Genomic DNA, 51,112 nt, shown 5'->3' with positions numbered 1-51,112 from the left:
CTCTCTCCTCACGTCGCCCCTTCCCCCCCCCCCCCCCCCCCCCCCCCCCCCCCCCCCCCCCCCCCCCCCCCCCCCCCCCCCCCCCCCCCCCCCCCCCCCCCCCGTCCGGTCGGTGGCGGTGCCGTGCGCGGAGCCGCGCGGTGGTGTCAGACGGGGGCTCCGGCCGGCAGTCCGCTCGGAAGGCCGTTCGGGAGTCCGCCCGGGAGGTCGCTCGGGGTTCCACCGAGGACGAAGCCCTCGTCCACCTGGGTCGCCAGGTCGATGCCGACCTTGGCGTTGGCCCAACTCTCCGCGTTGCGCCGGTGGAAGAGCACCGCCTGCTCGGTGTAGCGGTGCTCGTCGCGCAGCCCGTACGCCGCTTCGGTCTCGGTCCGCAGCTCTTCCAACACGGCCCGGTTGGCCGGTTCCAGCGACTTCAACGGCGGCTCGGCGCCCTGCTCCAGCCGGCGCACCCAGTCCGACTGCCCGAAGGTGGTGAGCAGGTCGTCGCCGACCTCGCGGCGCAGGAACGCCAGGTCGTCCGGGCCCTGCACCTTGTTGCCGATCACCCGGAGCTGCACGCCGAAGTCCCGGGCGTAGTCCTTGTACTGGCGGTAGACCGAGACGCCCTTGCGGGTGGGTTCGGCCACCAGGAAGGTGAGGTCGAAGCGGGTGAACAGCCCGGAGGCGAAGGAGTCCGAGCCGGCCGTCATGTCGGTGACCAGGTACTCGTCCGGGCCGTCCAGCAGGTGGTTGAGCAGCAGTTCCACCGCGCCGACCTTGGAGTGGTAGCAGGCCACCCCGAGGTCCTCCTCGGTGAACGCGCCGGTCGCCAGCAGTCGAACAGAGCCCTCGTCGAGGGCGATCGGGCGGGCGCAGGCGGCGTAGACCGGGTTCTCCTCGACGATCCGCAGCAGGCGCGAACCGCGCCCGGGCGGCGTGGTTTTGATCATCTCGTCGGCCGAACGGATCAGCGGGTTGCTGCCCCGCAGGTACTCCTTGATCTCCGGCAGGTGCGCGCCGAGCGAGGGCAGGTCGGCCGCCTGGGCATCCGTCAGGCCGAGTGCGGGGCCGAGGTGCTGGTTGATGTCGGCGTCGACGGCGATCACCGGTCGGCCGATGGCGGCCAGGTGGCGGATGAACAGTGCGGACAGCGTGGTCTTCCCGCTGCCGCCCTTGCCGACGAAGGCGATCTTCATCTGGGGCTCCGGCTCTCGCTCTGGGCCCTGGGGGAGGGCCGCGTGCTCAGGGGTGCGCAGGTGGGGGCGCCCCCTAATTGGAAATCGTTATCGTCTCAGATAGTGGCCATGCTAGCCGGGGTTTGGGGTCCACCGGGGGAGGGGAGTGAGGATTGCCTCTAACGGGTGATGCGGGGTTGCTGTTCCGGGAGGGGCCGCCCGTTCATTACTCTCGGGTAGGTGAGCACTGGAACAGATCCCCTCGCCCCGTTGGCCCAGCTCCCCGGGGTGCCCGACGCGGTGGCCGAGGTGCGCAAGGCCGTCGACCGGCTCTACGGCCACCGGGTGATGCGCCGCCGCGCGGCCGAGGTCACCTCCGAGTCCGCACTGCGCGGCGCCCGCGCGTCGGCAGCCGTGGCCGGGGCCGACTGGCCCTTGGAGGAGGTCCGGCGGCGCACCGACTTCAGCGCCGACGCCGAGGCCCGTACGGTCGGCGCGGCCCTGCGGATCACGGCCGAGGCGGGCCAGCTGCTCAGCGTCTGGCGGCACTCGCCGCTCCAGGTGCTGGCGCGGCTGCACCTGCTCGCGGTCGGCGACGCCGACCCGGCCGCCGGTCGGCCGCGCCGGGCGGGGGAGGGGGCCGAGGAGCTGTTCCCGCTGGAGCTCGAACCGGTGGAGAGCGTCGAGGTCGAGGCCGCGGTCGGGCCGCGGCCCGTGCTGCCGCCCGCGCCGGACGCGGAGGAGGTCGCGGCCCGGCTGGACCAGCTCTCCCGGCTGCTGGTGGCCCGTGCGGAGGGGCAGGGCGTGGGCACGCCGGCCCTGGTGGTCGCGTCGGTGGTGCACGGCGAACTGCTCGCCCTGCGGCCCTTCGGCAGCCACAACGGGCTGATCGCGCGGGCCGCCATGCGGATCGTGCTGATCGCCGAGGGTCTCGACCCGAAGTCGATCTGCCCCGCCGAGGTCGGGCTGGCCGAGCTGGGCACCGACACCTACCGGCGCGCCCTCGCGGGCTACCTGGCGGGCACGCCCGAGGGCATGGCGGCCTGGATCGCCCACTGCGGGCGGGCGCTGCGGCTGGGGGTGCGGGAGAGTACGGCGGTCTGCGAGGCGATGCAGCGCGGCATGGCCTGAGCCCGAACGGGCCGGGGGCGCAGCGACCCGCGCGCCGTGAACGGCGCGCGCCCCGTGCCCGTTGCGTGCGCAGCGGACGGTGCGCGCCGCGCACGCCGGAAACGCTGCGAAACGCGAAGATGCGGCGGCACCTGATCCTGCTGGGTGCCGCCGCTGGTGCAGACAACCGGGTGACCAAGCATGCACCGGAAGTGCCGATCAGACGGGGATCCTGCCCGTTCGTCTGGTCCGGCGGCCCGACAGCGGGTCGGCTGCATGTGGGTGCTCGGATGTCTGTACGTGCGGTCCGTGGGGCCTGAACTGCGTTGTCGGTTTGACCTCTTCGGTCCTGACCGGGTCTCGCGGGCCGTGCTTCCTTTGTATCGCGTTTCGGCCGAAAGGGGAACCCGAAACGGGAAGTCTGTGCCGATCTGCCCGTTTCAGGGCCTTTCCGGTGGATCGCAGGAGGGTAGCCGCGGGGCCAGGCCCTCCGGCGGGCGCCTCAGGCGGCTGGGCGGCGCCGGTGGGCCAGGTACCAGATGACCCCGGCGGTCACCGCGGCCGTCCCGACCGCCACGGCGGTCAGCACCGAACCGCTGGGCGCGGAGAACTCCGGCACCCGCCGTCGCAGTTGCACCGGCCGGTCGAAGAGCAGCACCGGCCACTCCCGGGCCTGCGCCTCCTTGCGCAGCGCGCGGTCGGGGTTGACGGCCGAGGGGTGGCCGACCGCCTCCAGCAGCGGCAGGTCGGTCGAGGAGTCGCTGTAGGCGTAGGACGCGGCCAGGTCGTAGCCCTCCGTCCTCGCCAACTCCCGGATCGCCGCGGCCTTGTTCTCCGCGTAGGCGTAGTACTCGATCTCGCCGGTGTAGCAGCCGTCCTCGACCTTCAACCGGGTCGCGATCACATGGTCCGCGCCCAGCAGTTCGCCGATCGGCTCGACCACCTCGGAACCGGAGCTGCTGACGATCACCACGTCCCGGCCGGCCGCGTGATGCTGTTCGATCAGTGAGGCGGCCTCGTCGTAGATGATCGGGTCGATCAGGGTGTGCAGGGTCTCGGCGACGATCTCGCGGACCTGCTGGACGTTCCAGCCCCGGGTGAGCGCGGAGAGGTACTCGCGCATCTTCTCCATCTGGTCGTGGTCCGCGCCGCCGGCCAGGAAGACGAACTGGGCGTACGCGCTGCGCAGTACGGCCCGACGGTTGATCAGGCCGCCCTGGTAGAAAGGCCGGCTGAACGCCAGTGCGCTCGACTTGGCGATGATGGTCTTGTCGAGGTCGAAGAAGGCGGCGGTCCGCAGGCCGGTCGGCCGGGGGCGGGCGGGTGCGCCCGGCTCCTCGGGCCCGGTGAGGTCGCCCTGGGACTCGTCGGCGTGGTCGTCGGCGTTCTCGGTGGTGTCCACGGGAACCGAGGATAGAGGGAGCCACAAAACACCCCGCCATTCGGCGTACTCGTGGGCGTGCGGGTTTGTGTTTCTGGCCGCTCGGGTACACCATGGAAGTCACGGATCGTTCGCGACCGTGCTAACCCGGTCCGGCTCCTCCCCCCCGAGTCGGGCTGTGGATAGACGACCCCCGCTCTCCCCCCCGGCGGGGGTCGTCGCACGTCCGGGGCCATTTTCAGGGCTTGAACGCCCTTCGCGCACGCTTCCGCGCGGTCCTCCCCGAGGTGTACAGGTGGTGTCGACGGCTCGGTCCGTCCACCACCTTTCGTCACTCTGCGTTGCCATTTGCTCATGACGCGCAGGATGCCCACGGCCGGTTCCGATCGGCTCGGCGAGGTCGTTCCGGCGGGGTGCGCGGGGTCGTCCTGGCGGCACGTGAGGGGGCGGCGTGTCGGGGGCCCGGAGGGCGGTCGGCCGGGGGGTGGTGGAACGGCCGGTTCACCCCGGTGACCCCCTTTCGTCAATTCTTCGACGAATAGCCCCCCGCCCGGGTGAACGTTTTTATCCACAACCCCCGAGTTATCCACAGGCAATCGGAACGTGGATGACGGAATCCGGATCTCCCCCCACCGTGATGGTCGGCGGCGGTCGCCGGGCAGGGCCTCATCCCCCTTCCTCTCCCAGAGGTCTGCCTGGCGGCCGTCCGCCGGAACCGTCCGACGCGCGCCGTGGCCGCCCCTGGTGGCCGGCGCAGAGGGGAGCACACCATGTCGACGCCGATCACCTCCCACGTCACCGCAGACGGCCCCGCGGCCACCGGGCCGCTCGTCGTCACCGGGGACGAGGACCTGGCCGAGCACCTGCTGCGGGTCTGCGCGGCAGCGGGCACCGAGCCCCGGCTGATCAGGGGTGCGCCGCCGCCGCGCGAGCTGTGGGAGGCGGCCCCGCTGGTCCTGGTCGGGGACGACCGGGCGGAGCACTGCGCCGGGCTGGGCCGGCGCAGCGGGGTGCTGCTGCTCGGGCTGGACCTCGACGACCCCGGCGTGTGGGTCAGAGCCGTCCAACTCGGCGCCGAACACGTGCTGTTCCTGCCAGACGCCGAGGCCTGGCTGCTGGACCGGATCGCGGACGCGGCCGAAGGCGTCGGCTCCCCGGCCGTCACCGTCGCGGTGCTCGGCGGCCGGGGCGGGGCCGGGGCCTCGACCCTGGCCTGCGCCCTCGCGGTCACGGCCGCGCGGACGGGGCGGCGGACCATGCTCCTCGACGGCGATCCACTGGGCGGGGGCCTGGACGTCCTGCTCGGCGGCGAGACGGCCCGCGGGCTGCGCTGGCCCGACCTGGCCGGTTCGCGCGGGCGGGTCAGCGGGGCCGAACTCGCCAGGGCGCTGCCGGCCCTCAAACGGCTCTCCGGGCTGTCCTGCCTGTCCTGGGACCGCGGCGACACCCTCACGGTGCCGCCGGCCGCCATGCGCAGCGTGCTGGCCGCCTCCCGGCGGCGTGGCGGGCTGGTGGTGATCGACCTGCCGCGCCACCTGGACGCGGCCGCCGGGCAGGCGCTGGAGCAGTCCGACCTGGCGCTGCTGGTCGTCCCGGCCGAGCTGCGCGCCGTGGCGGCCGCCGACCGGGTCGCGGCGGCGGCCCGGATGCGGCTCGGGGACGTCCGGGCCGTGGTCCGGCCGGTGCGGGCCGGCGGGCTCCCGGCCCACCGGATCGCCCGCGGGCTGCGGCTGGAGCTGGCGGGGGAGCTGGAACCGGAGCCGGGGCTGACCGAGGACGTCGAGAAGGGCGTCCCGCCCGGCACACGGGAGGGCGGTCCGCTCGCGCGCTTCTGCGCGAGCTTCCTGAACGAGGTGCTGCCGCCGGTGTCGGCGGTCGGAGGAGGTGCGTACTGATGGTCCGTCTGCGCAGGACAGGAACGCGGGGCGGTGCCCCGGCCCCGGGCGACGGTGCGCGGGAGCACCGACCGCTCCGGAGCGTGCCGCCGCCCGGCGGGCCGGGCCCGGCCGGACACGGGCCCTGCCCGTACGGTCGGACGGCTCGCGAGGAGCGGGCGGCGGAGCTGGTGGACGCGGTCCGGCTGCGGCTGGCCGAGTCCGGGGCCGCCCCGACGGCGGGCTCGGTCGCGGCCGTGCTGCGGGCCACCCGGCCACCGCTCGGCGGGGACGAAGTGCTGGACACCGTGCGCTCGCTGCGCGCCGAACTGGTGGGTGCGGGCCCGCTGGAGCGGCTGCTGGCGGCGCCCGACGTCACGGACGTGCTGGTGAACGGTCCGGACGAGGTGTGGGTCGACCGTGGCGGCGGTCTGCACCGGGCCACCGGGGTCCGGTTCGCCGACACCGAGGCGGTGCGGCGGTTGGCCCACCGGCTGGCCACCGCGGCCGGGCGGCGCCTGGACGACGCCCGGCCCTGGGTGGACGCCCGACTGCCGGACGGCACCAGGCTGCACGCGGTGCTGCCGCCGATCGCGGCCGGCTGCACGCACATCTCGCTGCGGGTGTGGCGGCCCCGCCCGTTCACGCTGGACGAGTTGGTGGCGGGTGGTGCGCTGCCACCGGAGGGCGCGGAGCTGTTGGCCGGCATCGTGCGGGCGCGGCTGTCGCTGCTGGTCTCGGGCGGGACGGGCTCGGGCAAGACGACCCTGCTCGCGGCCCTGCTCGGCCTGGTCGGGCCGGACGAACGGATCGTGGTCGCCGAGGACTCCGCCGAACTGCGGCCGGCCCACCCGCACGTGGTCCGCCTGCAGAGCAGGCCGCCGAACCAGGAGGGGCTGGGCGAGTTCACCCTGCGGGACCTCGTCCGGCAGGCGCTGCGGATGCGGCCGGACCGGCTGGTGATCGGCGAGGTGCGCGGGGCCGAGGTGTCGGACCTGCTGGCCGCGCTCAACACCGGGCACGAAGGCGGCGCCGGCACCGTCCACGCCAACACGGCGGCGGACGTGCCGGTCCGGCTGGAGGCGCTGGGCTCGCTCGCCGGGCTCGACCGCCCGGCCCTGCACAGCCAACTGCGGGCCGCGCTGGACGTGGTGGTGCACCTGGTCCGGGACTCGGGCTCGGGGCGGCGCCGGGTGGCCGAGATCCACACGCTGGCCGGGGACGGTGCCGGGCTGGCGGTGACCATCCCGGCGGTGGAGTTCCCGGCTACGGGCGGCCTGGTGCCCGGCGCCGGCTGGGAACGGCTGGTCGGGCTGCTGGCCGCACGCGGGGTGGCGATCGGGGCGGTGACGCCATGAGGGCCGTGGCGGTGGCGGTTTCGACCGCGGTGCCGGTGTGGGTGGCGGCCTCGGGGCCGGTGGCGGTGGCGCTGACGGCGGCGGGCCGGGCCGAGCGGGAGCTGCGGCTGGTGGAGATCGGGTTCGTGCTGTTCCTGGGCGCGTGTGCGACGGGCGCTCTGGTGCTGCTCGGGGCACCGGGCAAGAAGGGCCGAAGGCAGGGAGGTGGGTGACATGACGCAGGTCCAACCGGCGCTCTGCTGGGTGACGGTGCTGTGCCTGCTGGCCGCCGCTGGGTGGCGGGCGGTCCAGGAGCAGCTACCCGGTGGGCGGCGCTCCAGGCTGATGCTGGCGGGCAGTGGGCCCCCGGTGTACGGGCCCTTGGCCCACGGTCCGGAACCGGAGGCGATGGGCCGGGCGCGGGGTCGCCTTCCCGGGCTGCTGGTGCCCGAACTGCTGGCGCTACCGGCGGGCTTGGTCGTCGGCCAGGCGACCGCCTCGCCCGTGCCGGTGCTCGCGGGAGTGCTGGCCGTCCTCCCGCTGCGGAGGTGGCGACTGCGGCGGCGCCGGGAGGCCGAGGCCGGGCGGCGGGCCGCCGCGGTGGTGGAGCTGTGCGCCGCGCTGGCCGGGGAGTTGCGCAGCGGTGCGACCCCGGAGCAGGCCCTGCACCTGGTCACGGCTCGGCTGGCCGCCGATCCGGACGGGCTGCGCCGGATCGGCGCGGAGCCGGTGGCCCGGCTGGCGGCGGGGCGCTACGGCGGGGACGTGCCCGCCGCGCTCCAGCTGCTCGCCGAACTGCCCGGCGGCAGCGGGGCGGCAGCGATCGCGGCCTGCTGGCGGGTGGCCTCCGACGGCGGGTCGGGGCTGGCCGCCGCGCTGGACCGGGTCGCGGAGGCGCTGCGCGGTGAGCGGGCGTTGACCGAGGAGATCGCGGGGGAGCTGGCCGGACCGCGCGCGACGATCGCGGTCCTGGCCGCCCTGCCGGGTGCGGGACTGCTCCTGGGCGGTGCGCTCGGGGCCCGTCCGGTGGAGGTCCTGCTGCACACCCCGGCCGGACTCGGCTGCCTGGCGGCGGGAGCGGTGCTGGAGGGGCTTGGGGTGTTCTGGACGGCCCGGATCGTCCGGGCGGCGGCCCAGGGTGCGCTGGAGGCCCCTCGGGGAGCGCTGGAGGCTCCCCCGGGTGCGGGGAGCCGTCCCGGGACGGCGGGCCTGCCTCGGGGCGGCGGTGGGCGGCGAGGGGGTCCGTGGGCCGGGGCGCTCGATGTCGGAGCGGGGGTGGGGTGATGCGACCGGGTGGGTGGCTTTCGGGCGGGTGGGTGTCGGCCGGACTCCCGGTGACGGCTGTGGCGGTATCGGCGGCAGTGGCCGGGGTGGCCCGGCACCGGGCGGGGCGCCGCGCCCGACGGAGGGCGTTCGCCTGGCAGCGGGAACGGGAGGAGGTACGGAGCCGAACCGGGCCGGGGCGCAGCGGTGTCGGGCGCGGCGGTGTTGGGCCCCGGCGGCGACTGGCAACGGCGGTCGTCGCGGGGTTGGCGGTGGCGGTGCTGGTCGGCGGTGGTGCCGGCGCGGTGGCCGGGGTGCTGGCGGCGGTGGGCGCCCACCGGTGGTCGGCCCGGGCGCGGTCGCCGACGGATCGACGGGCGATGCTGGAGGAGCAGTTGCTGCTGAGGCAACTGCCCCTGGGGGCCGAGCTGTTGGCGGCCTGCCTCGGGGCGGCGGCGCTGCCCTCGGCGGCGGTGGCGGCGGTGGGTCGGAGTGTGGGCGCACCGTTGGGGCCGAGGCTGGTCGCGATCGGGACCGAACTGGTCCTGGGCGCACCGCCGGAGCTCTGCTGGACCAGGTTGGGCGAACAGCACCCGGCGCTGGCGCCGCTGGCGCGGTGTCTGGTCCGGACGAGCCTCGGCGGAGCTCCCGCGACCGGGCCGTTGGTCGAACTGGCCCGGGAGCAGCGAACCGCCGCCGCCCGGGCGGCCCACATCAGGGTCCGCCGGGCCGCGGTGCTCGCCACCGCGCCGCTCGGGCTCTGCTTCCTGCCGGCCTTCGTCCTGATCGGAGTGGTGCCGGTGGTGATCGGCCTGACCAGCCGCTTCGGGTGGGCGATGTGAGTGGGTGTCGGGTCCGGGCCGGTCGGGCCGGGACTCGCGAGAAGGAACGGTAAGTATCCAGACAGGAGAGATCGATGACTGCAGCTTTCGCGACCAGGCCCAACATCGGGCGTCCGTTTCAGCATCTGCCGGGAGCGTGGCGGCGGAAGAGCCGCGGGGTCGCCGGCCGGGTCCGCAGGGTCTCACGGTACCGGGGGCGTTCGGACGCCGGGATGACCACGGCGGAGTACGCCGTCGGCACGCTGGGTGCGTGCGCGCTCGCCGCCGGGCTGTACAAGGTGGTCACCAGCGCGGCCATCACCGGGGCGCTGACCGAGACACTGGAACGGGCCCTCCGTGCGACGTAGCGCCCGACCGCGGCCCGGCCGGTCGAACCGGGCCGGGCGGGCCGCACGGAGGCCTTGGCAGGGGCCGTGGCAGGGGTCCTGGCGGGCGTCCTGGCGGGGGCGGCGCGGGGACGCCGGCTTCGTCACGGCGGAGACGGCGGTGCTGCTGCCCGCGCTCGTCCTGCTCGCGGCGATGCTGATCTGGGGCGTGCTCGCGGCCGCGGCGCAGATCAGCTGCGTGGACGCGGCCCGGATCGGCGCCAGGGCGGCCGCGCGGGGCGAGTCGAACGCTGCCGAACTCGCCGGTGCGGCCGCCCCGCCGGGAGCGCGGGTTCGGGTGGCGGTCGCGGCGGACACGGTTCGGGTCGACGTGGACGCCCCGTGCGCGGCGCCGGGGAGGCTGGCCGGGCTGCTCGCCGTCCGGGTCGGCGCGATGGCGGTGGCCGCCCGGGAGGACGTCCTGGGCAGCACGGCGGGAGGAGCGGAAGGAACCGCGGAGGGAGGTGGAGGCGCATGGCCGGCTTGACGGTCCGCCAGCCGGTCCGGTGGAGTGCCCGGCCGGCGCGGGTTTGTAGCGCTCGGGCGGCGGTGCCGGGCAGGGGCGGGCACCGGGCGGACACGGGCTCGGCGACGGTCTGGCTGCTCGCCCTGGCGATGCTGGGGACGGCGGTCTTCGCGGCGACGGTCGCGGTCGGCACGGTGGTGGCCGCCCGGCACCGGGCCGAGTCGGCCGCGGACCTGGCGGCCCTCGCGGCCGCGGACCGGCTGCTGCTGGACCCGGACGGCGGCTGCGCCCGGGCCGTCGGGATCGCGGCGGCGCAGGGTGCCGCGCTGGTGTCCTGCGCGGTGGACCGCTTCGCGGACGCCGTCGAGGTGGTGGCCGAGGTGCCGGTCGGTGGGCTTCCGCGGCGGCTGTCGGTCGGTCCGGCGCGGGCGAGATCGCGGGCCGGACCGGTGCGGGCCCCGGTCACCGCAGCCGAGGACGGCCTCGGCGAGGCACGGGACAGCCCGGGCGGTCCCGGCGGTCCAGGCGGTCCAGGCGGTCCCGGCACCTCGGGCGGGACCCCGAGCGGTGCGCCTGCAGCCCCTGGCGCGCCCACAGCCCCTGGCGCGCCCACGGCCTCCGGCCCGCCGTCCGCCTCCAGCGCGCCTACGGCCCCGGCCAGGGAGGTGGCCTCATGATCCGGCCGGTGTTCCGCCCTCCGGGTCCGCCGCGGGGCCCGCCGCGGGAGCCGCGCCGGGCGCTCCGGCCAGCAGGACGTTCAGCAGCCGGACGGCGGCCGTCTTGTCCAGCGGGTCGTTCCCGTTGCCGCACTTGGGCGACTGGACGCAGGACGGGCAGCCACGCTCGCACTCGCAGGAGGCGATCGCCTCGCGGGTGGCGGTGAGCCACTCGACGGCGCGCTGGAAGCCGCGTTCGGCGAAGCCGGCCCCGCCCGGGTGGCCGTCGTAGACGAACACCGTGGGCAGCCCGGTGTCGGGGTGCAACGGGACGGAGACGCCGCCGATGTCCCACCGGTCGCAGGTGGCGAACAGCGGCAGCAGCCCGATCGAGGCGTGTTCCGCGGCGTGGGCGGCGCCGGGCAGCCGGTCGAGCGGCAGGTCCGCGTCGAGCAGTTGGTCCTCGGTGACGGACCACCAGACGGCGCGGGTGCGCAGGGTGCGGGGCGGGAGGTCGAGCTTGCTCTCGCCCATGATCTCCCCGGTGGAGATCCGCTTCCGGAGGTAGCCGACCACCTGGTTGACCACCTCCACCGAGCCGAAGCTGAGCCGGCCCTCGCCCCAGTGGACGGTGGTGTCGGTGTCGAGGACGGAGATGGAGGTGATGTCACGGGCGGCCGTGGTGTACGGCGGGTCGGCCGGTTCGACCAGGGCGACCGAGTCCTCCAGGTCGAGCTCCCGGACCAGGTAGGTGCGGCCCTGGTGGAGGTGGACGGCCCCGGTGTGGACGGTGGTGTGGGCGGCCGCGGCGTCCACGGTGCCGAGCAGCCGGCCGGTGTCGGCCTCGACGATCTGCACCGGGCTGCCGCCGCTGCCCCGCAGGTCGACGGCGTCGGCGGCGCGCTCCCGGCGGGTCCAGTACCAGGAGCCGTCGGTGCGTCGGCGCAGCAGGCCACGCCGTTCCAGCACCGGCAGCAGCGGTGCGGTGGAGGGTCCGAACAGCTCCAGGTCGGCGTCGGTGAGCGGGAGTTCGGCGGCGGCCGCGCACAGGTGCGGGGCGAGTACGTGCGGGTTGTCGGGGTCGAGCACGGTGGCCTCGACGGGCGTCGAGAACAGCGCCTCGGGGTGGTGCACCAGGTAGGTGTCCAGCGGGTCGTCGCGGGCGATCAGGATGGCCAGCGCGCCCTGGGCCTCCCGGCCGGCCCGGCCTGCCTGTTGCCAGAGCGAGGCGCGGGTGCCGGGGTAGCCGGCCATCAGGACGGCGTCGAGGCCGGAGATGTCGACGCCGAGTTCGAGGGCGGAGGTGGAGGCGAGTCCGAGCAGTCGGCCGGAGTGCAGGTCGCGCTCCAGGGCGCGGCGTTCGTCGGCGAGGTAGCCGCCGCGGTAGGCGGCCACCCGGTCGGCGAGCGGTCGGCCGAGCTGGTCCTGGGTCTGCAGGGCGACGAGTTCGGCGGCGCGCCGGGAGCGGACGAACACGACGGTGCGGGTCTGCCGTTCGACCAGGTCGGTCAGGAGGTGCGCGGCCTCGGTGGTGGCGGTGCGGCGCACCGGGGCGCCGTGCTCTCCGACGTTCTCGGTCAGCGGCGGCTCCCAGAGGCCGAAGACCATCGGGCCGCGCGGCGAGGCGTCCTCGGTGACGGCCACCGCGGGCAGGCCGGTCAGGCGCCGGGCGGTGACGGCCGGGTCGGCGGTGGTGGCGGAGGCGAGCAGGAGGGTGGGTGACGAACCGTAACGGGCGCAGAGGCGGCGCAGCCGCCGCAGCACCTGGGCGACGTGGGAGCCGAACACCCCCCGGTAGCTGTGGCACTCGTCGACGACCACGTACCGCAGCACCTTGAGGAAGGAGGACCAGCGGGCGTGCGCGGGCAGGATGCCCCGGTGCAGCATGTCCGGGTTGGTGAGCACGTAGGAGGCGTACTGGCGGACCCACTCGCGCTCCTCGGGCGGGGTGTCGCCGTCGTACAGGGCGGCCCGGACCCTCGGCGGGGCGAGTTCGGCGGCGCGGCGGCGCTGGTCGGCGGCGAGCGCCTTGGTCGGGGCCAGGTAGAGCGCGGTGGCGCCGCGGCCGTTGCGGGCCTCGGTGCCCTCCAGCAGGTCGCTGAGGACCGGCGCCAGGTAGCCCAGCGACTTGCCCGAGGCGGTGCCTGTGGCGATCACCACAGTCTGGCCGCTTTTGGCCAGGTTCATCGCTTCTGCCTGGTGCGCCCAGGGCTGTTCCACCCCGACGTCCGCCGCGGCGGCGACGATCTCCGGTCGGATCGAGTCGGGCCAGGGCGAATAACGCGCAGGTCGGGCGGGAAGGTGCTCCGTATGGGTGAGCCGGTCGGCCCGCCCCCGACTGGTGGACAGGGTCGTGAGCAGTGCCTCGGGCAGGCTGTGTCGGGGCGGCATGAGGACCCAGTGTGTCACCGGCGTGACGGAGAATCGTCGTAAGCCATCGTGCGGTCATGGTCACAGGTGGTTGAATGTGGCCGTGACGGCCGTATGGCCGTGGGTCGCAGCGCTGAGGCTTGCCACGCGTTGGCTTGTTGGCTTGGCGTGCCCGGGCTCGCGACCATGCGGTGGCGGCCGTCCGGCCGAGGATCGCACATGACGTAGCAAGGCAAGGTGCTGGAGGTTCCGTGGACCTGTCCCTGTCGACCCGTGCAGTCGGCGATCGTACGGTCGTCGAGGTTGGCGGCGAGATCGATGTGTACACCGCCCCGAAGCTGCGCGAGCAGCTGGTCGAGCTCGTCAACGACGGCAAGTACCACCTCGTCGTCGACATGGAGGGCGTCGACTTCCTCGACTCGACCGGCCTCGGCGTGCTCGTGGGCGGTCTGAAGCGGGTGCGTGCCCACGAGGGCTCGCTGCGCCTGGTGTGCAACCAGGAGCGCATTCTCAAGATCTTCCGGATCACCGGTCTGACCAAGGTCTTCCCGATCCACACCTCGGTGGACGACGCGGTCGCCGCGACCGACTGACGCGTCCGGGCCGGCCCGTGCGGCTGGCCCGCCCGTTCCACACGTCCGGGGCGCGGGGGCCTGTGCGGCCCCCGTTCCCCGGCGTCTCAGGGCCGGTCCAGCCGGTCCGCGGGGCCGCATCGCCGGCCCCGGCCGGAGTACCCCGAGGGGGAGAGATGGCAACCGTCGAACTTCGATTCAGCGCGCTTCCCGAGCACGTGCGGACGGCCAGGCTGGTCGCCGCGGCCGTCGCCAGACGGGCCGGGGTCGACGAGTCGGTGCTCGACGAGGTACGGCTCGCGGTCGGTGAGGCGTGCTCCCGCGCGGTCGGTCTGCACCAGCGCGGTGGGATCGGCGGCACGGTGCGGGTCGCGTTGACCGACCAGGAGAAGCGTTTCCTCATCGAGGTCGAGGACGAGGCCGGCCCCGCCACCGTCCCGTCCGCCGGTGCCGCCGAGGGCGGCGACCCGGACGAGGACACCCTGGGCCTCGCCGTGATCACCGGTCTGGTCGAGGACCTGGAGGTCACCAACGGCGCCGACGGCGGCGTGATCCGGATGAGCTGGCCGGTTTCGGTCCCCTCCGTCGCGGTCTGACCTCACCCGGGTACGTCCTGCGGGCGCCCACACTCCGGGCACCCGTTGACACGGCGTGCGGCCCGGCGGTTCGCTGCTTCCGGCACGACCGGGTCCGGTCATCGACCGGACCTCGTCGCGGAAGAGGAAGCACATGCGGATCCGCATCCTGTGGCCGGCCGGGCAGGCCACCGCCACGCTGGCGGCCACCCCCACCACCGAAGCGCTCTGGGCCGAGCTGCCGATCAGTTCCATGGCCAGCACCTGGGGCGAGGAGGTCTACTTCGGCACGCCCGTGAGCGTGCCGCGCGAGGTCGGAGCCCGGCAGGTGGTCGAGCCCGGCACGGTCGCGTACTGGACCGACGGCGACAGCCTCGCGCTGCCGTACGGACCGACCCCGATCTCGCAGGACGGCGAGTGCCGGCTGGCCAGTCCCTGCAACGTCCTCGGCCTGCTGGACGGCGATGCCAGGGTGCTACGCACCGTGCGACCGGGCGATCCGATCCGGGTCGAGCGGGCCTGATCGGCTGGGGCCGCAGCGGGATCGAGCGGGCCCGAGCGCCGGGAGGGGCCGGACCAGGTCTTGAGCGCCGGGAGGGCCGAGGGCCGGGGTCCGGTCGCCGTGCGTGGGGCGGGAGTTCGGGGTCGGGAGGGACGGGAGCCGGGCAGCCGGGAACCGGACGGTCGGTGACGGCCGTGTAGGTTCGACGACCGAAGACGACCGAAACCGAAAGGCTCCTCCCGGTGAACAAGCGACTGCTGGCCGTACCCGCTCTCGGCGTGCTGCTCGCGTTCGGCGCCGTCGGCTGCGGCGACGACAACAGCAAGCAGCTGGACTCCTGGGCGTCGAACGTCTGCGGCGCGGCCAAGGACCCGATCGCCCAGTCGCAGGTCGCGCTCGCCGACACCGCCCAGGTGAAGACCGGCGAGTCCCCGGCCGACCTGCGGAAGCGGCTGTCGGCGGACATCGGGCGACTGGGCAAGACCAACCAGGACATCGCGGCCGCGATCGACGCCGCCGGTGCGCCCAAGGTGGACAACGGTGCCGCCCTGCAGAAGGACACCGTCGACGAGTTGAAGAAGGCGGCCGACGGCTACCTGGACGTCCAGAAGAAGCTGGACGCCCTGGCCACCGACGACCAGGCGAAGTTCGCGGACGGGCTGAACAGCGTCGGCGACCAGCTGCGCCAGCTGTCCTCGCTGTCCACCCAGGCGCAGAGCAAGCTGGCGAGCGGGGAGCTCGGCAAGGCGATGGCCAAGCAGGAGGGGTGCAAGCCCTCCCAGGCCACCCCGGGCGCCGGAGCGAGCGGCAGCGCCGGTGGCTCCACGGCCACCCCCGGCGCGGGCGCCAGTCCGAGCGCCGGTGCCACCCCCTCGGCGGGTGCCCCCAGCGGCACCCCCGCGCCGGGCGGGACGGACAGCGCGAGCCCGTCGGCCACTCCCTCGGCGGGCGCCACCACCCCGGCGGCCCCGGCTTCGTCCTCGGCCCCGGCCGCCCCGGCACCCAGCGCGAGCTGAGCCGAGGTCCTGCCCGAGGCCCGGGCCCGAGGTCCTGCCCGAGGCCCGGGCCCGAGGTCCTGCCCGAGGCCCGGGCCCGAGGTCCTGCCCGAGGCCCGGGCCGCAGCCCCGCCCGACGTCCCGCCCGACGTCCTGGTGCGTCCGGTGGGGCGCGCCGGCCGTCGGCGGGGGCGTGGGGTGGGGTCCGCGCTCCCGGTGGGGTCGGCGGGCCGGTGGGGCCGGGGTGGGGTGAGCCGGGGGACAATGGCGGGGTGATCAGTAGCCCCGTTCTCGACCCGACCCGCCTGGCCAAGCTGCGCGAGGCGCTGCTGGCCGCCTCGTTCACCGCCGATGGGTGCCTGGACCTCCTGGGGCCCACCGGCTACGCGGCGTTGGCCCGCAGTGAGGCCGTCCCGGCGCTGCGCGCGACGCGGGGCGGCAGCCCGCTGGAGACGCTGGTGCGGCTCTTCCTGCTGCAGCAGCCGGTGCCGTACCAGGCGGCCGCCGCCGCGCTGCCAGTGGAGGACTGCCTGGCGGACGGTTGGCTGCGCCCGGACGGGGACCTGGTGCGCGCCACCGTGGACGTCCGGCCGTACGCCAACGAGGTTGCCGGGATGCCCAGTTCGGACGCCTGGGTGGTGTCCGACCTGGGGTGCGCGGTCGGTGGCGCGGGTGGGATCGGCTCCGGTGAGACCGCGCACGGGGTGGCCCGCAAGGACCTGGTGCTGGGGGTCGGCGGGGCGTCCACCACGCTGGCCAACATCACCGTGCGCCGCCCCGTTCGGGCGGCGCTGGACCTCGGTTCGGGCTCCGGCGTGCAGGCGCTGCACGCGGCCCGGCACGCCGGGAGCGTGACCGCCACCGACCTCAACCCCCGTGCGCTGCGGTTCACCGAACTGACCCTGGCGCTGTCCGGGTTCGACAACACCGAGGTGCTCACCGGCAGCCTCTTCGAGCCGGTCGGGGAGCGGAAGTTCGACCTGATCGTCTCCAATCCGCCGTTCGTGATCTCGCCCGGCGGCCGGTTCACCTACCGTGACGGCGGCATGGCCGGGGACGACCTGTGCCGCAGCCTGGTGCGGTCGGCCGCCGACCACCTGGAGCCGGGCGGCTACTGCCAGTTGCTCGCCAACTGGCAGCACGTCAGGGGCGAGGACTGGCAGGAGCGGCTGGCCGGCTGGGTGGCGGGCACCGGACTGGACGCCTGGGTGGTCCAGCGCGAGGTCCAGGACGTGGCCCAGTACGCCGAGTTGTGGCTGCGCGACGGCGGTGACCACCGTGGTCCGGGCGGCGACTACCAGGCCCGGTACGGCGAGTGGCTGGACGCCTTCGAGGCGGGCCGGGTCGAGGGCATCGGGATGGGCTGGATCACCCTGCGGGCGGGCGGCGCCGAGCGTCCGACCGTGCGGGTGGAGGAGTGGCCGCACCCGGTGGAGCAGCCGCTCGGTCCGCACATCGACGAGTGGTTCGGCCGGCAGGACTTCCTGCGCTCGCACGACGACGCGGGCCTGCTCGCGGCCCGCTACGTGCTGGCCGACGACGTGGTCCAGGAGCAGGTCGGTGCGCCGGGGGCGGAGGACCCGGAGCACGTGGTGCTGCGGCACAACCGGGGCATGCGGCGGGCCACCAAGGTGGACACGGTCGGCGCCGGGTTCGTCGGGGTGTGCGACGGGACGCTGTCGGCGGGCGAGATCGTGGACGCCATCGCGCAACTGCTGGGCGAGGACCGGGTGGTGCTGCGGGACCGGGTGCCGGAGTCGCTCCGGCTGCTGACCGAGCAGGGGTTCATCGACCCGGTGCGGTGAAAGCCGGTGAGGTGAAAGCCGGTGCCGTGAAAGCCGGTGGGTGGGTACCGGTGGGCGGGAACCGGTCCGTGAGTGCCTGCCCCGTTCGGTAGAACGCCGCCCAGGCACCCTCCGGTTCACCCTCCCGTACCCCCTGGTTCGTCCGGTGGTCCCCGTTCGGCTGCCCGCCGTTGGTCGGGTGCTGTGAGGCTCTGTCCACAGGCTGTGGACAGAGTCGGGGAGCCGGGGGCCAGGGGTGGACACGACGACGGCGACCGTCGGCGGGCTGGTGCTCGCCCTCTTCGGTGGCGCGCTGCTGCTCTGGTGCGCCGCCGAAGTGCGCCTTCGCCACCGGGTGCGCCGCTCGGGGATTCCGGTGGTGGCGACCGTCGTCGCCGAGAAGGACGTGCACGGCCGATTGGACAGCGCGCCGCTGCTCTCCTTCTCCGTGCGGCCGGCAGTCGGCGGATCCGGGACCGGAGCCGGGATCGGGATCGGGACCGCGGCCGGGTCCGGTCCCGGCCGGATCGCGGAACTCGTGCTCACCCGGCCGCGCGGGCACACCCCACTGCGCCGTCCGGAGCGGTTCGCGCCCGGAAGCCCGGTGCGGATCTGCTACGACCCGGACCGCCCCCGCCGGGCGGTGCTGGCGGCCGGGGAGATCGGCCGGGCGGCGGTCGTCGACCTGCTGTGGTGCGCCCTGGGGGTGGCGTGCCTGGGGGCGGGGGCCGGGCTGCTGGCGGCGATCGGCCGCTGAGGGGGCGGGCAGCACGCCGGCCCGTCGGCCGGGTCCACCGATCCGCCGCTCGGGCCCGCCGGTGCGTCGGCTGTCCGCCGACCCGGGCCCGGCGCGATCCGGAGAGCGCGATACCGCATGCGCGCCGATTTTCCGTTGACAGATCTTGAAATCCGTCATTCCATCCTCCGGAACCTGCCGAAGCCCCCCTCCACGGGGCGCGAACCTCCGTCATCGGGTTACCGTTCGAGTGGCGTCGGTGAGCGCGGCAAGCGAAACAGCGGGATCCGTCCGTTTGACAAGGGTGGCCGGGGTACGGTCACACTCCGCTGGTGGGGTGTCGTGCAGTGGCGACCCCGGGACGGTGGAGGGGTCGGGCGGAGCGCAGCCCGTGCTGCCAGCGCCGACCAGCCACATACGGACCGGGAGAGAAGAGCGAAGGTGTCCCCGAGCAGCGAGACCGCGCACGGACAGCGACTCGTCATTGTCGAGTCGCCGGCCAAGGCGAAGACGATCAAGGGCTACCTTGGCCCCGGCTACATCGTCGAGGCGAGCGTCGGGCACATCCGCGACCTGCCCAGCACCGCGGCCGAGGTACCGGACAAGTACACCGGCGAGGTGCGCCGCCTCGGGGTGGACGTCGATCACGACTTCGCCCCCATCTACGTGGTCAACGCGGACAAGAAGTCCCAGGTCAGCAAGTTGAAGTCGCTCCTGGCGGAGTCCGACGAACTCTTCCTGGCCACCGATGAGGACCGCGAGGGCGAGGCCATCGCGTGGCACCTCCAGCAGGTCCTCAAGCCCAAGGTGCCGGTGCACCGGATGGTGTTCCACGAGATCACCAAGGCGGCGATCCAGGAGGCCGTGGCCAACCCGCGCGAGCTGAACCAGCGCCTGGTCGACGCCCAGGAGACCCGCCGCATCCTCGACCGCCTCTACGGCTTCGAGGTCTCGCCGGTGCTGTGGAAGAAGGTCATGCCGAAGCTTTCGGCGGGCCGGGTGCAGTCCGTGGCGACCCGTCTGGTGGTCGAGCGCGAGCGCGAGCGGATGGCCTTCCGCTCCGCCTCGTACTGGGACCTGGTCGGCACCTTCGGCACCGGTCGCACCCCGGCCGACGCCGCCAACCCGGAGACCTTCGGTGCGCGGCTGGCCTCGGTCGACGGCAAGCGGATCGCCAGCGGCCGCGACTTCGGCTCGGACGGCCGGCTCAAGGCCGGCAGCACCAACACCCTGCACCTGGACGAGCAGGCCGCGCGCCAGCTGGCCGCCGCCCTCGAGCAGACCGCGTTCAGCGTCCGCAGCGTCGAGTCCAAGCCGTACCGCCGCTCGCCGTACGCGCCGTTCCGCACCACCACGCTCCAGCAGGAGGCCAGCCGCAAGCTGGGCTTCGGCGCCAAGCGGACCATGCAGGTGGCCCAGAAGCTGTACGAGAACGGCTTCATCACCTACATGCGCACCGACTCGACCACGCTGTCGGAGACGGCCGTCACCGCCGCCCGCGCGCAGGTCACCCAGCTGTACGGCGCCGACTACCTGCCGGACGCCCCGCGCACCTACGCCAGCAAGGTCAAGAACGCCCAGGAGGCGCACGAGGCCGTCCGCCCCTCCGGCGACCGCTTCCGCACCCCCGCCGAGACCGGTCTGAGCGGCGACGACTTCAAGCTGTACGAGCTGATCTGGATGCGCACCGTCGCCTCCCAGATGAAGGACGCGGTCGGCCAGTCCGTCACCGTCCGGGTCGGCGGCGCCTCCGCCGACGGCCGGGACGTCGAGTTCTCCGCCTCCGGCAAGATCATCACCTTCCACGGCTTCCTCAAGGCCTACGTCGAGGGCGCCGACGACCCGAACGCCGAGCTCGACGACCGCGAGCGCCGGCTGCCGCAGGTCGCCCAGGGCGACCCGCTGGCCGCCGAGCGGATCACCCCGGAGGGCCACGCCACCAAGCCGCCGGCCCGCTACACCGAGGCCTCGCTGGTCAAGGAGCTGGAGGACCGGGAGATCGGCCGCCCCTCCACGTACGCGTCGATCATCGACACGATCATCCAGCGCCGGTACGTGTTCAAGAAGGGCACGGCGCTCGTCCCGTCCTTCCTCTCCTTCGCCGTGGTCAACCTGCTGGAGAAGCACTTCGGTCGGCTGGTCGACTACGACTTCACCGCGAGGATGGAGGACGACCTCGACCGGATCGCCGCCGGTGAGGCGCAGTCCGTGCCGTGGCTCAAGCGCTTCTACTTCGGTGAGGGCGAGGGCGCGGCCGGTGCTGCCGCCGAGGCCGGCAACGGCGACGGCGACCACCTGGGCGGCCTCAAGAAACTGGTCACCGACCTCGGCGCGATCGACGCCCGGGAGATCAGCTCGTTCCGGATCAGCGACGACATCACCCTGCGGGTCGGCCGCTACGGCCCGTACGTCGAGCGCGCCTCCACCGTCGAGGGCGAGCCCGGCCAGCGCGCCGACATCCCGGACGAGCTGCCGCCGGACGAGCTGACCGTCGAGCTGGCCGAGGAGCTGCTGGCCAAGCCCAGCGGCGACTTCGAGCTCGGCCCGGACCCGGTCAGCGGCAACATGCTGGTCGCCAAGGACGGCCGCTACGGCCCGTACGTGACCGAGATCCTGCCCGAGGGCACGCCCAAGACCGGCAAGAACGCCGTCAAGCCGCGCACCGCCTCGCTGTTCAAGACGATGTCGCTGGACACCGTCACCCTGGAGGACGCGCTGCGGCTGCTCTCGCTGCCGCGCGTGGTCGGCACCGACGCCGAGGGCGCCGAGATCACCGCGCAGAACGGCCGCTACGGCCCGTACCTCAAGCGCGGTACGGACTCGCGCTCGCTCACCAGCGAGGACCAGCTCTTCACGATCACCCTCGACGAGGCGCTGGCGATCTACGCCCAGCCCAAGCAGCGCGGTCGTGCCGCGGCCGCCCCGCCGCTCAAGGAGCTGGGCACCGACCCGGTCTCCGAGCGTCCGGTGGTGGTCAAGGACGGCCGCTTCGGCCCGTACGTGACCGACGGCGAGACCAACGCCACGCTGCGCAAGGACGACGACGTCGAGACCATCACGCCGGAGCGCGGCTACGAGCTGCTCGCCGAGAAGCGGGCGCGCGGGCCGGTGAAGAAGGCGGCCAAGAAGGCCCCGGCGAAGAAGGCCGCGGCCAAGAAGACCACCACCGCCAAGGCGACGGCGACCAAGACCGCCGCCAAGAAGACGGCGGCGAAGAAGACCACCACCACCAAGACGGCGGCGGCGAAGAAGACGGCCGCGAAGAAGACCGCGGCCGCCAAGGCCACCACCACCGACGAGGGCTGATCCGCCGGGCGGCAGTCCGAGGGCAGCCGGGTGACGGCCGGGCAGCGGCCCGACGGCAGCAAGACGGCGGCACCGGGCCCGCGTCCCCCACCGGGGGGCGCGGGCCCGAGCTCTGTGCAGGGATCGTCACAGGCCGGTGATGAGGGCGAACCGGAACCCCGTTCGTCCCGATCGGGCAAAGCCCGGCCCGCTACGCTGACCGTATGACGAGCGAGGAGCAGCCCACCCCCAGCGCCGCCCCGGCCGCCGGAGCCACCGGGCCCGACCTGCCCGAGGTCGCGCCCGCCGGAACCCCGGTGGAGCGGGCCCGGGCGCTGCTGCGGACCAGGCCCTACCGGCGCCTGTGGACCACCCAGCTGATCGGCGGTACCGCCGACCGGCTCGGGCTGCTGGTGCTGCTCGCGCTCACCGTGATCGCCGTCGCCCAGGGCGGGCAGCTCGGCGACCTGCCGCGCAGCCTCGCCTTCGCCGTGGCGGCCGTCCTCGCCGTCCGGGTGGCGGCCACCGGGCTGGTCGGTGTGGCGCTGCTGGAGCCGGTGCACCAGCTGGTCGCCGGCAAGCTCGACCGGCGCTGGACGCTGGTCGGCTCCGACTCGCTGAGCGCCCTGCTGATCGGGCTCGCGCCCTGGTGGACGGTCTGGCTGGGCTCCGGCCCCAAGCCCTCCGGCGGGGCCACGTACGTGCTGCTCGCCACCGTGTTCCTCACCGGTGCGGCCGAGCGGGTCCGGGGGATCGCCAGGGCCGTCGCCGTCCCCGGCCTGCTGCCGCCGGCCAACCCGTACGCCCCGGCCCCCGAGCAGCGGCCGGCCGCCGCCAACCTGGACACCGTCCGGAGCATCGACCGGTTCACCGGCTGGGTCACGGTGCCGCTCGGCGCCGTCGGCCTGGTCGCGTTCACCCTGCTCAACAACGTCGGCGCGGCGCTCGGCTCGGACTGGCTGCGCGCCCACCAGCTGACCTTCGCGGCCCTCGGCGCGGCCGGCCTGTTCGCCGCCGCGGCCGTCCGCAGCCACCTCCAGCAGCTGCCCGGCGGCCTCGTGGCCGTCGCCCCGCACTCGCCGCTGACCGGCCTGCGCGCCCCCACCGACGCGGCCCCCGGCCCCGCCCTGAGCAAGGGCCGCACCGGCAGCGCCCCGTACTTCACCTTCGCCGTCGCGGCCGGCTACGCCTCGATGGCGGGCGTCGCCGCCCTGGCGCTGCTCACCGCCGCCGAGCACCGGGCCGGGCCGATCGGCTACGGCCTGGTCGTGCTCGCCGCGGCCGGCGCCCCCGCGCTGGGCGCCCGGCTCACCCGGGCCACCCTGCCCTCGCTCTCCCGCCGCCGGCTGCTCGCGCTGGCGCTGCTCGCCGAGGGCGTCGCGCTGATCCTGGCCGGGCTGGTGCTGGACTTCGTGCTGGTCCTGCTGCTCACCGTGCTGGCCGGACTGACCGCCGGGATCGTCGTCTCCGCCGGGCGGGGCCTGCTCGCCCAGGAGGTCGAGGAGGCCAGGCTGCCCAAGGTCACCGAGCACCTGTACGCGGTGCTGCGGGCCGTGGTCGCCGCCGCGCTGGTCGTCGTCCCGCTGATCGCCGCCGGCTACGGGGACGTCGAGTACGGCACCGTCGAGCCCGGCTCGTTCACCTTCATCCACGGCGGCGGCGCCCTCGCCGTCGCCACCGCGGGGCTGCTCACCCTCGTCCTCGCCGCCGTGGTGCTGCTGCGCACCGACGACCGGCGCGGCACCGTGCCGTTCGGCCGGGACCTGGTCGACGCCGTCCGCGGCGGCAGCGGCCCGGTGCCGCACCGGGGCACCGGCACCGGCTTCTTCATCGCCCTGGAGGGCGGCGACGGCGCCGGCAAGTCCACCCAGGCCCAAGCGCTCGCCGAGTGGATCCGCGGCAAGGGGCACGAGGTCGTGCTCACCCGCGAGCCCGGCGGCAGCCCGGTCGGCCAGCGGCTGCGCGGCCTCGTCCTGGACGTCGGCAACACCGGCCTGTCGCACCGCGCCGAGGCGCTGATCTACGCGGCCGACCGCGCCGAGCACGTCGAGAACGTCATCCGGCCGGCCCTCGCCCGCGGCGCCGTGGTGATCACCGACCGGTACATGGACTCCTCCATCGCCTACCAGGGGGCCGGGCGCGACCTGGCCGCCACCGAGGTCGCCCGGATCTCCCGCTGGGCGACCGGCGGGCTGCTGCCCGACCTCACCGTGGTGCTGGACGTCGACCCCACCCGGGCCCGGGAGCGCTTCACCGAGGCGCTCGACCGGCTGGAGTCCGAACCCACCGAGTTCCACCAGCGGGTCCGGGCCGGCTTCCTCGCCCTCGCGGCCGCCGACCCGGCGCGCTACCTCGTGGTGGACGGCAGCCAGGCCCCCGGCTTCGTCACCACCGCCATCCGCCACCGGCTCGACCGCGAGCTGCCGCTCTCCGAGCAGGAGAAGGCCGCCCGCGCCGAGCAGGAGCGGCTGGCCAGGGAGGAGGCCGAGCGGCGCGCCGCCGAGGAGGCCCGCAAGAAGGCCGAGGAGGAGGCCGCCGAGCGCAAGCGCCAGGAGGTGCTGGCGCAGCTGCGGGCCGAGCAGGCCGAGCAGGAGCGGCTGGCCAAGGAGGAGGCCGAACGGGTCGCCGCCGAGGCGCGGCGCAAGGCCGAGGAGGAGGCCCGCCGTCGGGCCGAGGAAGAAGCCCGTCGCCGGGCGGAGGAAGAGGCTCGCCGTCGGGCGGAGGAGGAGGCCCGGCTGGCCGCGGAGGCCGCCGAACGGAAGCGGATCGCCGACGAGGCGGCTGCCCAGGCCGAGCTCCAGCGACAGCGGGAGCTGGCGCGCGAGGAGCAGCGGCGCCGGGCGGAGGAGGCGCTGCAGCGGGCCGAGGAGGCCCGGCTGGCGCAGGCCGCCGCGCTCGCGGCTGCGGCTGCGGCGGCGGAGACGGCTTCGGACCGGGCCGCTGCGGCGGGTGCGGCGGGTGTGACGGCTGTCGGTGGGGCTGGTGCGCCGGTTGTCGGGGATGCGGCGACGGCGGAGCTTCGGGCGGTTCGGGACGTGCCTCGGGAGGCGCCTCGGGACACTTCTTTGGACGCGGCGGACGGCCTCGGCGACGAGGCGACGCGGGAGCTGACGCTGCGCGACCGGCAGGCGGCTGTCCAGGCGGCTGAGGCCGCGAAGGCTGCGAAGGCCGCAGACAGTGCGAACGCGGCTGAGGCGACCGCCAGGCTGCCGAAGGTGCCGGCCGTCGACGAGACCGCGGTGTTGCCGAAGGTGCCGGCGGCGGACGAGACGGCCGTGCTGCCGCGGGTTCCCGCCGTGGACGAGACCGCGGTGCTGCCGCGGGTCGGTCCGGGGCGTCCTGGCGAGCCGGTGGACAGCACCCGTGAGCTGCCGGTGGTTCCGCAGTCCGGCGCGCCGCAGGCCGGCGAGTCGCAGTCCGGCGGGCCGCAGTTCGGCGAGTCGCAGTCCACCGCCGAGCGGCCGAGGCCGGACTGGGCCGAGGAGACGCCGATGGACGACCTGCCGAGCCTCACCGACACGCTGCTCGGCTCGCGGGACGAGTGGGCGCGCTGGGACCACGCCGGCGACCCGGACGACTCCGGCCGCAGTGGCGGTGACGGCCGCGGCGAGGACGGCGGCAAGGGCAAGGGCCGGCGCTGGGGCCGGCGCAGCTGAGCGCGGGCCGGGAGGTCTGACGGCCGGTCGAAGGACGGGCGGTGTCGTACCGGGGGAGCCCCCTGGGTGACGCCGCCCGTCGTCGTACCGGGGGCGGGCGGCTGTCGGATGTGGTCCGCCTGTGGTTCGGCTGGGCCCGGCGGTGGCTCGGCGGCGGTCCGGCGGTGGTCGGGCCGTGGTTCGGCCGTCGTGCGCGGCCCGGTGTGCCTCGGACGGAGCAGTGGCTGTCGGAGCGGAGACGTATGCTCGACGGCGGGGAATCGGCGCCTGGCGCGCTGCCGTACGGAGCTTGGGAGCAGCTGTGGCCGTCTGGGACGACCTGGTGGGCCAGGATCGGGTGGTCGACCAGCTGACCGCTGCGGCCCGGGCGGCCTGGGCGACGGTCGAGGCCGGTCGCGGCGCCACCGCCGACCAGGGCGGGAACGCCTCCCTGATGACGCACGCCTGGCTGTTCACCGGCCCGCCCGGCGCCGGGCAGGTCACCGCCGCGCGCGCCTTCGCCGCCGCCCTCCAGTGCACCAGCCCCGACCTCGCGCTGGGCGGCACGCCCGGCTGCGGGTTCTGCGACGGCTGCCACACCGTGCTGGCCGGCAGCCACGCCGACGTCAAGTACGTGCGGACGGACGGCCTGTCCATCGGCGTCGGCGACATGCGCGACCTGGTCCTGCGTGCCTCCAGCTACCCGACCGGCGGCCGCTGGTCGGTGATCCTGGTGGACGCCGCCCACCGGCTCACCGAGGCCGCCGCCAACGCGCTGCTCAAGGGCGTGGAGGAGCCGTCCCCGCGCACCGTCTGGCTGCTCTGCGCCCCCTCCGTCCAGGACGTGCTGCCGACCATCCGCTCGCGCTGCCGCCTGCTGGTGCTGCGCACGCCCGCCGCCGAGGCGGTCGCCGACATGCTGGTCGGCCGCGACGGCGTCGACCCGGAGACCGCCCGCCTCGCCGCGCTCGCCGGCCAGGGCGACATCGAGCGCACCCGCCGCCTCGCCGTGGACGAGCAGGCCCGCACCCGCCGGGCGGAGGTGCTGCGGATCCCGCTGGAGGTCGCCGACATCGGCGGCTGCCTGACCGCCGCCCAGCGCCTGGTCGACACCGCCAAGGCCGACGCCGAGGCCCTCGCCGAGACCCAGGACACCAAGGAGACCGACGACCTCAAGGCCGCCTACGGCGCTGCCGAGGGCAGCAAGGCGCCGCGCGGCATGGCCGGGGCCGTCAAGGAGCTGGAGAAGCGGCAGAAGAGCCGGGCCACCCGCACCCGCCGGGAGACGCTCGGGGTCGCGCTGCTCGACCTGCTCGGGTTCTACCGGGATGTGCTGGCGATCCAGCTCGGCTCCACCGGTGCGCTCGCCAACGAGGACCAGCGGCAGGCGCTGAACCGGGTCGCCCAGGACGGGACGGCCGAGAACACCCTGCGTCGGATCGAGGCGGTGCTCGCCTGCCGGGTGGCGCTGGACCGCAACGTGGACCCGCTGCTGGCGGTCGAGGCGATGACGATGGCGCTCCGGGCGGGCTGAGGGGCGGGCCCGGCCGGGGGTGGAGCAGGGCCCGTACGCCGCCCGGAGGCGCCGGGGACCGGTCCGGCGTCCCACCTTCGAGTGAACGGGCGATACTCGCCGGGCACACCCGCGTGTGACGGCGTGCCCGTTGTGCACGCTGGGGCCGACTGCGCCCCGGCCGTACCCCCGGTCCTCCCCGTCGGGAGGGTCCGCCGCCGGAGCGGTCGCCCCCCGCACGGCACCGGGTCCGGTCCGGCGCCGGCCCTCGTCCCGAGGTGGTGCGTTCCGTGGTTCGTCCGCTCCTCGTCATTCCCCTGCTGGCTGCTGCCCTCGGCGGACTCTGGCTGGCGCGCGGTGCGCTCCAGCGCTGGCGCGACCTGCAGTCCGCCGCGACCTACGAGCTGGCGGGTGACCGGTGGCCGATGCTGGTCCGGGCGGGCGGGGCGATGGTCTGCGGGGTGTGCGTCACCGCGTTGACGCTGCTGACCGCGCTCGGGGCGTTCGGCGGTCTGGGGCGCGACACCTCCTCTCCGACGGACCGGACCGGATCGGCCGTGGACGCGGCCGCCGCCGGGGCCTGGTCGGGCTCCGCGCCGGGGGCGCCGGGGGCAGCGGGTACGGCGGGCCGGCAGCAGGCGGCGCCGCCTGCCGCCACCGAGTCGGCTGCGGGGGCGGGTGCGGCGGCGTCTCCTGGTGCGGCGGGCGCGGCGGGTGCGGGTGCGGCGGGTGCCACGGCGTCGGCGGCCGCCCCCGCCGTGGTCAGCCGCTTCGACAGCGTCGGGCACCCGGGCGGCGGCGAACTGCTGCAGTCCGCCGTGCTCGGCCCCGACGGGAAGCCGCGCAACGTCCGGGTGTGGCTGCCCGCGCAGTACGCCAAGGAGCCCAACGCGCGCTTCCCGGTCGTCGTGATGCACGCCGCCACCCCGCGCAAGACCGCCGACGCCGAGGTCCCGGACGTCTTCGAGGGCGTCGGTGCCGCCCTGCAGGCCGGCCGCGCCCGCCCGTTCATCCTGGTCGCCCCCGAGGCGCCGACCGGCACCGCGCACCCCTGCGAACTGGTCGCCGCCGCCCCGGCCGCCGTCGCCGACGACGCGGCCCTGCGCACCACCATCGCCGCCTCCTTCCGCACCCTCCCGCCCGGCCCGGCCTCCTGGGGCACCCTCGGGGTCGACGCCGGTGCGCCGTGTGCCGCCGCGGCCGGGCTCTCCCGCCCGGACCTGTACGGCGCGGCCGCCGCCGTCTCCGGCCGCTACGACACCGCCGCGCTCACCCAGACCGGCGCCGAGGCCCCGGCGGGCAGCGCGGCCAAGCTGCTGCTCGCCGCCGCCAAGGGCGACGCCGCCGGGCTCGACGCGGCCCGCAAGCTGCAGGCCTCGCTCAAGGCCGCTCCGGGCCCGGCGGCCAAGGCGGAGGTGCGGATCTCGGACAACGTGCAGGACTACTCGGTGGACCGGGAGCGGCTGCGACTGGTCCGTCAGGCGGCGCAGTTCCTGGCCGAGGCGCTGGCCAAGGCTTCCTGAGCGACGCTGGTCGGGGCGTCGTGAGCGCCGGCCGAGCCGGCGTTACGCTGCCCGGTGCCCGGGGTGGGTGCCGGGCAGCGGTGTTTCTTCGTTCGCGTGCGTTTCTCGGAGTGGGCTCGGAGTGGTCCCGGCGGGCTCGGAGTGGCCCCGGAGTGGTGGGTGGAGAGGAAGCGGATGAGGGGCTTCGCGCGGTTGCGGGTGGTTGAGGTGGTGCTCGCGGTCGGGCTGCTGGCGGCTTCGGCGGGCGGGTGCGGCCGGGGTTCCTCGGGGCCGGCCGGCGGGAACGGTGCGTCGGGTGCGTCCGGTGCGTCCGGGCAGGCCTCCTCCGACTCGACGGGTGCGGGTGCCGGTGCGGGTGCCGGTGCGGGTGCGAGTGCGCGGGCCGGTGGTGCCGGTGCCGGTGGTGGTGACGGTGCCGGCGCCGCAGCCACCCCGCTGGAGCCGCTGCCCGCAGCCGTCCCCGCCGCGCTCGCGCCGTACTACGCACAGCACCCGGCCTGGCAGTCGTGCGACGGCGGCTTCGAGTGCGCCACCTTCCGGGTCCCGATGGACTACGACCACCCCGGTGACGGCGAGCTCACCCTCTCGGCCGCCCGGGCCGCCGCCCGGCCCGGCGACTCCGGCGGCGCCGGCGACACCTCCCGGGCGGGCTCGCTGCTGCTCAACCCGGGCGGCCCCGGCGGCTCGGCGGTCGACTATCTGGAGGCCGTCGCCGGGACGTACGACCGCACGGTGCGCGCCCGGTACGACCTGGTCGGCCTCGACCCGCGCGGGGTCGGCCGCAGCAACCCGGTCAGCTGCCTGAACGGTGAGCGGATGGACGCCTTCACCGCCGCCGACCTGGCCCCCGGCGACCAGGGGGCGGTCGACGCGCTGGTCGCCGTCGACAAGGAGTTCGCCGAAGGCTGCCGGAGGCAGGCCGGGGCCGCGCTCGGCCACCTCAGCACCGTCGAGTCCGCCCGCGACATGGACGTGCTGCGCGCCCTGCTCGGCGACGAGCGGCTGAACTTCGTCGGAAAGTCGTACGGCACCTTCCTCGGCGCCACCTACGCGGGCCTGTTCCCGAGCCGGGTCGGCCGGGTGGTGCTGGACGGCGCCATGGACCCGGCGCTCGACTCCGTCACCGGCAACCGCACCCAGGCCGGCGGCTTCGAGACCGCCTGGGCCGCCTTCGCCGTGGACTGTGCCAAGCGCGAGGACTGCCCGCTCGGCCGCACCGAACAGCAGGTCGGCGACCAGCTCACCGCCCTGCTCGCGACCGTCCACGCCCACCCGCTGCCCAGCACCGACAACGGACGCCGGCTCACCGAGGCCCAGGCCACCACCGGCGTCGTCCAGGCCATGTACGCCGAGTTCCTGTGGCCCAAGCTGCGCACCGCGCTCACCGACGCCAAGGCCGGCGACGGCACCGGGCTGCTCAAGCTCTCCGACGCCTACTACGGGCGTGAGGCGGACGGCTCCTACCCCAACCTGATGTTCGCCAACACGGCGGTCAACTGCCTCGACCTGCCCGCGCCGTTCCGCTCGCCCGAGGACGTCCAGCGGGCGGTGCCCGACTTCGAACGCGCCTCGCCGCACTTCGGCCGCGACATGGCCTGGATGGCCCTGACCTGCGCCTACTGGCCCGTCCGGGCCACCGGCGCGGCCCACACCATCCGCGCCGCCGGCGCCGCCCCGACCGTCGTCATCGGCACCACCCGCGACCCGGCCACCCCCTACGAGTGGGCCCGCGCACTGGCCGGACAGCTGGAATCCGGCCGCCTGCTCACCTACGACGGCGACGGCCACACCGCGTACGGGCGGCACAGCAGCTGCGTCGACGGCGCGGTCAACCACTTCCTGCTCACCGGGGAGGCGCCGGAACAGGGCAAACGCTGCGACCGGTAGCCCCGGCGGACCCGCGCTCAGGCGGAGGAGACCGCCAGCTTCGCGGCGAAGCCCGCGAACAGGACGGCGACACCGCTGGTCAGGGTCGCGGACAGGCGCCGGCGGCGACGGAAGGCCGTCGCCAGCGTGGTGCCCGCGAAGATCAGCAGCGAGAGGTACAGCATGCTGAAACCCTGCAGGATCCCGCCCAGCAGCGCGAAGGAGAGCACCGGCTGCCCGTAGGACGGGTCGACGAACTGGGTGAAGAACGACAGCAGGAACAGGATCGCCTTCGGGTTCAGCAGGCTGATCACCAGCGCCCGCCGGAACGGCCGCTCACCCGCCTCCTCCACGGCCTCCGCGCCGCCCACCGAATCGGCCTCCGCCCGGCGCTCGCGCCACAGCTGGCGGGCCGCCCGCAGCATCCCGAACCCGATCCACAGCAGGTACGCGGCACCGCCGAACTTCACCACCGCGAACACCGCCGGATTGGCCTTCAACAACGAGGCCGCCCCCAGCGAGGTCAGGCTGATCAACGTGAGGTCGCCGACGAACACCCCCGCCGCCGCCCGGTACCCGGTCCGGACGCCCTTGCGGGCGGCGACCGACAGCACGTACAGCGAGTTGGGGCCGGGCAGCAGAATGATGACGAGGGCGCCGAGGACGTACGTCGCCAGGTCGTTGACACCGAACACGGTGGCTCCGGGAGTGGGGAGGGCTGGCAGGGGGGCGCTCATCGTAACGTCGCACCGGCGATCGATTGAAGCGAAAACCATCCACCCCTGCCCCAGCCCCACCCCAGCCCCACCGCCCCGGCTACGGATCACCTGCGAACCTGTGTAGACTGACCCGCGTTGCCACCACACGTGGCAGCGGTGCCGCCTTAGCTCAGTTGGCCAGAGCAACGCACTCGTAATGCGTAGGTCGCGGGTTCGAATCCCGCAGGCGGCTCTGTAGAAGCCCCAGGACTCACTCGCCGTGACCTGGGGCTTTTGCCTTTTCTCGGCGTGCGGGCAGGCGTCGGCGACGCCCTGCAAGATCGATTGCGTGAGCGATGCGTGAGTGTGGGCGTTGATCTTGGGTTAGCCCTTGGCCTTCTCAGCCTCGGCCACAGCCTTCGCGGAGGCCTTGGCGCGAGCCTCGGTTTCGGTCCTCCGCCGAAGGGGGACGAGCTTCGCGGCGGCCTCGGCCGCGCCCTTGGCGACCTCGGGCAGGACGCTGGTGCAGGTGTCCGACGTGATCTTGATGGAGGGTGGTCGAGCATCTCGGACACCACCTTCATGTCGACCCCGCCGGCAAGCGCGACAGGGGCCGCGCCGTGGCGGAGGTCGTACAGGCGGATCGGCGGCAGGCCTGAGGCATGCGCTCGTACCTCGGTGCCTACACGGGCGCGTTCCGATCCGGCGACACCGTGCACCTGTCCGGCAAGCTCGTCCACACGCAGGACGGCGACCACAGCGGCTTCGGCATCGAACTCACCCCCTGGGCCATCAGCGGCTCGTACGTCGCCAACCTCGCCGGATAGGAGCCGCCACGGCCATGTCCCTGCTCGTCATCCGGCACGCCGAGTCCGTCGAGAACGTCGACAAGTACCACGGCTTCTACCAGGACCCCCGCCCCCACACGTCGACCTACCGCAGAGCGATCGACACGGCCGCGATCGCCCTGCCCGACCTCCCCGACGGCTGGCCCCGGCAGACCGAGCTCCTGGACGAGCAGCACTACGGCGACGCCACCTACATGACCAAGCGCGAGCTCTACGACAGCTACCCCGCACTCGCTGAGGACCGCCGCCTGCGCAAGCACGCCTGGACCGCACCGGGCGGCGCCGAGTCACTCGCCGAGGGCGTAGTCGACCGGGCCGCCGAGTTCGCCGCGCTCGCCCAAGCCGTACTCCAGGAGTCGCGCACCGTCGTCGCCTTCACCCACCAGACCGCCGCAGTGGCGCTCCGATCCCTGCTCGAGCTCCGCACGCTGCCCGAGATCCTCGCCGAGGAGCGGACGGGCAAGATGCCCAACGCCGCGATCCTCCACTACGAACTGCGAGACGGCCGGTTCACCCGGACGGGAACCACCACCCCGCCGATCTAGGAGGAGCCCGTGCGACACCTGTTCCTCAACGGGCCTGTCCAGAACGGCCCCTTCACCCTCGCCTCCCGGCCTGGAAAGGCCGTGGGCATCCGCCTCGCCGCCGCCCTCAACGCCATCCTCGGCCTACCGCCCGCACCCCACCTGTGGAACACCGTCACCCTTGCGGGAGACCTCCGCCACCGCCAGGCCGAGGGCCCGATGATCCCTCGCCAGCGGTTCGAGGCCGACCTGATCGCCGCCAAGTAGACGCCCGGCCGGTTTCCGGCGGGTGGCATCGTGACCGACACCGACGCGGAGGTAGCCAACCTCGCCCTGGAGATGATCGAGAACAACCTCCGCGCCGGCGCCCTCACCGTCAGCCGCGAGACCGTTCCCACCTGCCGCACCTGCGGTCACATGACCGGCACCGGCGGTCATCCCTGCAACGCCTGTGGCAGCACCGCCACCGAGGACCGCACGGGCCTCCACCTCGTCGCCGAACTCGCCAAGGACCGACCCGTTCTCGATCGCGCGGACATCCACGCCAGCCATCGTCAACAGCCCAAGCACCTCCAGCACGCCGCCGCCACCGTCGCCGAGCGGCGGATCCTTTCCCGGACCCGCGACCACGGCATCGACCTCTCGCCCCTCGGCCTCAACCGCCTCGTCCTCGATCCGCGCGTCGGCATCCCACGCCACCGTCGTCGCCGCAGCCCGGCGGCACGAAGCGGACACGGCCGTCATGACCATCACCGAGAACGCGGCCAACCACATCGCCGCCCACGGCCAGCACTTCCGCGAACACGGTGGCATCCGGCTCCAGTACGCGCTGCACGGCCGCATTCCGTACCACCGCGCGGCAAGCCTGCAGCCGATGTACGAGCTGTACCAGGCCGCCCAGACCACTACGGATACCTTCGAGCAGTGGTTCCTCCCGCTCTTCTCCCTGAAAGCGAAGACAACAACCCGGCCGGACCAGCTGCCCGCGATTTTCAAGCTCTTCATGCGGGTACACCTGGCGACGCCCTTCAAACCTGGAGCGCCGCACGCAGCTTCTTGTCTCTGAGTAACTCGAGGACATGCGCATCTGAATCAGCGAAGATGCGTTCGGCGTGTTCGGAGTCGGCCTGGCGTAGGGCGGCGTGGTACACGTCGGCGAAGGGCTGATCGCGGATGCAGTGCTCGGCGAAACGCATCCCCTTCTGATCTTGATCGTTGCGTGCACGATCCCAGGCCAGCAGGTGACCGCCGATCTTCTCCCACGCCTTAGCCCGGGCCCACGGGCGTCTTTCCTTGTTGAGGCCGAAGACCTCGATGGTTTTGGTGCCCTTCTTGGAGCCGCTGACTGCGCGATACACGCCGCTCTTCAGACGAAGGTCGAGGTGATCGAAAGGGTCCTCACGCGTGGGATCGATGAGCAGCGAGCCGAGAAGTCCGTCGCTCTCGTACGCGTCGCCCTTGTATCGCGTGTTGCAAGTGGAACAGGCAAGCAGCAGGTTGGGCCAGTGGAAGGTTCGCAGCGCGCAGCGCGACTTGGGGATGAAATGATCAACTGTATCTGCCAGTTGATTGCCGCAGTACATGCAGCAATCAATGCCAGGTGCCATGCTCACGAGCTCGTCCCGTACCGGCTCGTATACGTCGCGGCGTACAGTGTCCCGTTTCCACATGCGTTGAGGATGGTCGCCGCGTTTGAGAGGATGGGTGTCCGCGAGCTCCTGAGTCAGTTTCAGGAGTGAGGATTCCAGCTCGGAAGGCAGACGCGGCCGTACGATCCTGATCACGTTCTGCCTGCCTCCCCCCTCCGCGTCCCCAGGTCGAGTTCTTCCAAGCGCGTGGCCTGGGAGCTTGCGAGGTCCGTGCGTAGCCTGTGGAACCGCCGCGTCATGGCCTCGTCGGCTTGTCCTGTCGCAACCTCGTACTCCAGATCCGCCAGCTCCTCCCGCATCGCCTCTGCCCGGCGGGAGAACGGCGATTCCAACCCAAAGAAGTCCGATAGGACCGCGTCGTCTCCCGTGCCGTAGACGACCCTGCCGTAGACCTTCTCGTCCACTACTTCTGGCGGAACCTGCTCGTTCGGGCCAGGCAATCTGATCAAGCCGCCCGGATCGGCAGCCTGACAGATATAGGGACTGTGCGTAGTGACGATGAACTGCACCGCTGGGAAGTGGACCTTGAACCACTCACCGATTTGCTGCTGCCAGGAGACATGGAGATGCGCGTCGACCTCATCGATGAGGACAACCCCCGGGTGGGTCAGGTAAGGCCGGTCGTTGTTCCAGCGCAGCTCCAACGTCCCATAGGCGGCGTACATCTGCCGCACAACGTCCAGGACGAGTGCAGTGACGGTACGTAGCCCGTCGCTCATGCGCCGCAGCGCGATGAGGGGGCTCTCGCCATCTACGCGCCGCAGCCACAACCCGCGTGAGGTGACCTGCTCGACACGGAAGTGTCCTGGCAGCAAACCATCATTGAGGAGCGCAAGCACCGATTCGAGCAGCCTGTCGGCCCCGGCTTCGCCTTCCAGCTGGCGCAGACGTACAGATACGAGCCAGTCGACCGACTCCGTGAGCGCCGACTGTTCTTCAAAGAGGGTGCGCATGGCTGCGGCACGGTCGGGGGTGTGCGCGTCGCGTTCGTACAAACCGGTCCCGGTCAGCCGCCGGAAGGGACCGTATGCCGCGCAAAACCAGCCTGTCGGAGGCGAAGGCGACCACAACAGACGGGCGGCTTTGGCACCGGTGCGAGGAGTAAAACGCACCCGAGTCGGTGGTCGGTCGTCCGGCGTGAGCGGCTCGCGGTCAGGTTCCCAGGCGACTGCGACGGTCAGTTGGCCAGCGGAAGGAGGAGCCCCGAGGTCGGTCTCCGGCTCGGCACTGAGGGACAGCTCCACGCAGCCATGGGTTCGCCCATACGAGAGGTGATCCTCGATCGCGTCGTCCAGTTGGCTAGCCCGTCGTGGCCCCGCCAGAGCGAGAGCGATCGTCCTCAGCAGGGTGGTCTTCCCCGAGCCGTTTCGTCCTGCGAGCACTGTCCAGCCCGTGAAGCTGCCATCCGGGCGCATAAAGTCGAGGTCGCAGGCACGGGCGTCGTGGAACCCACGTACGCCGTCGAGCCGGAGCCTCGTTACATACACCGGAGTGCCCTTTCGCTGGCCTTCCTTGTTCCGTCCGGACCACGCGGCCCGGACGGAATCTACCGCCCACTGTACGGACGCGCACCGACATCACTCCGTCGCAGTCCGTGGCTAGACTCGGGTGATCGCTGCCCCAAGAGGTCGCGCAGGCACCATACGCGCGTACGCCGGTTGATGTAATGAGTGAGGCTGGCGAGCCTAGGCGGGACACGTCGGAAGCGCGGAGCAACGAAGTACGGGGAGGGGCCGTGAACGCTACGGGCACGCAGGCGTACGACAGGGTCGAGAGAGTTCTACGTCGGGCCGGATGGCGGGTGTGCGCCCCGCACGAGCGCGACCTCAAGCCGGACGCGACGGCCGTACGCACAGATCACCCGCACGACTCCGACCTCTGTGTCTATCTCCTCTATGCCGGCCGGGACCTCAGCGGCCTCGTCGTAGCAGGAGGGGACTCGGCTGATCCTCACGACCTCATCGCCGAAGCCGACCGGCTCGCCGCCCTGCTGGCCGAACAGCACCCCAAGCGTGCCTGGCAAGGCCGCCCTTTGCCCTTCCGCTACGGAAGTAACGGCTACGTTTGGCGATTCCGCAACGCGCTCGATTCTGAGTGCCTCGACGGGACGCTTGCTCCCGGTGCGCCGGAGGGCGGAGCCCGCAGCCGCTACGTTTTTGCCCCAGCCCGGCCGGCCACCGTCGCCCGCTGGAAGCGTGAAGCCCAGCGCAACCCCGAGGCACCGACCCTGCGCGCCCGGTTGCGGCGCCTACCCGCCATCCTCCTCGACCCACAGCGGCAGCTGTACGACGCTCAGCGCCGCGCCATCGAAGGCCTGGAACGGTCCCTTGCCGAGGACCTTCCGCGTGCCCTGATCCAGATGGCGACCGGTGCCGGCAAGACGTATACCGTCGTCCAAGCAAGTCATCGGCTGCTCGAGCACGCGGGTGCCCACCGGGTGCTGTTCCTCGTGGACCGAACCAACCTGGGTGGTCAAGCTTTCATGGAGTACCGGGACTTCCTCCCGGGGGGTTCGAAAAAGCCGCTGCACGAGGAGTTCCCCCTCAAGCACCTGTCGGGTGGGAATGCAGGCCTGGCAGATTCCGACAAGATCGTCATCACCACGATCCAGCGACTTTGGTGCAAGTTGTCTGGCCAGACCCCGCCAGAGCCGGGCAGTGACGACGAGAAGAAGTTCGAAGCTGGTGGCACCGCCGGTCTCGGAGCCGAGCTTCCCCATGTTCGTTACTCGCCTGAGCTCCCGCCGGACTACTTCGACTTCATCGTCATCGACGAGTGCCACCGCTCGATATACGGGCGATGGCGACCTGTTCTGGAGTACTTCGACGCGCACATCGTGGGCCTGACCGCGACACCGATCGGGCCAACCTTCGCCTTCTTCGATGACAACCTTGTCAGTCAGTACACATATGAGGAAGCAGTCGCCGACGAGGTAAACGTCGACTACGACGTGTACCGGATCTCGACCCGGATCACCCGCAAGGGTTCAACGATCCCAGCCGTGGTGGAGACGGTCGCATCTGACGGCACTATCGAGCAGGTGAACACCGTAATAGCCCATGTGGACCGTATGACGCGCGCCCAACACTGGCGTCAACAGGATGAGAACGACGAGTACACGCCATCCGAGCTCAATGCGCGCGTCGAGTCGACCAGCCAGATTCGTACGATCATCCAGACCTTCAAGGACAGGCTGTTCACCGAGATCTTTCCGCCAGATGTGAACCCCGACACCGGCGAGATCCTGCACTCGCGGGCGGTCGTACCCAAGACATTGATCTTCGCAGCCTCCGATAAACACGCGGACGCGGTTGTTGAAGAGGTGCTGCGTGCCTGGGGCAAGGGGGACGAAGCGGGCAAGACCTTTTGCAAGAAGATCACCAACACTGCGCCGAAGACTGGCAGGGCCATCCGTGACTTCCGCAACAAGCCCGAGATCCGGATTGCCGTCACTGTTGACATGATCGCCACGGGCACCGACATTCCGGCCTTGGAATGCCTGGTCTTCATGCGGGACGTCAGGACCTGGTCGTACTTCGAGCAGATGAAGGGCCGAGGCGCCCGGACCATCAAGCCCGAGGACCTGAAGAAGGTCACCGAGGACGCCCTGTGCAAGGACCGTTTCGTCATTGTCGACACGGTGGGCGTGACCGAACACACCATGGTCGATGCGCGACCGCTAGTACGGGATGGGCAGCCGGAAATGCCTAGCCTGGAGCGGCTGCTCAAGGCGTGCGAGGAAGGGCGTTACTTGTCCGCTGACGACGCCGCCACGCTGGCCGGTCGTCTCAGCCGGCTCGCGCAGCGGCTTGACAGCGATCAGCTTGCCCGGATCGAGGGCAGCGCAGGTGGCCGGAAGCTGACCGAGCTGGTCACGGGACTGGTGCTGGCGACAGATCCGGACCGGTTGGCTGGACAGCGGGTGCAGGACCAGGATGTCGTGAAGGGCGGCAGTGAGGCGCCCGTGCAGAGCACGGCTGGGAAGGAGCCAGCCGACATCGTGCTGGCCGCGGCTCTGCGGCCGTTCATGGAGCGTGAGGCGCTGCGAGAGGCCGTGCTAGAGGCTGCGCGAGCCCGACGCTGGATCAAGATCGATCACCTCAGCCGGGACGGTGGCGTGATTGCCGAAGGCGTGACGGATGTCATGCGAGCCGAGCGGACGGTCACAGACTGGCGCAAGTACATGGAAGATCAGCGAGAACGATTCACCGACCTGCGGATCGCCTTTGAGGAACGGCGGTCGTTGAGCGACGTGCGCGAGCGGATCAAGGAAATTCTCGGTGCTGTCAGGCCCCCGCAGCGGCGCTGGACAGAGCAACAGCTCTGGAAGGCTTACGTGGACTTCGGCATTGCGCGCGAGAGGCGGCGCCGAGGAGCCGGGCTGCCGGAGCTGCTGTCCGTGCTGCGGTTTGAGCTGGGACTCGATGGGGACGAGTTCCGGCCATATCGGGATACCGTGGAGCTCCGCTTTCAGGAGTGGCTTGCTCGTCAGGAGACGGCCGGGACGACGTACACGGAGGAGCAGCAGGCGTGGCTGCGGCGCATCGTGGGCGTGATTGCCACGTCGGCGACGGTATCGCCGGGGGCGCTGGACCAGCATGCGCTGTGCCGGGCAGAAGGCGGCTGGAGCAAGTTCAGAGAGGTGTTCGACGGAGGTCCGCGAACGCCGGACGAGCTGATTGATGAGCTGGATCGGAAGCTAGGTGCGTGAGGAACGCGTGAGTGTGGACACCGGCGAGGGCGGAGTGCCGGCGCTGGGGAGACCGGACGGGGCTGAGCTACCGGAGGGATGGGCTTGGGCGACAGTTGGGGATCTTCTCGTAGGGTCCGACGCGGGTAGGTCGTTCAAGTGCGAGCCTCGCCCTGCTGCTCCGGACGAGTGGGGCATCGTGAAGGTCAGCGCAATGACCTGGGGCGAATTTCGCCCTGACGAGAACAAGGCTCTACTCGACGAAGCTCTCGTCAATCCGGACTACGAGATCCTCGCTGGCGATGTCTTGGTGAGCCGTGCCAACACCGTTGAGTATGTAGGCGCACCAGTGCTCGTTGGGGAGGTGAGGCCGCGGTTGCTGCTAAGTGATAAGAGCCTCCGCTTCAAGCCGGGCTCTGCGGTCGACCCGAAGTGGTTCGTTTATTGGCTCAGGTCTCCAGCCGTACGTAAGGCAATCGCCGGGAAGGCTTCCGGGACCTCGGATTCGATGAGGAACATCTCCCAGTCGGACCTCAAGGCCCTATCCATTCCCGTCCCCCCTGCTGCCGAACAGCAGCAAATCGCTTATGCCCTTGGCAATTGCCTCGTACGATTGGACGAGATTGAGCTGCGTCTGCGAGGCGCCCAGCAGCAGCTAGAGAAGCTCCGTGACTGGGTCATGGCCGCCGCTGCTACGGGTGTCCTGGCGTGGGACGCCGAGCCGCAAAGAATGCCGATCACTGGCTGCTCGGGAGTCATTGACGGCACGCTACCCCCACTTGCCTCAGGGTGGCACTGGGGCCGCCTCCAGGACATCGCCGAGGTTGTTGGTGGCGTCACCAAGGACTCCAAGAACGAGCACGATTCGGAACTGTCCGAGGTCCCATATTTGCGCGTAGCCAATGCCCAACGTGCCCGGCTGGATCTGTCACACGTGACCAGAATCCGCGTCACGCCAAAGACGTTCGAAAAGCTCCGCCTGCGAAACGGCGACCTTCTGATGACCGAGGGTGGCGACAGGGACAAACTCGGACGAGGATGGATCTGGGAAGGGCAAATCGAGGACTGCATCCACCAGAATCATTTGTTCCGCGCCCGGATCCTGGATCACGCTACTCACCCCAAGCTCATGGGTTGGTACGTCAATTCAGCAGCACGTTCTTGGTTCGAGGCCAACGGAAAACAGAGCGTAAACCTTGCCTCCATCAGCATCTCCAAGGTCAAACTGCTCCCGGTCCCGGTTCCTCCGGAGGATGAGCAGGAACAGAGAGGATTCGTCGAGCTCGGGGAGCGAATCCTTGCGCGCGTCGATCGCCTTGTGACCGCCTGTGAGCAGGGCCTCGCCCACGTCGCAGTCCTGCGTCGCGCTCTCCTCGCCGAAGCCTTCGCTGGCCGTCTCGTCCCCCAGAACCCCGAAGACGAACCCGCAGAAGATCTTCTCAAGAGCATCCGTGTCGAGCGCGAGGCCGCTGAGGCCGAGCGGAAGGCGGCCCGGCGTGCTGCCGCCCAGGCTAAGCGGAAGAGCCGTGCCAGGCTCGAGGCGCAGGCCTCCGTGGACCTACCGCCACTCCCACCCCCCACCTCCCACGCCCCCACCCCCGAGAGCGAACAGACCACGCTGCCCCTGGAGTTCACCGCATGAAGCTCGAAGCCCGCCGCCTCGTCGACCGGCTCTGGAACTACTGCAACGTCCTGCGCGACGACGGTGTGTCAAGCCTCGAGTACCTGGAGCAGCTCAGCTTCCTGGTGTTCCTCAAGATGGCTGCCGAGATGGAGGAGGCTGACAGGACCCTCCCCGAAGGCAAGCGGCGTCACGTCCTGCCGGACATCGAGGAATGGCAGGGCCGCGGTTGGCTGGAACTGCTCGACCTCACGGGCAGCGCCCTGGAGGAGGCATACACCCAGCTCCTCGCCGACCTTGGCAAGCAAGACGCGGGTCAGGACACCACCCTCGGCCTGATCTTCCACCGCGCCCGTAACCGGCTCCAGAACCCGGCCAACCTCCGGCGCCTCATCGTCGACCTGATCGACAAGGAGAAGTGGCTCGGCGCCAGCAAGGACATCAAGGGCGACGCCTACGAGGCGCTGATCGCCCGCAGCGCCGAGGACACCAAGGCCGGCGCCGGGCAGTACTTCACACCACGCGTCCTCATCGAGTCCATCGTGCGCTGTATGCGGCCCACTCCGGAGGACTCCATCACTGACCCCGCGTGCGGCACTGGCGGCTTTCTGCTTGCTGCCCATGACTACATCGTGCGGGAGTACGGCGATGACATGTCCACGGAGGAGTCTGCCCGTTTCGACGACGGCGCGATCTGGGGTACCGAACTGGTTCCGGCGACCGCTCGCCTTGCGGCAATGAACCTGCTCCTCCACAAGATTGGCAAACCGGACGGCAAGCCCCTCATTCATGTGGAGGACGCCCTCGCCAAGCCGCCTACCAAGCGCGCCTCGCTAGTCCTCGCCAACCCACCCTTCGGTAAGAAGTCCTCGATCGTGATCACTAACATCGACGGCTCGGTCAGCAGAGAGGACATGTCGTACCACCGCAAGGACTTCTGGGAGACCACGACCAACAAGCAGTTCAACTTCGTTCAGCACATCGCGAATCTGCTGACCGACAACGGTCGGGCTGCAGTGATCCTCCCGGACAACGTCCTGTTCGAGGGCGGTCGTGGCGCGAGCATCCGTCGAGAATTGCTGAAGCGGTACAACCTCCACACCATGCTGCGCCTGCCCGCTGGGATCTTCTACGCGGGCGGAGTCAAGGCCAACGTCCTGTTCTTCGACGCCGCGCCGCCCCGCCGCAGCGACGATGAGCCGCCGCACACCAAGCAGCTCTGGGTTTACGACCTGCGTACCGGCAACCGCTTCACGCTGAAGCAGAATCCGCTGCTTCCTAGACACCTTGAAGAGTTCGAGAGGCGTGCGTTCGGGGTTGGAGAGTGTGACCTTGACGCTGCCGTTGCCCGCCGTGAGCCCAATGGGCGCCTTCAGGTCTTCGACGGTGCCAAACTCGCTGCCACGACGGATGTCAACCTCGACATCGGACTGATCGAACCAGATGACAAGGACGCCACGGAGGCTACGTCCGTGATCGAGCTGACGCTCGCGCTGTCCTCCGACCTTCGCTCGGCACTGGCCGAACTAGAGAAACTAGCAGGGGACTTGGATGTTGAACTGCCGCCGCTAGCCCAGGGGTGACATTGAGTGTGTGTGGGCCCTGGCCGAACGGCCCAGGGCTCACACAGGCAACGTGGGAAAGGGCCGACGATGACCCATGAGCTACTCGCCACCCTCGTTGACTGACGATGCACGGAGGCGGCAACCTGGGTGGTGGTTGCCGGGCCTCGCCGCGCTGCTCATTCGGTTCGCCCCCACGCTCTGAATCACATGGGTAGGCTGGGCAGTTAGGGCGAGACCGGGAGTGGGATCAGATGGGGAAGAGCGCGCAGGGGATGCCGCTGGAGGTGCGGCAGGTTCGCGAGGCGCTGCTGAGGGAGTTCGCTGACCGGATTTCCATGGACGACTTCGAGAAGAAGGATCCCAAAGAGCGTGAGACTGCCCTCTTGTCCCGGGCTGTCTCGGCGAAGACGGCTCGTATCCTGACTGACTGCACCTCGGACGAGGCGGCCGCTGGGGTGATCGATGGCCGGGACGACTTTGGCATCGACTCCGTGGCCTTCTCCGCTTCCGGAACGGAACTCTGGCTGATCCAGGCCAAGTGGAAGAACTCGGGGACAGCCGGCTTCGACACCGAGGCGGCACTCAAGCTCATCCATGGTCTGAGGAAACTCGACAATCGGGATCTCGACCATTTCAACGAGCGTCTGCGGCTCCTTGGAGACCGGGTGCACGGCGTCCTCAAGCTGCCCACCTGCAAGGTTCACCTGGTCATCGCCCTCATGGGGGACGGCCGGCTCTCGCCCGAGACGCGTAACACACTGGATGAGGCTGCCCGCGAATTCGGTGGTCTCGGTCGCACTGTCGAATACCGAGTGGTGGACCAGGCTGACTTCCATCGGGCCATCCGAGAGGATCTCGAGCCGGAGCCGATCACATTGACCGCGAAGATGACCGATGGCTGGCACGACCGCGAGACCCCTTACAAGGCCATCGTTGGCGAGGTGAGCGCCGCGGAGCTTGCCCAGTGGTACGCGGACAACGGCGAGCGTCTCTACGACCGGAACGTCCGCAAGTCGCTCGGGCTCACCGGAGTCAACAAGACCCTGGTCGACAGCATGTTGGAGGACCCTGACGGCTTCCTCTACCGCCACAACGGCATCACGGTACAGTGCGACACCATCGAGCGAGAGTTCTTTGCGAAGCGTGCGACCGGCGCGCCTATCTCCCTGACCCTCCGCAACGCAAGCGTCGTGAACGGGGCGCAGACCGTCACCTCGGCGAACCGGGCCTTCGAGAAGGATCCGGATGCGGTGGCGGAAGCCTACGTCTCCGTACGGATCGTCTCGATCCAGGGGACGCCCGAGGGGTTCGCACAGAGCATCACCAAGGCCACCAACACCCAGAACCACATGGAGCGGCGGGACTTCATCGCCATCGACCCGGTCCAGAGTGAAATCCAGAAGGACTTCAAGCTCTCACTCGACAAGGAGTACGTCTTCCGGCGCGGGGAGATGGACCCGGCGCCCGAATCTGGCTGCTCGGTCACTGAGGCGGCTACTGCCCTCGCCTGTGCGTATCGGGATCCGACCTTCGCAGTCCGGGTTAAGGGATCGACCGAGGCCTTGTGGAAGGAAGGCGCTGACGGTGCCTATACCCGCCTGTTCGGGCAACAACCGAGCGCCCACCAGATCTGGCGTTCCGTGCAGGTCCTGCGGGAAATCCGAGACGAGCTTACGAAGCTCCGGTCGACCCTGTCGGGGAGGGCGGCGTCCATCGCGGACAGCGGGGCACTCCTGGCCGCCCATGTGGTGTTCCAGCGCATCGGCAGCGAGGTGATTGAGGAGCCCGACAGCGACTGGGACACGATTCTGCGGTGCGTGCCCGACCAAGTGCGAAGTGTCCTGGCTTGCCTGATTGACATGGTCGACAAGCTCTTCACCAACAAGAGTTACATCACCAGCACCTTCGCCAGCGAGGAGAAGTCCAAGCAGCTGGTCCAGGCGGTCTTGCTGACGCTCGACGCAGGGAGCGGCACCCCTGATCTATCGGCGTTCGTGACGGCAGCCAGCAAGAAGCGTCCGAAGCGTCCGCCGACAATTCACCTTCTCGTGGACCATGACCTCATCCCTGACGGTACCCCGTTGGCTTACGCAGCCAGCGACACCGAAGAGCGGGCCATTGGCGCCTGGCTCGACCAGGATCCGCGCCGCCGCCGGGCCAGTTGGCTCAACGACCGCAAGGCACCCATCCTCTGGGAGGCGGACGGCCGGCGCTACTCGCCGAGTGGACTGGTGAACCACATTTGGCAGCAGGCTGAGTGGCGGGAACAGTGGAGCGCCGTCCAAGGGCCCAAGCAGTGGCGGGTACCCGGAGAGGGGACGTTGGTGGAGATCGCGGAACGGCTGTGGCGGCGGCTGGACACGGAACAAGAACCGGAGGAAGGCAGCCAGTCTTAACCGGACCGCCCCGATCGGCACTGGTCGGGCCAGATGGTTCGGCTCAGACGGTCTTGCCCGGCGGTGGCCAGACGTCGCGCCATCAACTGCTCGGCTACAGCCGTGCTGGAGCCGAGCAGGACCAGAGCTGCGTGAGCGATGCGTGAGCGGACGGCGTGACACGTGTCGGTTCGGGCGGGATCGTGGATCACTGCGTAACGTCCTGACCTGCCGGTTCATCACCAAGTGGTCGATGCCGACAACAGCCAACATGATCACCACCTGGCCCGTAATGCCGTAGGTCGCGGGTTCGAATCCCGCAGGCGGCTCAATGGTGAACCCCAGGTCAGGCCCCTGACCTGGGGTTTCTTGTTTCGTTGGCCGTGGTGATCGGGTAGGTCGGAGAGTTGGGCTCGATGTGCCGCCATGTGGAGGTCGTCGGTTCGTGGCGTCATCGATTCCCTGAATGGCGCCTGTGGCCGGCAGTGTCGGCGGCGGGGGGCGAGTTGGTTCGTCTGTGGCGTCAGGGCCGTATGGCGCGCTGGTGGAGGGCGGCGAGCAGTTGGTCGAACAGGTGCTCCTCCTCGATGCGGATGGCGTGCTCGGTGACGGCTGCGGCGAGTGCTGGGCCCCAGGGGTGGGGGTTGGGGTGCCGGTGGCGATGCGGATGCCGCCCCAGTCGAAGTCTCCGTGGTAGGCGATCGGGCAGCCGTGGTCGGCGATTCGGGTGAGTAGGGTGCGGGCGGCGACGGAGAGGTTGCCCTCGACGCAGATCGGTGGCGGGCAGCGCGGTCCCAGTTCGTCAGCGGCGGCGGCGAGGGCCGCGGGGTTCTCGCAGACGTGGACGAGGGTGGCGAGCGGGCGTCGCTGAGGGTTCGGGCGGAGAAGGCGGGGAGGGTGAGGCCGTCTGCCGGGAGCCGGGAGAACACGGGGACTGCGTCGGCGGCCAGGCGGCGGGCTGCCGCGGGATCGCCTCCGGAGAGCCGTTTGAGTAGGCCGGTTGACTCCACCTTGGCTCGCCAGGAAGCGAGTGCGGGCCGCTCGGTGACGGTCGGGTGGTCGAAGTACGGCCCATGCCTGCCGCCAGGCCGCCGAGAGGCGGGCGTCCTGGGCCCGTCGGCCCGTGACCGGGCCGGCCAGTGCCACTACCGCCGCCGCGAGGCCGTCCGGGCACGCCGGGGACTCGCGCAGCACCCGGTCGACCTCGGCTAAGGGAACGGTCAGTGAGGCGCCGGAGCGCAGAGGGCGGCCCAGCAGCAGCTCGATCGCGTGGCGCTGCTCCACGGTTGCGGTTCTGAGTGCGACCGGGGTGTCCAGGGCACGCCCGGTCGCCAGCTGCTCGCGCACCCGGTCGTAGGGAACGGGACTTCGCAGCGGAGGCTCGTGAATCACCGACAACGCAGTCGACGGGGCGACCGCCGCGTCGAGACACAGGCTCGCGGTGAGGCCCGCCAGTTGTTCGGGGCCCATGGGCCAGGGCTCACCACCGCGATCTCCTTGGCGGTGTAGGGGGGGCCAGGGCACGGTGAGCTCCTTGGTGAGCCGGGCCGGCACGGTCCAATGGGTATGGGACGCGCCCCGATCGTCGCCCTTGGCCTTGATCGACGCTGATCGGCGCGCGAGGAGCCAGCAGTGCCTGTCTCCGTCCGTGAGCTGGTACAACTTCCGGTCCGGCGCAGGTGCGGGGCCGGGTGGGGGGCTCAGCCGATTCGGGCGAGGCCCTTGGCGGTTTGGCGGGCGCGGCCGCGGGAGACCAGGAGTGGGTCCCAGGCGGGGCCGCGGGCGGGGAGTTTGGCCGGGTCGCCGAGCACGGTGCCGGCGGCTGTCTCGGCGAGCAGTGGGCGGGCGAGGATCTGCCCGGCGGCGACCATGCCGCTGGTGGCGACCGCGCTCAGGCCGCTGCCGAAGCGGGTGCTCTGGCCGACCACGTAGAGGCCCTCGACGTCGGTGCGCACGTCGGGCCGCTGGCTGACGTTGCCCCAGCGGGCCATGCCGTACGGGGTGCCGCCGCTGCTGCGGGTGTAGCGCTCGTGGCTGAGCGGGGTGGCCGTCTCCAGGTGGGTGATGCGGTCCCGGAAGGGGCCGACCACCTTCTCGGCGGCGGTCACCATCAGCTCGGTGAACTGCCGCTTGCGGGCCTGGTAGGCGGCGTCGCGGCGGTAGGGCTCGCCGTCCACCGGGCCGCCGCGGACGCCCCAGAACTCGTAGCCGGGCGGGCAGAGGCTGAGCAGTTGGAAGTTGGAGTGGCCGGGCGGGCAGACCGCGGCGGCGTCCGGGTCCTTGCGGGAGGCGAAGGAGAACATCAGCTGGGGTATCGAGTCCACCGTGCGGTCGCGTTCCCAGCGCTCGATCATGGCGGCGTGCGCGGCCTCCATGTCGTCGCTGCCGTGCCACCAGAGGTTGGCGTTGGGCAGGCCGGGCAGCTCGGTGTCGAGGGCGATGTACACGGCGACCAGGGCGCCGCGCATGGTGGCCGCGCGGGTCCGGTCGACCAGAGCGGCGGGGAAGGCCTGTTCGCCGCCGCACAGGTCGAGCACGGTCCGGCGGTAGTCGGCGTTGGAGATCACCAGGGGGGCGGAGATCCGGGTGCCGTCGGTGAGTTCGACGCCGGTGGCGCGCCCCTCCTCGATCAGGATGCGGCGCACCTCGCAGCGGGTGCGCAGCTCGCCGCCGTACGCCTCCAGGGCCTCGACGAAGGCGGCCACGAGGACCTGTCCGCCGCCCTCCGGGTAGTAGGCGCCGCGCAGGTAGTGGTCGAGCATGGCGGCGTGCTCGGCGAAGGTGATGCCGTCCGGCATGGTGCCGTAGTTGCCGGCCTGGGCGGCGAGCAGGGTACGGGCCTTGGGCGAGAGACCGCAGTGGTCCAGGGCCTCGGCGAGGGTCCGGGCCCGGCGGGCCCAGCGCATGGTGTCCGGGCACTGGCGGAACAGGTCGACCATGGGGCGGCCGAGCAGGGCCTCCCGGGTGGCTCCGGCCACCGTCTCGGCGAGGTGGACGAAGCGGTCGACGCCCTCGGCCTCCTCGGGCAGCGCCGCGCGCAGCCGGTCCCGGTAGCCCGTCCAGCCGGCCGGCACGTCCAGGGTGGCGGTGGGGGTGATGATCCGGTCGAAGCCCTGCTCGTTGTCCATCGGGCGGAAGGTCACCCGGTCGCGGACGCCGAGTCCGGACAGGATCGCGGGGAAGATGCCGTCCGGCCCGCAGTCGCCGACGTAGTGGGTGCCGACGTCGAACTCGTACTTGCGTCGGCGGCGGAAGACGTGGGCGTTGCCGCCGGCCACGTCGTGCTGTTCGAGGACGAGCACGCTGCGCCCGTCGGCGGCCAGGTAGGCCGCGCCGACCAGCCCGCCGAGGCCGCTGCCGACCACGATCGCGTCGTAGTGGTCTCTGCCGCCCCCGGCCGCCGGACCCTGCACTTCCCGCATTCCCGCCCCACTCGTCGGACCATCAGAACGTGCCGCCGCCGTGGATGTCGAAGACCGACCCGCTGAGGTACGCCGCCCGGTCGGACAGCAGGAAGGAGACCGGATCAGCCACCTCCTCCGGCTTGCCGACCCGCCCCGAGCGCAACGTTCCCCGGCATCCGCTCCAGCGCTGCCCCGGACATCCCGCCGACCAGGTCGGTCGCGATCAGGCCCGGGCGACCACGTTGGCGGCATAGTTGGCGCGGCCGACGCTACCGTAAATCCCGGACACTGACGACAGATTGACGGTCAGTCGGGTGGGGCGATCGGGATGGTGTCGGGAAGGTGTCGGGAAGGTAGCGCCCCCGCCGTTACCGGTGCAGGACGGTGCCGCCCCCGATCACCCAGAAGTCGGCCGGGACGGCGCCGCACTTGGTGACCTCGGTGCGCATCGCGGGATCGGTCCGTTGCCAGCCGACCCGGCGCTCGCCCTGCCCGTCGGCCGGGTAGAAGGTCAGGCCCGCCTCGGGGTGCTGCCCGGGCTGGAAGGGCCGCGGCTCGCCGCCGAGCGGGGTGAGCACCATCCGGGAGATCGGCCCGGTCACCGTGACGGCGCCGGCCCCGTCGACGGTCAGGCAGTCGACGTCGAACTCGGCCCGGATGGTGCCGTCCTTCTCGAACACGTGCTGCACCACGGCGTGGCCCCGGGTGCGGCCGTCGACCGTACGGGCGTCGACCTGGGCGGTCAGCCGCTCGCCCGGGTTGGGGCCCGGACCGTGCTCGTTGAGCAGCGTCCAGCCGTGCAGGGCGAGGTGCTGGGCCGGTGCGGCTGAGGCTGCGGTTGCGGGTACGGCTGCGACTGCGGCCGCGGCGGTGCCCGTCGTCCCGGCGGCGAGGGCCGTGACGGCGGTGGCGAGCGCGACGGCGGCGGTGAGCTTGCGCATGGTCGATCCTCGGGATTCTCGGCGGAGTTCGGGCGTTCGCCCGACGCCTCCAAACTCCCAGCCCACTGCCGGTCGCCGCCTCCGCCGCGGGGAGGGACCGGCTCCCCCCGCCGGGGGAACCGCCCCTCGTCCGCGGGGTACGGGACACACCGCCGAACGGGACCTATCGCCCCGGCCGCGCCGGTACGAGAGCGCGCCGTACGGGCGTCACCGCACGGCCCGGCGTATCGCCTCCAGGGCGAGCGCGGCCGCGGCCAGCGCGGCGGCCAGCCCCGCGATCGCCGCCGGGGCCGAGGCGCGGTCTCCGGAGGCGCCCAGGAAGTCCAGCCCGGAGACGTGGTTGACCATCCCGTACCAGAGCATCGGGTAGACGGTCTGGAACAGCCGGGGGCCACGGCTGAGGCTGCCGCAGAGCAGCGCCAGGGCGGGCACCAGCAGCGCGCCCGCCACGGCTCCCAGTGCCGCCCGGGACTGCCCGGCGGCGGCCAGCCGCAGCGCCGGAACGGCCAGCACCGCCAGCGCTGGGACGACCCCGGCGAGCAGCCCGGCCAGCCCCCGGCACAGCGGGGACGGGCAGGCGGCGAGGAGCTGATCGGTGCTGCCGCCGTCGGCCCGGTGGCCCATCCGGGCCCAGAGCGGCAGCGGCCAGAGCACCGCGAGCGGCAGCACCGCGTGGTTCGGCCCGTTCGGTGCGACGGCCGCCGCGGTCACCGCGAGCAGGGCCGCCCCGGCCCACCAGAGCCGCTGCCCCCGCACCAGGATCCGCAGCTCGCCGAGCATCGCGTCGAAGCCGATCCGCCCCTGCCGGGGAGCGGCCGTCCGGGCCCGGTCCAGGGCGAACCCGGCCGGTCCGGGCGGGGACACCGCCGCGCCCCCGTCCGGCCAGCCCGCCTTGCCCGGCCCGCCGGGGTTGCTTGCTCCGGTCGGCGCTCCGGCTCCGCCCGGCCACGCCAGCCGGATGCCCAGCCGGCCCGGCCGGATGCCGCGCCGGGCCGGATCCCCGTCGAAGCGCCGGAACCAGAGCGCCCCGACCAGCGCGATCCCCACCGCCGCGCCGACCAGCAGCACCCCCGTGGCCGCTGGTCCGCCCGCCTCCCCCGGCCCGAGCCCGGGCCAGTCGAAGGTGCCGAGCACCCGGTTGTCCGCCGTCAGGCCCACGCTGAACTCCACTCCGGAGACCGGCCGCCCGGCCGCCGCGAGCGACTCCCGGATCGAGGCGGAGATCCGCCGCATGCCCAGCACGTCCGGCCCGCCGCCGGCCTGCGCGCCCAGCACCATCACCAGCCAGACCGCCGACCAGACCGCCGCCCCCAGCCCACCGCGCAGCCAGGCCACGGTGTCGAAGAGCACCGCGCACCCGGCCACCGCCGCCAGTAGCGGCAGCGTGATCAGGACGTACGGCAGCAGCAGCCGGACCGCGTCCACCTGGCATGAGTCGCCCTTGATCAGCTGCACCGCGAGTGCCGTCCCGGCCAGCGCGAGCAGCATCGAGCCGAACAGCAGCAGGTTGCTGAGGAACTTGCCCGCCAGGTAGCCCGCCCGGCTCACTGGGGTGGCGGCGAGCAGCCGGCCGACGCCGCTGAGCTCGTCCCGCCCGATGCCGCCCCGGGCGATCCCGAAGCCGGCCAGTGAGAGCCAGACCGCGCCGCCGAGCGCCGTGACCGTCCCCACGTAGCCGCTGGTGTACCGGCCGTGCAGGTCGGTCACCTGGAACACCTCCCAACGGGAGTCGCCCACCGGCGCGGCGAGCAGCCCGAGCGCGAGCGTGCCGAGCAGCACCACCAGGTAGCCGGGCCGGCGTCGGCGCTCCCGGAAGTCGGCCAGGGCCAGCGCCCCGATGCGCGTCACCACGCGCTCACCGCCTCCGGCTGCCCGGGCACCGCCCGGTCGGCGGTGAGCAGCAGGTACGCGTCCTCCAGCCGGGGCGGTACGGGCTGCGCCCCGGGCGCGGGCGCGTGCCGGGAGAGCACCCGGGCCCGGACGCCCTCCGGGGTGCGGGTGGTGCCGGCGACCGGGAACCGCGAGCGCAGCGCCGGCAGCGCGTCCGCGGCGACCGTCAGCTCCCAGACCGCGCCCTCGGCCCCGCGCAGCAGTTCCTCCGGACTGCCGTGGTGCAGCAGCCGGCCGCCGCCCATCACCGCGATCCGGTCGGCGGTGGCGGCGACGTCCGGGACGATGTGGGTGGACAGCACGACGATCCGGTCGGCGCCGAGCTCGCCGAGCAGGCTGCCGAAGCGCAGCCGCTCCTCCGGGTCGAGCCCGACCGTGGGCTCGTCCACGATCAGCAGCGCCGGGTCGTTGAGCAGCGCCTGGGCGATGCCGACCCGTTGGCGCATCCCGCCGGACATCGCGCCCAGCCGCTGCCCGGCCGCGCCGGTGAGGTTGACCAGGTCGAGGAGCTGCTCGATCCGGGCCGCGGCGGAGCGCCGCCGCAGCCCCTTGGCGGCGGCCAGGTAGGCGAGGAACTCGCGGGCGGTGAGCTGTGGGTAGACGCCGAAGTCCTGCGGCAGGTAGCCGACGGCGCGGCGCAGCGGCCCGGGCCGGCGGGCGATGTCCACCCCCTCCCACAGCACCCGCCCCGAGGTGGGCCGGGTGACCGTGGCCAGGATGCGCATCAGGCTCGACTTGCCGGCGCCGTTGGCGCCGAGCAGGCCGAGCACGCCGGGCCGGAGCGTCAGCGAGAAGGAGTCGACCGCGCGTTTGCCGCCGCGGTACTCCTTGGTGAGGTCGAGGATCTGGAGTTCGGTCACGTCCCGAATGCTTCCGCCCGGGCCGATCCCGCACATCTGCCGTTCGGCAGATATCCGGTGGCCTCCGGCGCCGAATCACGCCGGAGAACGCCGGAGGGGTGTGCCGTTCGGCACACCCCTCCGATCATCTGAGGTCGGATCAGATGATGCTCCTATGGAAGTCAAGCGGCTTCAGTGAGGTCGCTTTGGGTGGTTTGTCTGGTGGTGTTGGTGGTGCGGATCGACCGTTGCAGGACTCGG

38 protein-coding genes, 1 tRNA gene and 4 pseudogenes are annotated in these 51,112 nt (G+C 72.3%); 28 read left to right on the top strand and 15 right to left on the bottom strand.

Annotated features, from left to right (window positions below; all coding sequences use genetic code 11):
* Positions 1-146 precede the first annotated feature (146 nt).
* Positions 147-1,178 carry an ATP-binding protein gene (locus ACZ4W5_RS27950; protein ID WP_465657645.1) on the bottom strand — a complete coding sequence of 344 codons (1,032 nt, stop codon included), beginning with the start codon at positions 1,176-1,178 and terminating at the stop codon, positions 147-149.
* 219 nt (positions 1,179-1,397) lie between these two features.
* Here ACZ4W5_RS27950 and ACZ4W5_RS27945 point away from each other — a divergent pair, with 219 nt between their 5' ends.
* Positions 1,398-2,288 (top strand): Fic family protein, encoded by an 891-nt coding sequence (locus tag ACZ4W5_RS27945; RefSeq protein WP_360226983.1) that lies wholly within the window; start codon positions 1,398-1,400, stop codon positions 2,286-2,288.
* 481 nt (positions 2,289-2,769) lie between these two features.
* Here ACZ4W5_RS27945 and ACZ4W5_RS27940 read toward each other — a convergent pair whose 3' ends face one another.
* Positions 2,770-3,567, bottom strand: coding sequence for an HAD family hydrolase (locus tag ACZ4W5_RS27940; RefSeq protein ID WP_402488267.1), 798 nt, complete (start codon positions 3,565-3,567; stop codon positions 2,770-2,772).
* A gap of 851 nt (positions 3,568-4,418) precedes the next feature.
* Between ACZ4W5_RS27940 and ssd the strand changes: the two genes are divergently transcribed.
* The 8 genes from ssd to ACZ4W5_RS27900 all read left to right on the top strand — a co-directional run bounded on the left by ssd (position 4,419) and on the right by ACZ4W5_RS27900 (position 10,472).
* Positions 4,419-5,543: a septum site-determining protein Ssd gene (gene ssd / locus ACZ4W5_RS27935; RefSeq protein ID WP_465657644.1), complete on the top strand. Its 1,125-nt coding sequence runs from the start codon at positions 4,419-4,421 to the stop codon at positions 5,541-5,543.
* 83 nt (positions 5,544-5,626) lie between these two features.
* On the top strand, positions 5,627-6,880 hold the full coding sequence (locus ACZ4W5_RS27930) for a TadA family conjugal transfer-associated ATPase (RefSeq protein WP_465657642.1): 1,254 nt from the start codon (positions 5,627-5,629) through the stop codon (positions 6,878-6,880).
* Between the two features lie 11 nt (positions 6,881-6,891).
* Positions 6,892-7,092, top strand: a complete 201-nt coding sequence (locus ACZ4W5_RS27925; protein WP_360226974.1) for a hypothetical protein — start codon at positions 6,892-6,894, stop codon at positions 7,090-7,092.
* Between the two features lies 1 nt (position 7,093).
* Positions 7,094-8,143 carry a type II secretion system F family protein gene (locus ACZ4W5_RS27920; protein ID WP_465657641.1) on the top strand — a complete coding sequence of 350 codons (1,050 nt, stop codon included), beginning with the start codon at positions 7,094-7,096 and terminating at the stop codon, positions 8,141-8,143.
* Positions 8,144-8,394: 251 nt separating this feature from the next.
* A complete protein-coding gene (locus ACZ4W5_RS27915; protein WP_465657640.1) occupies positions 8,395-8,964 on the top strand; it encodes a type II secretion system F family protein in 570 nt (189 codons plus the stop codon).
* Positions 8,965-9,038: 74 nt separating this feature from the next.
* Positions 9,039-9,311 (top strand): DUF4244 domain-containing protein, encoded by a 273-nt coding sequence (locus tag ACZ4W5_RS27910; RefSeq protein WP_465657638.1) that lies wholly within the window; start codon positions 9,039-9,041, stop codon positions 9,309-9,311.
* A 139-nt stretch (positions 9,312-9,450) separates the two neighbouring features.
* Positions 9,451-9,816, top strand: coding sequence for a TadE family type IV pilus minor pilin (locus tag ACZ4W5_RS27905; protein ID WP_465657637.1), 366 nt, complete (start codon positions 9,451-9,453; stop codon positions 9,814-9,816).
* Positions 9,817-9,878: 62 nt separating this feature from the next.
* The gene (locus ACZ4W5_RS27900) at positions 9,879-10,472 is read left to right on the top strand and encodes an Rv3654c family TadE-like protein (RefSeq protein WP_465657636.1); all 594 of its coding nucleotides are present in this window, start codon (positions 9,879-9,881) and stop codon (positions 10,470-10,472) included.
* On the opposite strand, the gene ACZ4W5_RS27895 is transcribed toward ACZ4W5_RS27900, so the two are convergent.
* A complete protein-coding gene (locus ACZ4W5_RS27895; RefSeq protein WP_465657634.1) occupies positions 10,467-12,842 on the bottom strand; it encodes a DEAD/DEAH box helicase in 2,376 nt (791 codons plus the stop codon). The genes ACZ4W5_RS27900 and ACZ4W5_RS27895 overlap by 6 nt on opposite strands.
* Before the next feature lie 230 nt (positions 12,843-13,072).
* Between ACZ4W5_RS27895 and bldG the strand changes: the two genes are divergently transcribed.
* From bldG to ACZ4W5_RS27840, 11 genes are all read left to right on the top strand, one after another.
* Positions 13,073-13,414, top strand: a complete 342-nt coding sequence (gene bldG, locus ACZ4W5_RS27890; RefSeq protein WP_188305076.1) for an anti-sigma factor antagonist BldG — start codon at positions 13,073-13,075, stop codon at positions 13,412-13,414.
* Positions 13,415-13,569: 155 nt separating this feature from the next.
* Positions 13,570-13,989, top strand: a complete 420-nt coding sequence (locus tag ACZ4W5_RS27885; RefSeq protein ID WP_360226954.1) for an ATP-binding protein — start codon at positions 13,570-13,572, stop codon at positions 13,987-13,989.
* A 133-nt stretch (positions 13,990-14,122) separates the two neighbouring features.
* The gene (locus ACZ4W5_RS27880) at positions 14,123-14,491 is read left to right on the top strand and encodes a cyclophilin-like fold protein (protein ID WP_465657633.1); all 369 of its coding nucleotides are present in this window, start codon (positions 14,123-14,125) and stop codon (positions 14,489-14,491) included.
* Positions 14,492-14,712: 221 nt separating this feature from the next.
* Complete coding sequence (locus tag ACZ4W5_RS27875) at positions 14,713-15,486, top strand: small secreted protein (RefSeq protein ID WP_465657632.1); 774 nt, start codon at positions 14,713-14,715, stop codon at positions 15,484-15,486.
* A 251-nt stretch (positions 15,487-15,737) separates the two neighbouring features.
* On the top strand, positions 15,738-17,270 hold the full coding sequence (locus ACZ4W5_RS27870; protein WP_360226945.1) for a DUF7059 domain-containing protein: 1,533 nt from the start codon (positions 15,738-15,740) through the stop codon (positions 17,268-17,270).
* Positions 17,271-17,505: 235 nt separating this feature from the next.
* The gene (locus ACZ4W5_RS27865; protein ID WP_360226942.1) at positions 17,506-18,006 is read left to right on the top strand and encodes a DUF3592 domain-containing protein; all 501 of its coding nucleotides are present in this window, start codon (positions 17,506-17,508) and stop codon (positions 18,004-18,006) included.
* A gap of 420 nt (positions 18,007-18,426) precedes the next feature.
* Positions 18,427-21,291 carry a type I DNA topoisomerase gene (topA, locus tag ACZ4W5_RS27860; protein ID WP_465657631.1) on the top strand — a complete coding sequence of 955 codons (2,865 nt, stop codon included), beginning with the start codon at positions 18,427-18,429 and terminating at the stop codon, positions 21,289-21,291.
* A gap of 203 nt (positions 21,292-21,494) precedes the next feature.
* The gene (gene tmk / locus ACZ4W5_RS27855) at positions 21,495-24,926 is read left to right on the top strand and encodes a dTMP kinase (RefSeq protein WP_465657629.1); all 3,432 of its coding nucleotides are present in this window, start codon (positions 21,495-21,497) and stop codon (positions 24,924-24,926) included.
* Positions 24,927-25,227: 301 nt separating this feature from the next.
* Positions 25,228-26,439: a DNA polymerase III subunit delta' gene (locus tag ACZ4W5_RS27850; protein WP_360227691.1), complete on the top strand. Its 1,212-nt coding sequence runs from the start codon at positions 25,228-25,230 to the stop codon at positions 26,437-26,439.
* A gap of 269 nt (positions 26,440-26,708) precedes the next feature.
* Positions 26,709-27,941 carry a hypothetical protein gene (locus tag ACZ4W5_RS27845; protein WP_465657628.1) on the top strand — a complete coding sequence of 411 codons (1,233 nt, stop codon included), beginning with the start codon at positions 26,709-26,711 and terminating at the stop codon, positions 27,939-27,941.
* Between the two features lie 174 nt (positions 27,942-28,115).
* The gene (locus ACZ4W5_RS27840) at positions 28,116-29,828 is read left to right on the top strand and encodes an alpha/beta hydrolase (RefSeq protein ID WP_465657626.1); all 1,713 of its coding nucleotides are present in this window, start codon (positions 28,116-28,118) and stop codon (positions 29,826-29,828) included.
* 17 nt (positions 29,829-29,845) lie between these two features.
* Here ACZ4W5_RS27840 and leuE read toward each other — a convergent pair whose 3' ends face one another.
* Positions 29,846-30,502 (bottom strand): leucine efflux protein LeuE, encoded by a 657-nt coding sequence (gene leuE / locus ACZ4W5_RS27835; RefSeq protein ID WP_465657624.1) that lies wholly within the window; start codon positions 30,500-30,502, stop codon positions 29,846-29,848.
* Between the two features lie 182 nt (positions 30,503-30,684).
* On the opposite strand from leuE, the gene ACZ4W5_RS27830 reads away from it, so the two are divergent.
* The 3 genes from ACZ4W5_RS27830 to ACZ4W5_RS27820 all read left to right on the top strand — a co-directional run bounded on the left by ACZ4W5_RS27830 (position 30,685) and on the right by ACZ4W5_RS27820 (position 31,898).
* Positions 30,685-30,758: transfer RNA gene (locus ACZ4W5_RS27830), tRNA-Thr, on the top strand.
* A gap of 409 nt (positions 30,759-31,167) precedes the next feature.
* Positions 31,168-31,332, top strand: coding sequence for a hypothetical protein (locus tag ACZ4W5_RS27825; protein WP_465657623.1), 165 nt, complete (start codon positions 31,168-31,170; stop codon positions 31,330-31,332).
* Between the two features lie 14 nt (positions 31,333-31,346).
* Complete coding sequence (locus tag ACZ4W5_RS27820) at positions 31,347-31,898, top strand: histidine phosphatase family protein (protein ID WP_465657621.1); 552 nt, start codon at positions 31,347-31,349, stop codon at positions 31,896-31,898.
* A 123-nt stretch (positions 31,899-32,021) separates the two neighbouring features.
* Here the strand turns inward: ACZ4W5_RS27820 and ACZ4W5_RS27815 are convergent, their stop codons facing one another.
* Positions 32,022-32,621, bottom strand: a complete 600-nt coding sequence (locus tag ACZ4W5_RS27815; protein WP_465657620.1) for a hypothetical protein — start codon at positions 32,619-32,621, stop codon at positions 32,022-32,024.
* Between ACZ4W5_RS27815 and ACZ4W5_RS27810 the strand changes: the two genes are divergently transcribed.
* Positions 32,620-32,943 (top strand): hypothetical protein, encoded by a 324-nt coding sequence (locus ACZ4W5_RS27810; RefSeq protein ID WP_465657619.1) that lies wholly within the window; start codon positions 32,620-32,622, stop codon positions 32,941-32,943. The genes ACZ4W5_RS27815 and ACZ4W5_RS27810 overlap by 2 nt on opposite strands.
* Here ACZ4W5_RS27810 and ACZ4W5_RS27805 read toward each other — a convergent pair.
* The 3 genes and pseudogenes from ACZ4W5_RS27805 to ACZ4W5_RS27795 all read right to left on the bottom strand — a co-directional run.
* Positions 32,906-33,661 (bottom strand): HNH endonuclease, encoded by a 756-nt coding sequence (locus tag ACZ4W5_RS27805; protein ID WP_465657618.1) that lies wholly within the window; start codon positions 33,659-33,661, stop codon positions 32,906-32,908. The two genes, ACZ4W5_RS27810 and ACZ4W5_RS27805, sit on opposite strands and share 38 nt — an antisense overlap.
* A complete protein-coding gene (locus tag ACZ4W5_RS27800; protein ID WP_465657648.1) occupies positions 33,658-34,479 on the bottom strand; it encodes an AAA family ATPase in 822 nt (273 codons plus the stop codon). The genes ACZ4W5_RS27805 and ACZ4W5_RS27800 overlap by 4 nt, the downstream gene beginning before the upstream one ends.
* Before the next feature lie 357 nt (positions 34,480-34,836).
* Positions 34,837-35,013: pseudogene (locus tag ACZ4W5_RS27795) on the bottom strand (AAA family ATPase); the annotation flags it as partial.
* A gap of 314 nt (positions 35,014-35,327) precedes the next feature.
* Between ACZ4W5_RS27795 and ACZ4W5_RS27790 the strand changes: the two are divergent.
* The 4 genes from ACZ4W5_RS27790 (at position 35,328) to ACZ4W5_RS27775 (ending at position 43,798) form a co-directional block, all read left to right on the top strand.
* Complete coding sequence (locus ACZ4W5_RS27790; RefSeq protein WP_465657617.1) at positions 35,328-38,237, top strand: DEAD/DEAH box helicase family protein; 2,910 nt, start codon at positions 35,328-35,330, stop codon at positions 38,235-38,237.
* A 7-nt stretch (positions 38,238-38,244) separates the two neighbouring features.
* A complete protein-coding gene (locus ACZ4W5_RS27785) occupies positions 38,245-39,858 on the top strand; it encodes a restriction endonuclease subunit S (RefSeq protein ID WP_465657616.1) in 1,614 nt (537 codons plus the stop codon).
* Positions 39,855-41,420, top strand: a complete 1,566-nt coding sequence (locus ACZ4W5_RS27780; protein WP_465657615.1) for a class I SAM-dependent DNA methyltransferase — start codon at positions 39,855-39,857, stop codon at positions 41,418-41,420. Before ACZ4W5_RS27785 ends, ACZ4W5_RS27780 begins: the two co-directional genes overlap by 4 nt.
* A gap of 233 nt (positions 41,421-41,653) precedes the next feature.
* Positions 41,654-43,798, top strand: coding sequence for an AIPR family protein (locus tag ACZ4W5_RS27775; protein WP_465657613.1), 2,145 nt, complete (start codon positions 41,654-41,656; stop codon positions 43,796-43,798).
* 690 nt (positions 43,799-44,488) lie between these two features.
* On the opposite strand, the pseudogene ACZ4W5_RS27770 reads toward ACZ4W5_RS27775, so the two are convergent.
* The 7 genes and pseudogenes from ACZ4W5_RS27770 to ACZ4W5_RS27740 all read right to left on the bottom strand — a co-directional run.
* Positions 44,489-44,581 (bottom strand): annotated as a pseudogene (locus ACZ4W5_RS27770) (hypothetical protein); the annotation flags it as partial.
* Between the two features lie 113 nt (positions 44,582-44,694).
* Positions 44,695-44,787: pseudogene (locus ACZ4W5_RS27765) on the bottom strand (hypothetical protein); the annotation flags it as partial.
* A gap of 106 nt (positions 44,788-44,893) precedes the next feature.
* Positions 44,894-45,247 (bottom strand): annotated as a pseudogene (locus ACZ4W5_RS27760) (TIGR02679 domain-containing protein); the annotation flags it as partial.
* A 230-nt stretch (positions 45,248-45,477) separates the two neighbouring features.
* Positions 45,478-47,199 (bottom strand): phytoene desaturase family protein, encoded by a 1,722-nt coding sequence (locus tag ACZ4W5_RS27755; protein ID WP_465657612.1) that lies wholly within the window; start codon positions 47,197-47,199, stop codon positions 45,478-45,480.
* A 350-nt stretch (positions 47,200-47,549) separates the two neighbouring features.
* Positions 47,550-48,122, bottom strand: coding sequence for a hypothetical protein (locus ACZ4W5_RS27750; RefSeq protein ID WP_465657611.1), 573 nt, complete (start codon positions 48,120-48,122; stop codon positions 47,550-47,552).
* A gap of 207 nt (positions 48,123-48,329) precedes the next feature.
* Positions 48,330-49,973 carry a hypothetical protein gene (locus ACZ4W5_RS27745; protein WP_465657610.1) on the bottom strand — a complete coding sequence of 548 codons (1,644 nt, stop codon included), beginning with the start codon at positions 49,971-49,973 and terminating at the stop codon, positions 48,330-48,332.
* The gene (locus tag ACZ4W5_RS27740; RefSeq protein WP_465657608.1) at positions 49,967-50,908 is read right to left on the bottom strand and encodes an ABC transporter ATP-binding protein; all 942 of its coding nucleotides are present in this window, start codon (positions 50,906-50,908) and stop codon (positions 49,967-49,969) included. The genes ACZ4W5_RS27745 and ACZ4W5_RS27740 overlap by 7 nt, the downstream gene beginning before the upstream one ends.
* Positions 50,909-51,112: the final 204 nt, after the last annotated feature.

The organism is Kitasatospora sp. NPDC029367 (assembly GCF_055569135.1).
This window is presented reverse-complemented; position numbering and strand designations above follow the sequence as displayed.

Coding starts and splice junctions, on each gene's coding strand:
- ACZ4W5_RS27815 (WP_465657620.1), bottom strand. CDS start 32,621: ATGACGGCCGTGTCCGCTTCGTGCCGCCGGGCTGCGGCGACGACGGTG.
- ACZ4W5_RS27910 (WP_465657638.1), top strand. CDS start 9,039: ATGACTGCAGCTTTCGCGACCAGGCCCAACATCGGGCGTCCGTTTCAG.
- ACZ4W5_RS27885 (WP_360226954.1), top strand. CDS start 13,570: ATGGCAACCGTCGAACTTCGATTCAGCGCGCTTCCCGAGCACGTGCGG.
- ssd (WP_465657644.1), top strand. CDS start 4,419: ATGTCGACGCCGATCACCTCCCACGTCACCGCAGACGGCCCCGCGGCC.
- ACZ4W5_RS27780 (WP_465657615.1), top strand. CDS start 39,855: ATGAAGCTCGAAGCCCGCCGCCTCGTCGACCGGCTCTGGAACTACTGC.
- ACZ4W5_RS27920 (WP_465657641.1), top strand. CDS start 7,094: ATGACGCAGGTCCAACCGGCGCTCTGCTGGGTGACGGTGCTGTGCCTG.
- ACZ4W5_RS27775 (WP_465657613.1), top strand. CDS start 41,654: ATGGGGAAGAGCGCGCAGGGGATGCCGCTGGAGGTGCGGCAGGTTCGC.
- ACZ4W5_RS27895 (WP_465657634.1), bottom strand. CDS start 12,842: ATGCCGCCCCGACACAGCCTGCCCGAGGCACTGCTCACGACCCTGTCC.
- ACZ4W5_RS27880 (WP_465657633.1), top strand. CDS start 14,123: ATGCGGATCCGCATCCTGTGGCCGGCCGGGCAGGCCACCGCCACGCTG.
- ACZ4W5_RS27755 (WP_465657612.1), bottom strand. CDS start 47,199: ATGCGGGAAGTGCAGGGTCCGGCGGCCGGGGGCGGCAGAGACCACTAC.
- ACZ4W5_RS27840 (WP_465657626.1), top strand. CDS start 28,116: ATGAGGGGCTTCGCGCGGTTGCGGGTGGTTGAGGTGGTGCTCGCGGTC.
- ACZ4W5_RS27750 (WP_465657611.1), bottom strand. CDS start 48,122: ATGCGCAAGCTCACCGCCGCCGTCGCGCTCGCCACCGCCGTCACGGCC.
- ACZ4W5_RS27800 (WP_465657648.1), bottom strand. CDS start 34,479: ATGCGCACCCTCTTTGAAGAACAGTCGGCGCTCACGGAGTCGGTCGAC.
- ACZ4W5_RS27820 (WP_465657621.1), top strand. CDS start 31,347: ATGTCCCTGCTCGTCATCCGGCACGCCGAGTCCGTCGAGAACGTCGAC.
- ACZ4W5_RS27825 (WP_465657623.1), top strand. CDS start 31,168: ATGCGCTCGTACCTCGGTGCCTACACGGGCGCGTTCCGATCCGGCGAC.
- ACZ4W5_RS27810 (WP_465657619.1), top strand. CDS start 32,620: ATGACCATCACCGAGAACGCGGCCAACCACATCGCCGCCCACGGCCAG.
- ACZ4W5_RS27740 (WP_465657608.1), bottom strand. CDS start 50,908: ATGTGCGGGATCGGCCCGGGCGGAAGCATTCGGGACGTGACCGAACTC.
- tmk (WP_465657629.1), top strand. CDS start 21,495: ATGACGAGCGAGGAGCAGCCCACCCCCAGCGCCGCCCCGGCCGCCGGA.
- ACZ4W5_RS27950 (WP_465657645.1), bottom strand. CDS start 1,178: ATGAAGATCGCCTTCGTCGGCAAGGGCGGCAGCGGGAAGACCACGCTG.